Genomic DNA, 56,915 nt, shown 5'->3' on the forward strand with positions numbered 1-56,915 from the left:
TATTGGCGGATATGGCAGTACACGATAAAGTGGCTTTTGCCGCGATCGCAGACCAGGCTAAAGCAGCGCTTGCCTCCTAAACCTGGAAGGCGAATCATGAACAAGGGTTAATTTGATTTTTTGTAAGCTGAGCTATGGATTACTAATACATACCTAGCTTACCTTTCATCGAGAAGCATCTCATCGCCTTATGGCAAAGTGAATGTTAAATCAAATTAACTTTATTCTAAGGAGGCATTTGCCTCTTTTTTTATTTTAAGGCTAGGGCCTGTTTACAATTCGTTTCGCGAGCAAAAAATTGAGATGATTGCGCTCTAATTTTAGCTTGAGTGAGGCGGATAGCAGGTCCTATTTAATGAATTCAAGCTGAAATTAGAGTCAATCAGCTGGGTTTTTAGCCGTAAAACGAATTGTAAACAGGCCCTAGACATCATGCAAGATATCACCGTACTACAAAAGGAAGCCTCTGCTGCCATCAACACGGCAGAAGATATTCAACAGCTTGAAGCGATTCGAGTCGAGTATTTAGGAAAAAAGGGTAAGCTAACTGAAATTCTAAAAACATTGGTGGATTTACCCCCTGAAGAAAAGCCTAAAATGGGCCAATTGGTGAACCAAGTCAAGCGTGAGCTCAGCGCCCAAATCGAAGAAAAACTTGGACTTCTAAAAGAAGAGCAACTGCAGCAAAAGCTTGCGGCAGAGCAAGTCGATGTCACTTTGCCTGGCCGTAATCGACAAGCAGGGACATTGCATCCTGTTACGCAAGTCAAACAGATCATTAATCAATTTTTTAGCCGGTTAGGGTTTGATGTTGTTGAGGGACCTGAAGTTGAGACGGATTTTTACAATTTTGAAGCATTAAATATCCCTGGGCATCATCCTGCCCGCGCCATGCATGATACGTTTTATTTTGGTGATGGCCGATTGCTTCGTACACACACCTCTCCTGTTCAAATTCGAACCATGGAAAACCGTAAACCTCCCTTTCGCCTTATTGCACCAGGTAGAGTCTATCGTTGCGATTCTGATTTAACTCATACGCCAATGTTTCATCAGGTTGAAGGACTGTTAATCGATAAACACGCTACACTGGCCGGCTTGAAGGGATTGTTGCAAGATTTTTTTGCCCATTTTTTTGGCCGCAAACTAGCGGTTCGATTTAGACCTTCTTATTTTCCTTTTACAGAGCCTTCCGCTGAAGTAGATATTGAATGCACACAGTGCTCCGGAAAGGGTTGTCGTTTGTGTAAGTTTACTGGATGGCTTGAGGTCCTTGGTTGCGGTATGGTGCATCCTAATGTTTTAAAAGCGGTTAATATTTCACCCGAAGCGTATCAAGGTTGGGCTTTTGGCATGGGTATTGACCGAATGGCCATGCTGTATTTTGGCATAGATGATTTACGGATGATGTTTGAAAATGATCTATCCTTTTTAAAGCAATTTTAACCTAAATGCGGCTGTTTAATCGTGACAAGAGCAGTTAGTGTGCTGAAGTGTCAGTGCAGTAGGTGGTCGAAATAGATTCAACCGCCGCATTTAGTTTAATCCCCAAATAAGCTAGGAATGTCAATGAAAGTAAGTGAATCGTGGTTACGTGAATGGGTTAATCCAGCCTTAACAGCCCAAGAGCTGGCTGCCCAGTTGACTATGGCAGGTTTAGAAGTTGATGCGGTTAATCCGGTGGCAGGTGATTTCACCAACGTTGTTGTGGCAGAAGTGGTTAGTACGGAACCGCACCCACAAGCAGACAAGTTAACGATATGCCGGGTGAATACGAATGAGGGTGCTCCTTGCACGGTGGTGTGCGGGGCATCTAATGTTCGCCGTGGCTTAAAGGTTGCGTTAGCCAAACTGGGAGCAACTTTGCCAGGCGGATTCAAAATTAAAGAGGTAAAACTTCGAGGGCAGCTCTCGCAAGGAATGCTTTGTTCTGCCTCAGAATTAGCCCTTGAGGAGAGCTCAGAAGGTATTATGGAGTTACCCGAGGATGCTCCAGTAGGCATGGATATACGCGAGTATATGACTCTAAATGATCATATTCTAGATATCGATCTTACGCCTAATCGTGCAGATTGTTTTAGCATTTTGGGCGTTGCACGTGAGGCCGCTGCCTTAAACCATCTTACTTTGACGTCTATTCCCGCAAAAACGATACCAGCACAGATTGAGCAATCATTACCTATTGATGCCAAAGCGCCAAATGCTTGTCCACAATATTATGGTCGAGTCATTAAAGACATAAATCCCCATGCAGTAACCCCTTTATGGTTAAAGGAACGGTTGCGGCGTGGTGGAATTCGTTCACTTCATCCGGTGGTGGATGTAACGAATTATGTCATGTTGGAGTTAGGGCAACCTATGCATGCCTTTGATCTGGATGCTCTAGACAAAGCAATAGAAATTCGATATGCCCGTGAAGGTGAAACGTTAATGCTTCTAGATGGCCAGGAAGTAGAGCTTTCTCCTGCAGTCTTGTTGATTGCTGATAAATCTAAGCCTTTAGCAATGGCTGGAATTATGGGAGGCGAATCCTCAGCGGTTCATCCTCAAACCACGAATCTATTCTTAGAAAGTGCTTATTTTAACCCCGTTGCGATAGCAGGCGTTGCCCGCCAATATGGTCTTTGTACCGATTCTTCTCAACGCTTCGAACGCGGAGTTGATCCGGCATTGCAACGCATTGCAATGGAACGCGCTACGGAATTATTACAAGACATCGTAGGGGGCCAAGCCGGACCCTTAACCTCATTTAATGAACCCAACGCATTACCACCTGCCGTTGATATTACCTTTAATCCAAATCGCGTAGAGCAACTCACAGGGGTTCAATTATCCGATACAGAAATGAAAGCTATTCTTAACCATCTAGGGATGCAAGTTGATAGCAAAGAGCCGTTATGGAAAGTCCGGGTGCCTTCTCATCGGTTTGATATCGCACTGGAAGTGGATTTAATTGAAGAAATTATTCGATTAAATGGTTATGATGCGATTTCAGCCCAACCGATGATGATACAGGCAGAGGCCGGTGTCGAAAATCAAACTGAACAAATGATTACCAGAGTATCACGCTTTCTGAGTCACCGAGGATATCATGAAACCATCAGCTACAGTTTTGTGGATCCTGAATTACAGGCGATTCTCTATCCCGAATCTTCTACTCTAAAACTTTTAAATCCCATTTCACAAGAATTGTCTGAGATGAGAGCTGGTATGTGGCCTGGATTGATTGCGTCAATGATTTACAATCTACACCGTCAACAAACCGCAATTAAGCTCTTTGAGGCCGGCGTGGTTTTTGATATGGAATCCGGGGAATTAAAAGAACAACCTTGCATTGCCGGGCTTCTGGTTGGTGAGAAGGGCGCTTTAAATTGGTCAGAACAAACGAGACCTTTCGATCTATTTGATTTAAAGGGTGATTTAGAAGCTTTATTTGATCATTTAAATATAGATTGCCTAGAATTTAGGGCGAAGAAACATCCAGCGTTACATCCTGGCAAAGCGGCAGGCATTTATCTCAATCAAAACCAAGTCGGCTGGCTCGGCGTGCTTCATCCTAAAATTGTCGATGAGCTAGATTTTAACGGTGAGGTATTATTGTTTGAGCTCAAGATTAACGTATTAACTCAACCAAGCCCTATACATTATCAATCGATTTCAAAATACCCTCAGATAAGAAGGGACTTATCATTGTTGGTTGATGCCAGTATCCCTGTTTCAGATATTGAGAAAACCATTCAATCAGTGGTTAATGCAACTTGGTTAAAAGGATTCGATGTATTTGATGTATACACCGGTGTTAATATTCCGAAAGGTAAGAAAAGCGTTGCCATTGCGTTAACTCTACAGGATGCAACCCGCACGTTAGTTGACTCTGAGATCAATGCTGTGATCAGTGCTATAATAAAATCGTTGGAAGAACAATTTGAAATAATATTGAGGGACTAAACGTGAATGCACTGAGTAAAGCAATAATTGCAGAATCTTTATCCAACGAAGTTGGACTGGCTAAACCAGATGCCAAAGAAATGGTCGAATTATTTTTTGAAGAAATTCGAAAGGCTCTGGAAAGCGGACATCATGTTAAATTATCTGGATTTGGTAATTTTATTTTACGAGATAAGAGCCGACGTCCGGGTAGAAATCCAAAAACCGGCCAAGAAATTCCGGTCAAAGAACGACGGGTGGTAACCTTTAAAGCAGGCTTAAAGCTTAAATCTAAGGTTGAGCAAAAGTCAAAAGGGTAATTATTAATAAGCTTGAAGGGTTGATTGATTGTCTCATTACGCTAAGCATATTTTTATTTGTACGAACCAGAAAGCGCCTGGCAAAACCTGCTGTGCCAATCATGGTGGTGAGCCTTTTTTTGATTATTTAAAATCTAAGCTAAAAAAAATGGAGCTCCATGGGCCCGGTAAAATCCGCGTGAGTAAATCAGGGTGTCTCGGGCGTTGCAGTCTTGGTCCCTGTTTGGTGGTCTATCCAGAAGGCGTATGGTATAATTACGCGTCACTTGATGACATCGACGAAATTATTAATAGCCATTTAGTACAGGGGCAACCAGTACAGCGGCTCTTGATTGATTCGGTGTTTTAAGGAACGTTATGGGCTACATCCCAATTAATTTTTTCTTTTTCTTGCCTACAAAATGGTAAATTTAAAAATTTTTACTTGTAGGTTGATCTACTTTTGGTTAAAATCGCCCGTCCAAGTATAAAAGATTACCAACAATGGCGGTACGGAGTTAAGTTGATGAAAACATTCAGCGCCAAGCCACACGAAGTCAAGCGTGACTGGTATGTGGTTGATGCAAGCGATAAAACATTAGGTCGCTTGGCAACAGAAATTGCTCGTCGTTTACGCGGCAAGCATAAAGCAGAGTATACACCACATGTGGATACTGGTGATTACATTGTGGTGACCAATGCCGAGAAAGTGACCGTAACCGGTCGAAAGTCTAGCGATAAGATTTATTATAGCCACTCAGGTTTTCCTGGTGGTATCAAGTCGATTTCTTTCGAAAAGTTACAGGAAAAAAATCCTGTTCAAATTATTGAAAATGCTGTGAAGGGCATGTTGCCCAAAAACCCATTGGGTCGTGAAATGTATCGTAAACTCAAAGTTTATGCTGGTTCAGAGCACCCACATGCTGCACAGCAACCTAAGCAACTAGAGATTGAGGAATAAGTATTATGGCTGATAAGCAGCAATACTATGGAACCGGCCGCAGAAAAAGCTCCACAGCCCGCGTATTCTTGCGTCCTGGTAAAGGCGAAATTCAAATTAATAATCGCCCATTAGAAGAATATTTTGGTCGTGAAACATCATGCATGGTGGTTCGTCAGCCTTTAGAAACGGTTGACGTTTTAAATAAATTTGATATTTATGCAACCGTTGAAGGTGGTGGTATTTCTGGCCAGGCTGGTGCAATTCGTTTAGGGATTGCTAGAGCATTGGTTGAGTATGATGAGCATGATCTACCTGAAGACGCTGAGGCAAGCGCTGATTCTTTCCGTAGAAAATTACGAGCTCGCGGCTTGTTAACGCGTGATCCTCGTCGTGTTGAACGAAAGAAAGTTGGTTTGCACGGCGCACGTCGCGCAACACAATACTCCAAGCGCTAATTGGTGTAATTATAAAAAGCCCCGCCTATGCGGGGTTTTTTTTGCATTCTAATTTCCGAGTTGTAGGCTTGTACTTCACCCGTATTTTATGATTGAAATGTTTGTGAGCGTACGTTCGCCGTTTTCAAAGGGCTCATTCTTTGATATAAATGGTTTTATCGTTTTTAAAATCAGGATGATGCATCTGTGAATGACAAAACCGATCCAACCCCAGAAATGGAACCAGATGAAGAGCTGGTGGATGAACAGCGTCGCCAATTTTTATTAACCTCAACTGGTGTTTTAGGAGGGATTGGTGCGTTGTGTGCGTTAACTCCTTTTGTTTCATCCTGGATGCCGAGCGCGAAAGCACAAGCTGCTGGAGCGCCCGTTGAGGTCGATTTAAGTAAATTAGAACCTGGTCAACAGATTACAGTCGAATGGCGAGGAAAACCCGTTTGGATTATCCGTCGCACTAAAGAAATGCTTGAAGGCTTAGATGATCATGATGTCCTGCTAAGAGATCCTAAATCGTTGGTTGATCAGCAGCCTGAATATGCTAAGAATGAATTTCGCTCGATTAAACCCGAATATTTAGTATTGATTGGGATCTGTACTCATTTAGGCTGCATTCCAAAATATAAACCCTATGAACAGGAACTTGGTCCACAATGGCCGGGAGGTTTTTATTGTCCTTGTCATGGTTCAAGTTTTGATCTGGCGGGGAGAGTGTTTAAAAATGTGCCCGCGCCGATTAATCTAGCGGTGCCCCCCTACCGATTTGTTAACGACCATGTCATTATTATTGGTGAAGACAAAGCATAAGGCGTTAAGGAGTAATTATGAATGGACTGCTGAACTGGGTGAATGATCGCTTTCCCTTGGTGTCAACTTGGAAAGCACATTTCAGCGAATATTATGCTCCTAAGAATTTTAATTTCTATTACTATTTCGGTTCTTTGGCCATCGTGGTTTTAGCCAATCAGTTAATAACTGGCTTATGGCTTACGATGTTTTATACTCCGACCGCAGCTGAGGCGTTTAATTCCGTCGAGTACATCATGAGAGATGTGAATTACGGCTGGATCTTACGGTATCTGCATTCCACAGGCGCTTCGGCTTTTTTCATTGTGATCTACATCCATATGTTTCGGGGTTTACTCTATGGGTCTTATCAAAAGCCACGAGAATTGGTATGGCTGCTTGGCGTGTTGTTATTTATTCTCCTTCTAGCAGAAGCATTTTTTGGTTATCTTCTACCTTGGGGGCAGATGTCCTATTGGGGCGCTCAAGTGATTACTTCTTTGTTTGGTGCTATACCATTTGTAGGGGATACGCTAGTGGTGTGGTTACGAGGGGACTACAACATTTCAACAGCCACATTACAACGCTTTTTTGCCTTGCATGTTTTTGGTGTTCCCATGTTGTTTTTGCTGTTGGTCTATTTACATATTATCGCGTTGCATAAAGTTGGGTCAAACAATCCAGAAGGCATTGAAATTAAACAGTATAAAGATGCAGAAGGTAGGCCGCTGGATGGTATTCCATTTCATCCATATTACACCGTGAAAGATTTTTTTGGCATGATTGTCTTTTTAATCTTGTTTTTTGGTGTTGTATTTTTTGCTCCAGAAATGGGGGGCTACTTTCTTGAGCATTCCAATTTCACTCCCGCAAATCCCTTAACCACACCGGAACATATTGCACCGGTTTGGTATATGACCCCCTATTATGCCATGTTAAGAGCTGTTCCGGATAAATTATCAGGCGTGCTTATCATGTTTGCATCGATTATTATTTTCTTTTTTGTACCTTGGTTGGATAAGAGTCCAGTACGCTCTATGCGCTATAAAGGATATTATTCAAGAGGAATGTTAGCGGCATTTGTCGTGAGTTTTATTATTTTAGCGTATCTCGGAACAGAGGTTGTTACACCAGTAAAACTATGGTTAGCTAGAATCTGTACGTTCCTATATTTTGCTTATTTTTTGTTGATGCCTCTTTACAGTCGTATTGAATCTCATGAAACCGTGCCAAAGAGGATATCATCATGAAAAAAATCCTTTTATTAATCGCACTCGCAGTGAATTCAATAGCTCATGCAGCAGATGCTGAAATTGATTGGCATGAAGTTAAAATTAATTTGTCGAATCAAGCAAGCCTTCAGCGTGGTGCGAAATACTTTATGAATTATTGTTCAGGTTGTCATTCATTGAAGTATTTGCGTTATAGTCAAATGGCAAAAGGGTTAGGTTTAATCACTTTTGATGGCAGCATTGCTAAAGATTTATTAATGAATAATTTGGTTTTTACCAAAGCCACTGTATATGACCCCATTGAAATTGCAATGCCTAGAGAGGATGCAGAGCAATGGTTTGGCCGGATGCCACCTGATTTAACTTTATCTGCAAGAGAAAAAGGCGCAAATTGGATTTATACCTACTTAAAAAGTTTTTATAAAGATGAGTCGCGTCCTTTTGGATCCAATAACCGCTTGGTTCCCGATGTGTCTATGCCGAATATCCTGGCTCCATTACAAGGGGAAGTAATAGCGCTTAATCCAGATCAATCCAATGATCCCTCTCATCTAAAATTAGCTCTGGTAGAACAAGGAATAATGACTCAGCAACAGTTTGATAGTATGTTGCAAGATCTGGTGAATTTCTTAGTGTATGCGGCTGAACCCAATCTTCTTAAGCGTTATACCATTGGTAGCGTTGTCATTGCCTTTTTAATCATTTTAGCGGTGTTTGCATATTTGCTGAAACGGGTCTATTGGAAGAAGATTCATTAAATTTAAGTGAATTAATACGTTAAATATCTGTACATTATTTTTTCATTTTCAACATGAATTAGAAAAATTATGCTAAAATAATGACTTTTGCACCTTAGTAGCAATCGCTTTCTTATTGAAGGAGCTTATAAGCAAGGCTGATAAGTCTTGCTGTTATGATTGTTCGAGGCAGAATTTCTAGAGCTTGTTGACAATTCACTCATGCGCTACGCCCCACGGGCAAGCTTAGCGGCGAAGGCAGGTCGTAGATTGCAGGCGAATTGTCAATACACCTTAGAAACTTAGCATATAAATTTTTAATGAATGATGAGGAGTGTTTGATGGCGATCGTTGCAAAGCGTACTATTATGTCATTGTTTTCAGATAATGATGATGTGTATAGTCATCAAGTAAGAATTGTACTGGCCGAAAAAGGCGTAAATGTTGAAATTTTAACTGCCAAGCAAAATGAAGCCCCTAGTGACTTGCTAGCTGTCAATCCTTATGGAACGGTACCTACCTTAATCGATCGTGATCTGGTTTTATATGAAGCCCGTATTATTATGGAATATCTAGACGAGCGTTTCCCTCATCCGCCTTTGCTTCCTGTCTACCCGGTTGCACGCGCTGAGACTCGAAAAATGATGCACCGTATCGAGCAAGATTGGTATTCTTTGTTACAACGTATTTATCAGAATGATGAAGCGGACGCGGCTCGTCAACAGCTACAAGATAGCTTATTAAACCTAGAACCCGTTTTTGCTGATAAGCCCTATTTCTTAAGCGAAGAATTTTCTTTATTAGATTGCACATTGGCTCCTTTATTATGGCGTTTACCAGGATTGGGCATTGAAACTCCTTTAAAAGCAGTGGGTTTGCATACTTATATGCAAAGACTGTTTACACGAGAGTGTTTTCAAACCAGTTTAACAGAAGCTGAGAGGCAGCTAAGGGCGGCGTAATGACAAAGATGACCTCAAGTAAACCGTATCTTATTCGTGGACTCTATGATTGGATTGTCGACAACGATCTTACCCCCTATTTGTTGGTGAATGCCGAAGCTCAGGGGGTGCAAGTACCACAAGAACATGTGGTTGATGGAAAAATTGTTCTCAATATTTCTCCACAAGCGTGCCGAGGTCTACACTTGGATAACGACCGTATTGTGTTCACAACCCGTTTTTCTGGTCAGACTTCCCAAATTTCGCTAACACCTGGATCGGTATTAGCCATTTATGCCAAAGAAAATGGTCGGGGAATGGAGTTTGAAGAGGAAGAAGAGGATACCCTACCACCACCCACATCGCCCTCCAAAGACAAAGGTGGTCGAAAACCAGCGTTAAAGTTGGTTAAATAGAGGCGGTGTTGTAGGACTAACCCCAGGGCCTACGCATGAAAAAAATACCGTCGTCATTGCGAACGAAGTGAAGCAATCCAGTACAGGATTTCAACGGAGCATCGATCTGGATTGCTTCGCTAGTGCTCGCAAAGACGAGCTATTTTTCGTATTGAGTTAAAACAAGCTTTTCATGCGTAGACCCTAATGCTTTCTGTTCTCATGGTAGAATCAAAATGCCTAACCGATGGAAGGCTTCTGAATGTGTTCGATTAAAACATATTGCCACATTCCATGAGTTCTAAACATTCTAGGGAGCTAATTCAAATGCCAAAGGATACTGCGCTCTATCAAACAAGCCAGATTAGACAACTTGAGCAACAGGCAATTGAGGAGCTTGGGATCCAAGAAAGCGAATTGATGAAGCGCGCAGGTTTTGCTGCCTTTCGCACCATGCGAAAATTTTATAATCAAGCACGTCATATTGCTGTTTTTTGTGGGGGTGGCAATAATGGTGGTGATGGTTATGTCCTTGCGCGCCTCGCTGCTGAAGAAGGATTGTCGGTTATTATTTACCACGATAAACCCATTGAAGAGCTGCCACATGCAGCTGCTGAAGCAGCACAGAGTGCAATTGCAGCGGGAGTGCAATGCCTGGCGTTTGATGATGCTCTTGATCCAGATGTAGAGCTGATTGTTGATGCATTGTTAGGAATTGGTTTAGAGGGAACAGTACACGGTGCTATTGAACATGCTATCGAAATGATCAATGACAGTGGATTGCCTATCGTTTCATTAGACGTTCCTTCTGGCTTAAATGCAGATACAGGCTTAAAATTAGGTACTTGCGTTCGAGCAGACATCACAACGACTTTTATCGGAGCAAAAGTCGGGCTATATACGGTTGATGGGCCTGATCATTCTGGTGAAATTATTTGTCATGATTTGCAATTAGAAAAAGATAATCAAGCGATTATTCCTGCGGCCTACTTATTAGAACAGCAATCATTGTGTCAATCCATGCCGCCTCGCAAAAAAAACTCGCACAAGGGACTATATGGTCATGTCTTAGTCATTGGTGGGGCCCCTGGGATGCCAGGCGCTCCCTGGCTTGCCGCCATGGCTGCATTGAGAGTAGGGGCAGGAATGGTTACCTTAGCTACGCATCCTGAACAGGCTAAGCAAGTTCTTCCGGGTTTACCTGAAGCCATGGTGTTTGGGGTTGCGGATGAACATGATTTAAAACCACTTTTCGCTAAGGCTACAGTATGTGTGTTAGGCCCCGGCTTAGGTGAGGACAGTTGGGCGGAGCGGCTTTTTACGGCGGCAATTGCAGCGCAACTTCCTTTAGTGATTGATGCTTCTGCATTGAGGCTTTTAGCCCGTAATCAGCAGCATGATGATAATTGGATTTTAACGCCACACCCAGGAGAAGCGGCTGAATTATTAGGGTGTAATACGGAAACCATCCAACGTGATCGTCTCGCTGCTTCTCGCACAATCCAAGAACAATATGGTGGTAGTGTGATTATTAAAGGCGTTGGAACCATTATTGATTCGGGTGAGAATGAGCGGTATCTCTGTCCAGCAGGAAATCCTGGTATGGCAACCGCTGGGATGGGCGATGTATTAAGTGGGGTTATCGGAGGATTATTAGCACAGGGATTAGACTTGCCGAATGCTGCAACACTTGGTGTTTGGCTTCATGCAAAAGCAGGCGATGATGCGGCGGTTAAATATGGTGAGCGTGGGTTAACCGCAAGCGATTTGATGCCTTTTTTACGGCGTCGAATCAACTCGCTCGGTTAGGGTCTGTTGCTTATTTGTTTCAAATTAATGAACTCCAAACTGGGGGTTAAAGAAGATGCATGATGAAAAAAGAGTTATTAATTAATCTCCCTTCGGAAGAAGATACCATTGCGCTTGCAAAGCGATGTGCAAAGATTTTACGATCACCGGCAACGTTAACGTTTCGTGGGAATATAGGGGCAGGAAAAACCACCTTCATTCGCGCAATGCTAAAAGCCTTAGGGATTTGTTCGACCATTAAAAGCCCGACGTTTTCTTTAGTAGAAACCTATAGTTTAGATACATTCCAAATTCATCATTTTGATTTGTATCGTATACACGATGAAGCCGAATTAGAGTATATTGGGTTTAGAGATTATTTTACGAGCCAATCCGTCTGTTGCATTGAATGGCCCGAGCACGGAACGCACTATTTAAACGTTGTGGATATTGAATTTGCGTTGATGGCCCATGGTGAAGGGCGAAGGTTATCCTTGATTGCAAAAAGCCCTCTTGGAATTGAAATGTTGTCTTGTCTGGAAGCAGCATAATGGGAAAGTCAATTTTCAACATCATAACCAGTTTTATGCTCATCAGTCATGTGGCTGTAGCCGCAGAATTACTTTCTTTGGATATTCAAGATGAAAAGCAAACGACGGCACTCATCTTTGATTTTTCTGAGCCGTTCACATACAAAGCATTTCTTTTATTGAACCCAGCACGAGCAGTAGTTGATCTGCCGCAAGCCTCTTCATCTATCCATTTCAATCGCTTAGCTCAAAAAAGTTCTTTAGTAAAAGCCATTCGCATTGGACATCCCAAAAAAGACACTTTAAGAGTGGTATTTGATTTAAATCATGAAGCATCACTTTCGGCCGATAAGGCCGGGAAGCGATTGCGCCTTAATTTAACGAATAAAAGAGAGAGTATAAAACCAGCAATAGTGAAAGCAGCCGCTCAGGCTAATTCACTTAAAGCCCCGGTCATGGTTAGTCGAAGTCCTTCTCGCTCGTTAAGAGATGTGGTTGTGATTATTGACCCTGGTCATGGAGGAAAAGATCCAGGTGCAATTGGTCCAACCCACCACTTGGAAAAAAATGTTGTATTAGCCATTGCGCTTAAATTGAAAAAAATTATCGATAAGCAGCCTGGTATGCGTGCGGTATTAACACGAAAAGGTGATTATTACGTCGGTCTTCGTGAACGCTTAGATATTGCCAGAAAATATGATGGTGATATTTTTATCTCTATTCATGCGGATGCGTTTAAAAACCGCAATTCAAATGGCGCTTCTGTGTTTGCTCTTTCTCAAACCGGAGCAACCAGCGAGGCCGCAAGATGGTTAGCGGAAAAGGAAAACTACTCAGAGTTAGGTGGTGTTAACTTATCCGAATTAGATGATGATAATGGCGTTATTCGCTCGGTGCTGATTGATCTCTCTCAAACCGCAACGATTGGGGCAAGCTTAAAGATGGGAGAGCGTGTGTTACACTCCATGGATAACATTACGAACCTACATCATGAAGACGTAGAACAGGCGCGCTTCGTGGTGTTAAAATCTCCAGATATCCCCTCGATTCTTGTTGAAACAGGATTTATCTCAAATCCCCGAGAAGAGCGAAATCTTACTTCATCAACGTATCAATCAAAGTTATCCTATGCCATTTTTCAAGGGGTTAAGCAGTATTTTTTTGATCATCCCCCACACGGAACATACATAGAAGCGATGGCTAGAACCAATAAACACATTGTTAGAAAAGGGGAAACGTTAGGAGGAATTGCGGCAAAATACAGCACATCAATTGCTAAGTTAAAAGAATTAAATCACTTACAAAATGAGCATATAGTGATTGGTCAAAGTCTTATTATTCCTAATTCCTTGTCATGAGAATACAAACGTTATCTCTAGAGCTTGCAAATCAGATTGCGGCTGGCGAAGTCATCGAGCGGCCCGCTTCTGTTGTTAAAGAATTGTTAGAAAACGCGCTAGATGCAGGGGCGCAAACCATCCACATTATGATTGATGGTGGCGGGGTGAATCGCATCAGAATCAGTGATGACGGACAAGGGATCTACCCAGATGATCTACCGCTTGCAATTGCCGCGCATGCAACCAGTAAAATCCGTACACTTAATGATTTATATCAAATTAAAAGCATGGGCTTTCGAGGAGAGGCATTAGCGAGTATTGCATCCATTTCTAAGTTAACCATTAGCTCAAGAGCAGTAGGTGAAGATCATGCTGCCTTCTTGCAATTAACGCCTGAAGGGCCAATGGTATCTCCTACGGCTCGCAATCGAGGAACGACTGTAGAGGTTCAAGATTTATTTTACAATGCCCCTGTTCGAAAAAAATTCTTAAAGACAGAAAAAACCGAGTTTCAAGTTATTGAAACATTAGTTCGGCGTTTTGCTATGTGCCGATCAGACATAGCGATTACTTTAACGCATAATGGTCGACCAAGTCTTGCTATTCCAGCAGCGCTTTGTGAAAAAACAAAAATAAATCGTATTAAAAAGCTCATGGGGAAGGAGTTTGTCGATGAGGCTAAATATATCGAGATAAAACGATCTGGAATGAGGCTTTATGGCTGGCTTGGTGGGAAAGCGTATCATCGAAGTCAAAATGATAAGCAATGGATTTATGTAAACCAACGGATGGTTAAAGATAAGCTTTTAAATCACGCGATAAAACAAAGCTATGAGCCTTTCCTTCCACCAGGACGTTTTCCAGGATGTTTGCTGTATCTAGATATAGCTCCAGAAGAGGTGGATGTTAATGTGCATCCAACCAAACATGAAGTACGGTTTCAGCAGCCTAGATTGGTTCATGATTTAATTGTTTCCGAACTTACAGAAGCCTTTGGTGGGAAAAAAGATTCAACCATAAGGAATGCCTTATCCCACTTAAGCACAGAAAAGCGAATTGTTCGAGAAGACGATTACAGCCAGCGCTCGCTTATAAATAAGATACTAGAACCATCATCTAATCGCGTTCTTACCGTTTTAAATTCTAGTTTTATTATTTTAATGCACCAAGATGATCCGTTTTTAGTGGATGTAGCAAAGCTGTATCAACTTGGAATCAAGCGAGAGATCAAACGGGAAGATGCCCCTTTAAAGAAAAGACCCTTATTAGTTCCAATCCGTTTTCACGCATTAAATCAAGCTGATCACCTGATAGAACAGTACCAAGAAGATTTATTTAACCTGGGTATCGAAATCAATAGAATAGCAGACCATGAGCTCTTGATTCGCACCATCCCTAAGTTGCTTTGGCAATTAGATATACAAGCCTTCATGAACGCACTGAATACACAAGCGCGATTGAGTGAGGAAAAACTACTGAACTTGATGGTTTCTTGTTGTACAATAAAAGCCGATGCTTTAAGTCCAGAAGAGTGCTATCAACTCTTGGATTTTTTTGACGCTCAAATCTCTGAAGTACCCAATTTGAAACCGGTTTATCTTAGGCTCGATGAAACGGCTTGTCGTGAGTTATTGAATGGTTAAAAGCCCGAATATTGCAATTTGCCTTATGGGGCCAACGGCTTCAGGAAAAACTGATCTAGCTTCTGAGCTGGTAGAAACCTTTCCTTTTGAAATCATTAGTGTTGATTCTGCTATGATTTACCGGGGAATGGACATTGGAACGGCAAAACCCGATCACGAACTTCTAGCACGAGCTCCCCATCACCTAATCGATATACTTGATCCCACTGAGAGTTATTCTGCAGCGCAATTCTATGAGGATGCTGAAAGGCTTTGTCAGGATATAAGAGCTCGGGGGAAGATACCGCTTTTGACAGGTGGTACCATGATGTATTTTAATGCGCTTCAAAAAGGAATAGCGAAGTTGCCCGAAGCAAATGAAGAATTAAGAATGCAGTTATTGCAACAAGCTAAAAATTTAGGTTGGCCGGCTATGCATGCTCGGCTTTCTAAGTTCGATAAAGAGACGGCTTCTCGTATTCACCCTCATGATGCTCAGCGTATTCAACGGGCATTAGAAGTCTATGAGCTGACAGGAAAACCATGGTCAGAACTTATTAAGCAGCCATCCACTCAGGCGTCGCATCATTTTATCAATGTAATTCTAATGCCAAACGACCGTTCATGGCTTCATAACCGCATTGCACTTCGGTTTGAGCAAATGCTAGCTCAGGGTTTTCTAGAAGAAGTTAAAACGCTTGTACGAAAATGGGCTTTAGATTTATCTCATCCTGCTATGAAAAGCGTTGGTTATCGCCAAGCTTTAATGCATTTGCAAGGTGAAATGGATTATGAAACCTTTATAACAAAAGGTATTGCCGCAACCAGACAACTGGCAAAACGTCAAATGACTTGGCTTAGGCATTGGTCCCAAGCTTTACCATTTGTAGCCGAAAATCCAGAAGTCTGCCGTGATATCATGGCCAGAATTCATAAAATACTGGATAATAATTCCAGCAAGACTTAGGAGTAAAAAATGAAAAAAAGCGAGAAAAAACCAGCTTGTGCACAGACCACTTATTTTATAACCCCAAAAGATATTCCCTTAAGTTGCCCAACTGAAAAAATGGAACTATGGAACGCTCATCCTAAAGTGTATTTACCCATTGAAGAAACAGGCGTGGAGGTTTGTCCTTATTGCGGCGCTCGTTATGAACTCAAAGAGTCGGATTAAATTTATCAATGATTAAATCGATTTGCATTGTTCGATTATCAGCTTTAGGCGATGTACTGATGCTTGTACCTTTAGTTCGTACGTTGCAAGCTAGTATTCCTCAAGCCAAAATAACCTGGGTTATTTCACGACCAGCATATGATTTAGTAGCGGGTATATCTGGGGTTGAATTTATTGTCATTAATAAACCTAATGGTGTGGGTGATTATTGGCGTTTTGCTAAAATGATGCGTCGCCGGCATTTTGATGTGCTTCTCGCAGCTCAAGCAAGTCTTCGTGCCAATTTGCTATTTCCTTTTGTCCGTGCAAAACGAAAAATTGGCTATGATAAACGGCGTGCTAAAGATGGTCATCAATGGTTTGTTAATGAACAAATAACGCCAGGGCAAGACCATACCTTAGAAGGCTTTTTAAAATTTGCTACCCAGCTCGGGATAATAGAAACTCAGATCACCTGGAATTTACCTATTGGCGAGCCCGAGCTAACTTGGGCAAGAACCCATCTTCCGGATAAGAACGGACCTTTAGTGCTTTTAAACCCAGCAGCCAGTAAACCAGAACGAAGCTGGGTTTTGGAGCGATACATTGCTTTAATTCGTTATCTAAAATCGCAGTGGCAAGCGACGGTTGTTTTAACAGGGGGGCCTGGACAGAATGACAAAGAATTGGCCGAGGCTATCGAAGCGTCTATTTCTGTAGATGCCAATTTAGTTGGTAAGACACGACCTAAGCAATTATTGGCAGTCATTAAGCACGCGGATCTCATGATTTGTCCAGATACTGGCCCTTCTCATATGGCGGCCGCGGTTGGGACACCCGTGATTGCTTTACACGCAGTGACTTCCTCCGATGTTTCAGGGCCATATCCCTATCGTCATCTTGCCGTTGATTATTATGAAGAAGCGGTAAAAAACATTCTTAAAAAATCACCTGAAACAAACATTTGGGGCACTCACGCTCATGGTCAAGACACCATGAGTTTAATTCCTCTTGATGCCGTGATGAATCGCGTTCAGCAAGTATTATCGGGCTTGTAAAGTTCCATCTTTTTTGGGCTATTTGCTAAAAAAATCGGGCCATTTGGCCCGATATCTTCCTAAGACCCTGTTTCTGCCTGCGTTGGGAAAGAAGGTTGGGCTGATTTCAAATTCGTGAGTAGGAGCAAGCTATTGGTTAACAACATTCGCTCATCTTGCTGACGGTTTAAATACATTTGATAATTAATTTCTGCCAACAAGATAGCTATTTCTTTTTGAACAGTGGCAGGGGAAGCGGTATTTATTTTATTTAGCCATTGTGTATCCCCTGTACCTTGAGATGGATTATAAAGCCGCCATGTAGCCATTGAAAACTCACTTAATGCTTGGCTTGTCATTCGTGGATTATTCGTATCACCTTGATTTTGAGGCAATCGTTTACCTAAAGCGAAATATAGGTTGCTTAAAGGAATGGATAATTGCGACGCATATGATTGCAACGAAACTAAATAATTATTTAGCGCCGCTTGAGCCACTAATTGGTCTTCTGCTGACGGCATTTTAATGCCGGATGCCGTAGCGGTCTCATAAAGCTTTTGATAATCACTTTGTGATGGGAGTTCGATTGGTACAATTCCTATGGCAAATCGAATAAAATTTGCCGCAGCTTGCGCTTGGTTTTGTGCCGTTAATCCTTGGTCTTGTTGCGGTATTGCCGCTTCAGACGAAGTCCCGCCTTGCTGGGCGGATTGAGTAGAGTATAACAACGGAGCTAACAACGTATTACCATTTAATTGCGGCAGTACGTCTTTCAATTGGTCATAATTATAATAAGCTAAACTGGGTGGTTTGCCGATCACATTTTTTGATACCAACCCCTTACAAAGTGGAGGGGGGGATTTAGATGTACAATAGGAAATATCAGGGGTCGTTAAAATATTTAATACATTTTGGCTAACTGGATCTTGCTGGTTGGGTTGCTGATCTAAAGAAGGATTAATGAAAATGCTTTTATCTGCCCCATTGACAGGTTGACTAAACACTAAATTAGCAAACACATTTAACTGGCTGTACCCTTGTGTCGTTGGTGGGGTAAAAGAGGAGTATGCAGCAGAAATCGCATTGACTGGAATTGATCCAAGCAGTGTGTTAAACGCATAACTTTGCAATACTTGTGCAAGGGGAGCATTCACTAGCTGTGAATACGGTGCGGGTGCTTGCTGAGAAGTCAAATCATAACCCAGATACAAACCCAAGTGTTGAACATACTGAACTAATTTCTGCATAGAGTCTGCAAAGGGATTGTCTGGGTCGTCTTGAACATTATACTGTGCTGAAACAGGTAAGCCGAGACTCAATAATAGACCAGCAACGAATCCTTTTGTTTTAAAATGTTTCATTATTCTTCCCCTTCTAGAGCGCGTGCTACGAGTTTCAGACGATACTCAGAAAACACACGCGATAATAACCGCAATCGTTCAAAAATAATATTACGTTTAAGAAAAACCCCCGCCGGATCATGACTAGAAAGGCTAGATTCTTCAGCATGAATAAGCACTTTTGAGGCGCTGCCAGGATGAACGCTATCAATAGCTTGCAAAATTCTAAGACCACGACCAGATTTTATATTCCCTACAAGCCGAATGAATTTTTCCTCTTGGCCTAAGGCATTTAAATCAATCGATTCAATGGCATCTAATTCCTTCCCTAGTTGTTCAATGGCTTTTTCAAGCTCAGGATTGCCATCCAGTGTCCAGTCTTCAACACTTTCTAGGAAGGTGACGACCCGATAGATCATAGGGTCAATGTACTCATGCCAGTACTGTGCCGCGGCTTCGTGACTAAGATCAGGCATATTTTACTCTTTTTTTACTTTTTAAGCGGGTTGAAAGTTGAGCATTGCTACTTTGCTGACTATTATAATATAGTATAGAAATGAAATGTCTATGTGAATAACTATCTCATTTATGAAAAAAAAATCCTTTTCCAGAACTAGAAATTTATTTAAACGGATCTTCAATGTCAGAACCTGGTCTGACTGGGATCGCATGAAAAGCTTCACTGAGTATTTAGTGAAAGGCTTTAAGCGCATTTTTATACCCAACTCAGCTGATCAAGCGGAATCATTTGAAACGGTTAAGACCCGAATGAATTTATCCGATGCAGACTTAATGGCTAAGCAAAAAGCATTATTTCGCTTGAGTATTATGATGGTAATTGTTTCTTCCTTAATATTAATGTATTCGTTATATCATTTATTTACGTTGCATATCGCAGCATTTTTTTTAAGCTTTGTTGTATCGATGCTAGCATTGGCGCTTGCATTTAGATATCACTATTGGCATTACCTTATCAAAGAGCGCAAGCTTCAATGCTCCATCCAAGAATGGTATAGGCAAGGCCTATTAGGCGAGAAACCATGAACAAACTTATCTTTGCAATCGGTCTAATTATTTTACCGGCACTAGGTTTAGCTGCAGAAAGTTCATTAGCGTTTACACCACCACCAACGGATTATTCTATTATATTCCTGAGTAATATTTTTGGTGTTGTGGATGGTGTGTTGCATGGTACGGGTAGCCAAATTATGGGAGCCATGTTTGGCGTATTTAATGCCGCGGTTCTTGCGTTGGGCGGCATAATTATCATGTATACCTTGCTTGTCTCAACCATGAACACTGCGCATGAGGGCCAATTTTTAGGTCAAAAGTGGTCTTCCATTTGGGTTCCTGTGCGTACGACCTTCGGACTGGCATTATTAATTCCAAAAGCATCCGGCTATTGTTTAATGCAAGTATTTGTGATGTGGATCGTTGTGCAAGGGGTTGGGGCTGCGGATAAAATTTGGGGAGCGGCTTTAAGCTATTTGAATCAAGGTGGTTCCATTATTATTGCCCAAGAAGATCCAACGAAAGCATTAATGGCAGCAGGTAGCTCTGGTATTGCAAATGGTGCCCAAACGATTCTAGCCGGGCAAGTTTGCATGTTAGGTTTGGAAAAACAATTAAGAAACTATCGTGAATATTATCTTCGTCAGAAGCAAAATCAAACAGGTCCTTGTTATGGAACGGTTTCAAACGATATGCAAACCATTTGTAATAACCCTGTTCCGAGTTTCTTAGACTCGGTCAATATCTTAAATGTTCGTATGCAGGATAGTCAAAATCAGCAGAGTAGCTATCAAGTATCTATGCCAAATTTTGATAATACATCGGTTTATCAGCCGCTTAACGGAGTTTGTGGTACCATCAAATGGAATAGAAAGGTTGTGGGCTCTGATGCGAGTGATATAGCTGGTGGAGATGTTGGTACCCTTGCCATGTCTCGAGCAATTGCTATTCAGCAGATGTTTGTTGATTTGGCATCTATTGCTCAAGTCATGGTGAATAACAACCCAGAGTTATCCGATCAAACCCAAGAAGAACAAGCGCAAACAAAATATTCGGAAGTAGCAGAAGATAATTATGGTGTAGCTACTTCTGCCTCTGGGGCAGCAGCATGTGGTATCCAACCGGGAGATCCTTCAACAACGACCAAGAATATATATACCTATTTCAAACAATCGGGGCAAGTTCAGGATACTAATTGTCATGTTTGGGCCCAAGCCCCGAATGCGAACAACCCGCCTTTATTTACAGGTACGGAGTTTAGAGGTGCATTATCCGATTATGATGCGGTTATGCGTCCATTATTAACTCTTGAAAACGAAGCACAAAACAAATCTTCTGCAGAAGCCAGTAGAGCGTTTATTCAATCCGCAAATGACCAAGGCTGGCTTATGGCGGGAACCTATTTCTTTGATTTAGTGCTCCTCAATCAGCAGGCCATGGAGGCTTCCAAAGATGCTTTTGATTCAAATACAGGTCTTGATCAAAGCTCGTTTGATGTGAGTCAGTTAAGTAAACTATTTACAACCACCGGTTGTGATACCACAAATTCATTCGGCAAGTTATGCACTTGGTTAAATCAAGATAAATCGAGCGTTGAACCGATTACAACGTTAATCGCGGGCGGTGCAGGTGGTGTTCCGAATATCGGTGTCCCGAACTTAGCTCAAGTTAAAGATCCTGTAACTACTTTAGCTTCCTCAACAGTTTATGGATTTACAAGTAACCAGATCTTAATTCAACCTCCACAGCAAGCTGGCCAGACCCCGCCGCAATTTGCTAGCATGATGAATGTAAAAACAGATACCAGTACGTATACTCTACCTGGTGCACACTTCCCATGCGGTAAAGTAAAAATCTTATTCTTCAGCTTCTGTCTTGGCGAAATCATTGGTGAAGTGGTTTATAACTCGATTATTGTCCCTGTATATAACGCGTTTCTCGGATGGATTAATGCCATGATCGAGAAAGTTATTTTTACTTTTTTACTCTTACCTTTAGAAGGGATGTCAGCAATCTTTAGACAAGGTGTTGCGATCATCAGTACACCTGGCATTAATCCCATTGTCGCGTTAGCTCAAATGGGGACTTATTATATTAATTTTGCCGGTTCTTTATTCTTATTATTATTGGAAATCTCCATCTTATCAGCGTTAATACCCATATTTGGCATTGTTATTTTTGTAATTCTTGCCTTATCCATGCCTCTTCTTCTTGCATGGCTTGGAATTATGGTCGGGGTTGGTTTTGTCACGGCTTATTATGTCCCCATATTACCCTATATGATTTTTACATTCGCAACTATCGCCTGGTTAATCGCAGTAATCGAGGCGATGGTCGCAGCACCTATTGTGGCTCTTGGAGTAACACATCCAGAAGGTCATGAAGCGTTTGGTAAGGGTGAACAAGCGATTATGATTCTCATGAATGTCTTTTTAAGACCTTCCATGATGATTATTGGTTACATCGCAGCGATTTCATTATCGTATGTCGGCGTATGGATATTAAACGCAGGATTTGACCATGCAATCGCATTCATACAGTCTCCAGACATGCCATCGGGTGTCGCCTCTCTTCCTAGCTCTGCTAAGGATTGGGGCGAACATTACACCGGCTATGATACTGGAAAAGGTATGTATGACCGATTTACTCATAGCTTTTCTCAAAGTTCACAAATTCAGACTTCAGCAGGAGCGGTGAGTGGTGGATATGTAGGTTGGGCTGGTATCTTTGCCTATTTCTTCTCTATCTTGATGTATACAATGATTTATCTGACGATTGTGCAACGTTCATTTACCTTAATTACCTATCTACCAGATAAAGTACTTCGTTGGATTGGTGGCGCTCCTGAAACGATTGGTGCTGAAGCAGCTCAATGGGGTGAGGAAGCTAAGGGTAAAGTAGAAGCTGCTGGAAAAGAAACTTCAGGGGCACAGGCTGCTACGCAACAAATGCTTAAAGGTGAAGCACAAAAAGGCATTGAAGCATTGAAAAAAGGTTCAAGTAAACCGGATGTCACAGCCACTGGCGGTAACGCGGAAAGCTCACCAAGTGGAAAAGAATCTTCCGGTGAGGGCGGTGAAGGCGGAGGGTCTGGTGGAGCGCCTGGTGGAGGTGCTGGTGGTGCTGGTGGTGCTGGTGGTGCTGGTGGTGCTGCTGGTGGCGCCGGAGGTGGAGTACCCCCAGTTCCGCCTGTATAGTTTTTTGTGGTTACAAAATTTAATGATGATACTCTTTAGTGCCAGCGATGATTAATTTATAAACCCGTTCGCTAATGATGCCTTCTTCAAATTTGCGTTTAGCGTCCACCGTCATGAGCTGGCCTCGTTCACGGACCAATTTACGGGTCATATTGGTAACTTCATTAGGGTTGCCTTCCAATAGAATATCTCGTGTTTCTTCATCAAAGACTAAATATTCACGCAAGGCAACCCGTTTTCCATCCACGGTGGGTACTAATTTTTGCCAAATGCAAAGACGAATGGTTTCTAAAATATCAATGGTTCGACCTAATCGCTCTTCTCCAGCAAACGAGGTAACTAATCGTCGCATGGTTTCAGCTACACCAGAGGTATGTAAGGTGGTATAAACCGGGTGACCTGTCAAGGCTGCTTCAAGAGCAGCGCTTATAGTTTCTGCGTCACGACATTCCCCCACCATAATAAGCCTAGGTTTTCGACGTAAGGCATTTCGAACACCATCTGCGAAGGACGGGATATGGCGTGGAATTTCGGACTGACTGACGACCGCTGAAATGGTTTCAATTTCGTCATATACGAATTCAATAGGTGCTTCATAAGTTAACACCTTACGGTTTGAATCTTCTTTTTCTATCAAATCACGGATAATGGAGGCCAATAAGGTGGATTTACCAGAACCGGTAGCACCTGTAATGAAAATGATTCCTTCCTGGGGTTCAATAGCTTCAAGAATATTTTCAGGCAACTCCATGGATTCAAGCCTTGGAGGCGTGGTGGGAATGGTTCGTAAGGTAATTTGTATGGCATCGTGGCCTTCAACTAAACAAGCTGTACCATTAACACGATAACGAAAACGTACACCGCGGTTAGGCCGAAATTCATAGTGCGTGTCGATATCAGTACCAGATAATAATTGGGTTGTAGCATTTGGACCATAAATAGAGTTAATTAGATCTCCGACCTCGGTATTGGATAAAGGTCTTTTAGTGATTTTGACTAACCTACCATAGACCTCAGCAAAAATTGGCTCTCCTGTTTGTATGGTAATATCCGAAGCGTTCAATGACTCGGCATGCTCGAGCATGCGATCCATAAAGACAGGGGTAAACCGAGTGGGTTCATCAGGCATGATATCTACATGTTCATTTTCTGCCATATAACGAAACTCCTATGATAATTATAAATAGAAGATAGGTGTTTCAAATGATTCAAATACATAAGAAGCCATCACCTATCCAAAAATAAGTTTGGGATGCCTATAGCAGGCCATGAAGCTTAGGTGGTGAGTTTGCATCCATAGGAAAATAGGATTAAACGGGTTTTTTGTTTAGTTCGTCGCCTGGATGTAGCGCCTTGTACTCCAGGCGATTATTAACCTCTGCTTAATCACGATCTTCCAGGGAAGGATCACTTCGCTATATTGATGGGCGCAATGACTGGCTGCCAGGCTTTACTTGTTACTTTTATTTTAGCCGAATTAACCAGCTTTTCCATTTTCTTAAACTGTTGAAGTGCATTCTCATCTTTGGAAACCGCTGCGCGCCATTCATTACTGTTCGTATTTAAAGCAGGGAGCGCCGCAATACGAAGCACACGATCATCGATATGAATTTCAGATGCATCGCCTGTTACCCCGAGATCCGTGTGGGATACAAAAGGAGCGGAAATCATATTCATAGCTAACAATTTTCGATAAAGAATCATGCCGTTGAAGTCTTCTTTAATGCGCGCAAGGCTTTCTTCAAGAATAATGTTGGCTTGCTCTACGCCATTTTTCCAGCCTTTTTCAACACATTCCATCCACACGGCTCGTTCTTCTTTCGTTTTGGGTAATAACGTTACGTTTGGGTAGTCGGGCTTTTTATAATCCATCCATAAGTATTGCCGCCAATTTGGGGGAGTGGTTATAAATCGTGCTTGTTTTGCGACTTTATACGTTCGATCAGATATACGTATAGTAGCAGGATCTGCCAAATTTAACGTGTTACGTCCTTCCAACAAGACGGGAGGCAGAATATTATGTGGAAGCACTAATGAATTAAAATCAAAAATTGCATCTAGGTTTCGAGCTTCTTTAACTAGTTCTTCATCAATAAATTTAGCGCGCCAAGCAAGTCCAGACTGAGCGCCAAGGCTTAAAGCCGTTTCTCGAATAGCCATTTCCCGGATTTTCCCGGTTGAAGTGTCCCCACGACTTGCCCCACCATTACCCATAGCTTGCAAGCCGGTTAAGGAGCCGGTATCCCCAATTCTTCCCGTATTAGAATGGCATGATACGAGCAAGGCGCTGAGTATGAGCGGAATGCTACGAATAAAGTTTGGCATAGCGTAATTCAACGACCTGACTGTTAGGGTAAACATGGATGTAGGCTTTTTCTCCGGCCTGATAATCAATATCCCGAAGAATCTCAGCTAAACTCTCATCCTTAACATTCATACTAATTAAAACTGGAATAGCAGGTTCTTTCCCTAGTACCCGTAAACGATAATGGGCTGCTTTAGCTATTCTCTCGGTTAATTCACCAATAGGACCTGCCCAATCAACTGATGCGCGGGCTTGTAAATTATAAGCATTCGGAATGGTCAAGGCATTATCCTTGGCTGGAGGACGTATGACTTTCTCAACTCTTGCCATCTCAAGCATGGACCGACTGACCGAATTAGCGGCTTCAGCGAGTTTAATCGTTGCATCATCGCTCGGTTCATTAAAGGGGGGTTTTTTTAACATAACGCGACTATGGCAGCTAGCAAGCAGCAATGTTGTCAAAAAAATGATGACAATCCGATAGTTCATCTTAAATATTTTTTAAAATTAGATTAGTAATGATTGAAACAGGAGCCTGACCCCTTGTCAAGCATTACCTATAGCTTGAGTCCATGCATGAAAAAAATACCGTCGTCATTGCGAACGAAGTGAAGCAATCCAGTACAGGATTTAAACGGATCATCAAACTGGCTTATTTTGAATGGATCCCGTACAAAAAGCTTCGCTTCTTTACGGGATAACGTTCGTTTAGCGTCGCTGATAAAGTCCGTAGAAAACTTGGCCGTTTCGCTTTAATTTGAGTTTCTCCCAGTAAATCGGATCCAGTGCTAATTCTTTAGGGGATTCAATATACAAATAGCCTGAACAAACAAGCACATTGTTCTCTTCAATGGCTTGAATCAGGGGTAGATAATTTTGAGCAAACGGTGGGTCAAGAAAAATAACATCAAATTGTTCCTTTGTTTCTTTGAGATATCGATAAGCATCGCCTTTAAGGATAGATATTGCTGGAGCAGCAAATGCTTGAGCTTCCTTTAAAAGATGATGATAGGCTTTACTGGATTCCTCAATCATGACCACTTTTGAAGCACCACGAGAGTATGCTTCAAACCCTAGTGCACCACTCCCTGCAAAAGCATCAAGACATTTAGAGTCGCGTATGATAGACATAAGCCAATTAAATAGTGTTTCTCTTACGCGATCGGGGGTGGGGCGTAACCCATTAATGGCTGGGAAATGAATTTTTTTCCCACGATGCCGTCCGCCAATAATCCGAATGACTTGCTTCACGGCTTGCCCACAGTGACTTGTAATAATTTACTGGGTGTAAGTGTGGTTTTAAACGCGGTTTTAATTTCAGATTGTGTAACAGCGTTAATTTTATCGAGATAGGTCTCTAAGTAATCATTTGGTAAATCATAAAAAGCGATTTTTAAAAGCACATCAGCGATACTGCTATTACTCGCAATAGCCAGTGGAAAACTACCAATTAAATATTGTTTGGCTTCAGCTAATTCTTTGACTGTGGGGCCTTGTTGCATGAATTTGGTGAGGACTTTTCGGGTAATATCAAGGGCTGTATCTGCTTGATTGGTTTTGGTCGCCAAGCTTATCAAAAAAGGGCCCACACCGCTTAACGGTAAAAATTCGCTATGAATACCATAAGTTAGACCACGCTTTTCTCTCACTTCTAGAGCTAACTGGGATACCAAGCTTCCACCGCCTAAAATATAATTTCCGACGATTAAAGGAAAATAATATTTATTTTGATGAGTTATACCAAGCTCACCTAGTCGGATTACCGTTTGTGAAGACGGGAAGGGAACTTCAACGTTCATGTCTTCAGCTAATGGTAAGGCTCTTAAAATGTCAGGAGCACGAATCCCTGTTTTGAGACCTTGAGTAATTTTCTCAGCGATATCTTTGGCTTGATTTGGCTCAATGGCTCCAACCAGTATAACCGTTGTGTTTTTCCCCACAAAAAAACTTTTATAAAAATGACGAACCTCATCTAGGGTTAACTGTTGAACGGTTTCACTCGTGCCAAGGATAGGATGAGCATAGGGATGATCTTGATAAAGCACCCTAAAAAAAGCCTGATTAGCGACTTCATTGGGAGACTCCAATGCTTGATCAATGGCCATGAGCTGCTGACTCTTTTCACGTTCAAATGCACCTGGCAAGAAATCAGGTTTGGAAATGATTTTGGCAAAAATATCGGTAGCGCCATTTAAAGCTAACGGTTCAGTCAGTGTTTTAAGATCAAGTACCACCATATCGCGAGTGCTCTCTGCCTGGTACTGTGCCCCAGTATCCGCCAGTAGCTCAGCGACCGTGCTTGCATCTTTGCCATCATTGCCTTGGTTTAATAAGTCAGTTGTTAGCGCACTTAAGCCAAATTTATCTCCATCGTGGGCTGAACCTGCTGCAAAAGCAACTTTAACATTGAGCATGGGTACTTCCATCGCTTGATAAAATACCACCTTTGCGCCATTGCTTGTGTTCCAATGGCTTGGTTTTAAAGAGCTAGCAGCCATGCTGCTAGAAACGGTTAAGAATAAGCTGCAAAATGCAATTAATCGTCTCATCATTATCCCTATTGTGTTTGACTGGTTAAGCCTTTGCGTAACCTTAGCGAAAGTTAATTTAATTTTTTCGTTTGCTGAGATTGAGGCGCCATCGAATTCTCAGGGATTAATTTTGCCTCGGTCAGGTTATTTTCCAGGAAATATTTTTGTGAAACCGCTTGAATTTGCTCGGGGGTGACACGATTGATTCGCTCGATATAAAGCTCCGCGGTTTTCCAGCCAAGACCAATGGTTTCAAGGAGGCCAATTTCCATGGCTTGACCAAATATAGAATCGCGTTCAAACACTTTTTGGGCGATGATTTGTGTTTTTATTCGTTGCAATTCTTTCTCTGGCACTTTTTTCTGTTTAAGTTGTTTGATTTCCTCTAACATGCCTGCTTTTAAGTCATCTAAGCTATGACCTTGGCTTGGGGTGCCATATAAAACAAACTGAGTTTCATAGCGTGAATAGATGCTGTAAATCACATCGGTAACACTAGCTAAGTGTTTGCCTCGGACTAATTGCCGGCTAAAGCGTCCGCTGTCTCCTGCATCTAAAATACCCGCGATAACTTCAAGTGCATAAGGTTCATAGGAATCATCGCCGATAGATTTTACGGTTGGAACGGTGTATCCAAGCATGAGCATAGGAACTTGAGCGGGGGCGTTTACGATGATTTCTTTTTTGCCTAGTGTTGGTGGCTCAATTTGAGCTTTACGCTTGGGTAAGACTTTGGGTGTTAAGTGGCCAAAATATTGCTTCGCCAATTCATAAACTTGATTTGGCTTGACATCACCAACCACAATCAAGGTTGCGTTATTAGGTGCATAATATTTAGCATACCAATCACGAGCGTCTTCAATGGTCATTTGCTCGAGATCACTCATCCAGCCAATAACTGGGTGATGATAGGGAGAAGCGAGATGAGCTGCAGCTAAAAATCGCTCATAAGTTAATGCTTGAGGATTATCATCGGTTCTTAGACGACGCTCTTCTTGAATCACTTTGATTTCTTTATCAAATTCTTCTTTATCAAGCAATAGATTTTGCATGCGGTCGGCTTCCAACTCAAAGCTCGTTGCAAGATGCGGTGCGGCTATTTTTTCAAAATAAGCGGTATAGTCCGTATTCGTAAAGGCATTTTCTTGCCCTCCCAGCGAAGAGATGGTTTTAGAAAAAACACCAAGAGGATATTTCTTTGTTCCTTTAAACATTAAATGTTCAAGTGCATGAGAGATACCAGTAATGCCACCCTTTTCGTCAGCTGATCCAACATCATACCAAATCATTGAGACGACAACAGGTGCACGATGGTCTTCTTTTACCACCACTTTTAAACCATTGTCCAGAGTAAAATCTTGTGTTTTACTGTGGGTTAGGGGGGTTAGTAGCGTTAATAGAACCATTAACACAACTCGCATGATACACCTCAACTTAAAAAAAGTGATAGAATTCCACATTTCACCTAATTTGTATACCTATGATTAAATGGTTTAAGCGAAATCAAGACGAAAAAGATACGACAGCACCAGCGGCTTCGTCGGCAAAGTCCGAGGATCAACGTGCTTCATCTCCTCCTATTATAGCAGAGGAAGTTACACCAACGCAGCCACCGGAAAAGAAAGGAATTTTGGGTCGCTTCAAAGCGGGGCTCACAAAAACTAGACACCATCTTGGGGACGGGATAGGCCGCCTATTATTAGGTAAAAAGGAAATTGACGCGGATTTGTTGGACGACTTGGAAACCATGTTGTTAACCGCAGATGTGGGAATAGAAACCAGTCAGGCTATTATTGAAAAACTAAGCGATGGGCTTGCTAGAAAGCAACTAGCCGATGGGGATGCAGTATTTGCCGCTCTAAAAGTTCATTTACAAGCGGTTCTTATGCGTTCAACCGAACCGTTGACGCCAAAGACTGAGGGTGAGGGGCCTTTTGTTATTCTTATGGTTGGCGTGAATGGTGCGGGCAAAACCACGACTATTGGTAAATTGGCAAAGCAATTTCAACAGCAGGGAAAAAAAGTGATGTTGGCTGCAGGCGATACGTTTCGAGCCGCAGCGATTGAGCAATTACAAACTTGGGGTGAACGCAATAAAATTCCAGTAATTGCACAGCACTCGGGTGCGGATAGCGCCTCTGTGGTTTTTGATGCTTTGCAGGCGGCCAAAGCGAGAAACGTTGATGTATTAATCGCTGATACTGCGGGTCGATTGCATACTCAACATAATCTGATGGATGAGCTTAAAAAAATTAAGCGGGTCCTAAGTAAGCTTGACCCTCAAGCCCCCCATGAGACGATGTTGGTTCTAGATGCGACCATTGGACAAAATGCGCTAAATCAGGCGCGTCAATTTAATGAAGCAGTAGGGATAACTGGCATTACCATGACTAAATTAGATGGTACTGCAAAAGGGGGAATTTTATTTGCTATTGCTAATGAATTAGATATACCATTTCGTTATATAGGGATTGGCGAAGGAATTGATGATTTGCGTCCTTTTGATGCGGCGTATTTTGTCGATGCAATTTTCAATGATGATCGAATTTAATCAGGTCTGTAAACGATACCCCGGTGGGTTTGAAGCCCTAAGTGAAGTAAACTTTTCTCTAGAAAAAGGTGAGATGGCTTTTCTTACCGGTCATTCAGGAGCGGGGAAGAGTACGTTGCTCAAACTCATTGCCATGCTTGAAAAGCCGACTTCAGGTCAAATTATCATTCATGGCACAAGGCTTAATCAACTCAAAAAGCGCGACATCGCAGGTTTTCGTAGCACCTTAGGAATTACCTTTCAATCTCCTTATCTTTTAAATGACCGCAGTGTGTTTGATAACGTAGCACTTCCCCTAAAAATACAAGGCATTCATCCCCAAAAATTAACAAAGCGTGTTCATGCTGCATTAGATATGGTTGGTTTACTGAGTAAGGCCAAATTGTTGCCCATTCATCTCTCTCAAGGCGAGCAACAGCGAGTTGGCATTGCACGTGCCGTGGTGCATAAGCCCCAACTGGTTTTGGCCGATGAGCCCACTGGAAACTTAGATCCAAGCTTATCGTCTGAAGTGATGAAAATTTTTGAAGATTTTAATCAAGTTGGTGTAAGTGTATTAATTGCAACCCATGACTTGGCTTTAATTGCAGGGATGAGGCATCGCATTTTGATGTTAAGAGGTGGCCGCTTATGTTAAATCCATTGCGCACATATCTAGCACATCATGCACAAGCGGCAGTAAGCAGCTTGAATGCACTGTTGCAAAAACCATTAGCGACCTTCATGACCATTTTAGTTATTGCCATTACCTTAGCTTTACCAGTGCTACTTTGGGTATTTACCGTGAATCTTGAACAGCTCACGAGCCAATGGAAACAAACTGGTCATATTTCATTGTATCTGACTCCCTCCTTATCGAAAACAAAACAAGCAGCGACCCTTAGCCAGGTTCGTGCTATCAAGGGGGTCGGACAAGCTACACTTAAAACACCGGAAGATGGATTGGAGCAATTGCAGCAACAAGAAGGCATGAACGATATCATGAGTTACTTGTCTGAAAATCCGTTGCCGGCTGTGATTGAAGTTACACCGGCCATTCATATTGATAAACCGTCTGAAATTGAAACGCTATATCATCAACTTAAGGAACTTTCAAACGTCGATCAGGCAAAACTTGATATGCAATGGGTAAACCGCCTCCATGCTATACTTGATTTCGCATCAAATGTAGTGCATGGGTTAATGGTTTTACTTGCCATGGCGGTCATTTTAATTATTGGTAATACCTTGCGCCTTGCCATTCAAAGTCGCCATGAAGAAATCCAAGTTTTAAAGCTAATTGGAGCAACGGATTCGTTTATCGTACGTCCGTTTTTATATTCTGGACTTTGGTATGGTTTAGCTGGGGCTGTTTTGGCTATTTTGCTCGTGAATATTTTTTTATTGAGTCTTGTCATAGAAGCCAATCATCTCGCGGCTGTTTATCAAATGCATTATCCTTTAGCAGGATTAACTTTTGAGCAAATCTTGCTACTCCTGCTCGCAGCGACTATACTTGGCTGGCTGGGCGCAAGGCTGTCGGTTAAACGCCAGCTCGCATCTATTGAGCCCTATTATTGATGTGTATTATAATAAAACCAAAAACCCGCATCGTTGTTTCAACATATGGTCATTGCCTGCAATCAAGTGAGCAGTGACGAGAAGTAAGTTTAATGAAAGTATGGCTTTATCTAGAGGAATGAACATGAGTCTTCAGTTGCAACTTTCAACCGCAAACTTTCCATTAGGTAGTCTTGACGCTTATATCCATCGTGTTAATCAAATCCCTTTGCTAACGGCAGAGGAAGAAAGCGACTGCGCGCGGCGTTTTCATGATGAAGGTGACTTAGAAAGTGCACGCCGTTTAGTACTTGCGCATTTACGCTATGTTGTTCGCGTCGCACGTGGGTATCTAGGCTATGGCTTACCCCTTGGCGATCTGATTCAGGAAGGAAATGTGGGCTTGATGAAAGCCGTCAAGCGCTTTGATCCTTCTATGGGGGTTCGTTTGGTTTCGTTTGCCGTGCATTGGATCCGCGCTGAGATTCATGAGTTCGTCATTCAAAATTGGCGTATTGTTAAAGTGGCAACCACCAAGGCACAGCGCAAGTTATTTTTTAATATGCGCCAAATGAAAAAGCGCTTAGGTTGGATGACTAGTGAGGAGGTCGACGCGGTGGCGAAAGACCTTGGCGTATCCCGTGAAGACGTTTTGGTGATGGAAGAGCGCCTAAATGCTATGGATGCCTCCTTTGATGCTTCCGATTCGGATGAAGAGGACAGCAGCCATTACAAATCGATTCCTGCCCGTTTTTTACATGATGCGGGCAGCGATCCTGCTTATGTTCTTGAACAAGAAGACAGCAGTACTCAAAGCCATGAAAAACTTCACTTAGCCTTAGAGCGCTTAGATGAGCGTAGCCAAGATATTTTACAACAACGTTGGTTGTCTAATGAAAAAGCCGTCACACTCCATGCATTGGCTGACAAATACGGTGTTTCAGCTGAGCGAGTCAGGCAACTTGAAAAAAATGCAATGAAAAAATTGCGCGAATATATGGAAGAAGTAGCTTAAATCAATGGTATCAAATGTCCTACATGACCAAGTCGGCTTGTCATGTAGGAGACAACTATTTAATTATGATCAAATTCCATCCTAGCGTTTTACTGTAATTTACCACGTAATTCTTCTCGAGTGTTCTCATCTACGAAAGCGGATTCAATGGCCATCGATGTGATCTGATTTATCTGTTCGTTACTATAACCATACGCCTCTTGAACAATGCGATATTCTCGAGCTAGGTTTGTGGTGAAAAAAGGTGGATCATCTGAGTTAATGCTAATTTTTAATCCAGCCTCAAATAATTTAGGGAAAGGATGCTCACTAAGATTATTAAATAAACCTAATTTAATATTACTTGAAGGGCATAGTTCTAAAGCAATGCCGCGATCTTTAACCATAGCCATAGTTTCTGGTGAGTTGATGACTTGTACACCATGGCCAATACGTTTAATCGGTAGTGTTTCCATGGCTTCAACCATCCCACTGGCGGGTGCAAACTCTCCAGCATGAACCGTGCATTGAAGTCCTGCTTCAGCAGCAATTTGATAGGCTTTGCTAAATTGCCCAGGTGGAAAATTAATTTCATCCCCACCTAACCCAAAGCCTGTAGCACAAGGAACAGAATGGCGAGCCGCATTCTCTGCTACGCGCACAGCAGACTCTGCTCCAAAATGCCGCACCGCTGTGATGATAATTCGCCCAACGATATCAAATTCTGATTTTGAATCATCCACCGCTTTTTGAATCGCTTGTAGGTGTTCTATAGAAGGAATACCACTCGCTTTTTCAGCATGATCGGGTGAATACATCATCTCAACATAAATAGCACCTTCTTCAGCACAAGAACGTAAATAATCGTAAGTGATGTCATAATAATCTTGTGGCACTTTAATTAAATCTGCCACCACATCATAGACTTGCAAAAAGTGGAGGAAATCACGAGATAAATAACTGGTTCCATCTTCTGAAATTAAGTCTTCAGGGAGAGGAAGCTTATTTCGTTTTGCTAGAGTTCGTGCAAGGTTTGGTGAGATGGTACCCTCTAGATGAACATGCAATTCTGCTTTTTTTAATGACATTTTGCCCTCATTATTAAATCATGAATGGCAACTTTAATAAAAACCTTATAAAATTGCTACTAAGTTTAATTGGTTTGTTGGAAAGAATATGAGTGCACAAGATATTGATAAATCCTTTGTCAGCCCCATCGATAAATTTTTATATGAATACGATGCAAAGCATGAGAAAACTCAATCGCAGTTAAAAGAAATCAAAAAGCATCAACGCATTGCCAATCTTCGCGATAATCCTGAAGCGGGTAAAAAGCAGGATGAAATCTGGAAGGATTTCTAGGATTAGTTGACTATTTACTTTTGTGAAGTGAACATGTGAATGATTAAGAGCCAATTAACTGCATTTACAGCCGTGAAATGAAATGTCAACAGGCCCTAAGCATTAACCAAACGCGGCGTGGATTAACTTATAAGACAGTATCGTTAAAAGAGAAGCTGCTGGTAATGTTAAAATCCAAGAAGTAAAAATATTGCGAATCACTAATAGGTTTAACGCACCAATACCTCGTGCGAGGCCTACGCCTAAAACGGCACCAACGAGTGTTTGTGTCGCAGAAACGGGAATACCAATCGAGGTGGCGACCACAACCGTTGTTGCTGCTGCAAGTGTTGCAGCAAAGGCGCGACTTGGTGTAAGCGCTGTAATGGAACTTCCTACGGTTTCAATCACTTTCCTACCGTACATCAATAAGCCTGTGACTACTCCAACGCATCCTAACAAGATGATCCAGGCAGGATAATCGGTGGCTTCAAAAGGTTGATTGGCGTCCAAAACGAGAGAGTGAATAATGGTTAAAGGACCAACAGCTAGAGAAACATCGTTAGCGCCATGAGCAAAAACCATGGCGCAGGCGGTAAGCGCCATTAAAACAGCAAAATATTTTTCGACTTGTAAAAAACGCTCCCGTCGTCTTAAGTTGGCCCGCTCTGGGATACGGCGAATAAACAGCAAGCCAATTGCAGTTAAGGCAATACTCGTCAATAAGGTTACTATAATATCTTGCTTCAGATTTAAGCGTATGTCGAAGTGGTTTAATCCTTTAAATACAGTAATAAAAGACAACACAGCACCGATTAAAAATAAATAAATGGGAATAAAACGTTTCGCTTTCGCTAACGGATCACTTTTGACAAAAATGGCTTGTTGAATGCTGATAAATAAGGCATAGGCTGTAGTACCTGCGATTAAAGGTGAGGTAACCCAACCGATGGCAATATGTGAAACCTGGTTCCAGTGTATGGCATTTTTTCCTAACACGATGCCACCAAAACCAACCATTGATCCTACTAAAGCGTTGGTGATAGAGACGGGCAAGCCATAGTAACTAGCCAGATTCATCCATATCGTGCATGCTAATAAAACGCTTAGCATTCCCTGGATTAAAATGTAAGGATGAGTGACTAGCTCACTCGTGTTAATGATTCCATCACGCATGGTTTCAGTAACACCCGTTCCACCTAGAAATGCACCCGCAAATTCAAATATCACGGCAATGAGCATGGCTTGCTTAACCGTGACAGCTTTAGACCCCATCGTTGTGCTCATGACGTTGGCTAAATCATTGGCACCAACGCCCCAGGTCATAAAGAAACAAAGGAAGATGGCGAGAATAACGTATATCAGTGTTAAATCCATAGGGAACTTACCGGGCTATGAGAATTTGTAGGCGACCACCTACGGTTTGAGCATGGTCGGCTAAATCACCAATCCATTGGACAAGTTTGTATAGGAAAACAACTTCAATAGCAGGTAAATCCTTTTCCAGCTCAAAAATGCGATGACGAATGTCTGCTAATTTATCATCACTGTCGTGCTCGATTTCATCTAGCGTTAGGATCATTTCTTCAACAATTTTTACTTCACTTCCCCGAAAACCGGTCTCGAGTAGCTCGTCCAATTCATTAATGGCTTTGCAAGCTTGCTTTGCGGCATCGAGTGAGCGATTTAAAAAAGGCATGAAAAGGTTAGATAACGTCTTAGGAATTTGCATTTTCCGACTAATAATCAGTCCGGCAATATCTTCTGCTTTATTAGCTATGCGGTCTTGAGCACTTAAAAGCTCTAAGAGATCGGTACGTGAAACAGGTAGAAAAAGACCCGTTGGTAAATGTAAGCGAAGATCGCGCTTAATCAAATCCGCTTCTTTTTCAATTTTTGAAATCTTATCACGAATAATGAGCGCTTCATCCCAATTATCGTTTAATACGGACTCAAAAAAAGGGTACAGTTGTTTGGCACAAAGATAGACTTTGCGCATATGTTGTTCAATGGGCCGGATAGGCGATGGGCCAAACATGTTGAAAATACGGCTCATGATTTACGCAGTTCAGCGGAAAAATGGGGTAATTATAGCTAAAAAAATACGATAGTGAAATGGTTTGAGTTGTTTAATAGGATACTTTTATAAAAGAAATAAGGTTCAAATAATAATCGCTTAATAAAATCTTAAGTCTTTATGGACTATAATTACGTAAATTTGGATAATTTATTAAATGAATTAAGATGTTAACCCCAGAAGTTTTAAATACTACAAAAGCTAGCTTATCTATCTCAGGCGATAAGCAAAGAACTGATCCTGATTTTGGTAAATATGAATCTGGATTATCTGATTTTTTTAATCGGTTTATTGCAGATAGTGCAGTACAACCAGACAGTTTAGAATATATTCGGCGACAAATTGCTGGTGATGGATTTTCAGCCTCCTTTGACAAAGCTAGCAGCAACAAAATGACTTGGAGCTCAATTTTTGCTCTCGCAGCGTTAGCCACCATGAGAAAAAACACGTTGCCTTTGCATAGTCCTGAAAGAACATTTTTAGAAACACTCTTAAACACACTAAGTAATGGTTGGGTAGAAGGATTTACCCGTTTTATGAGACCAAAACAAGATCTTTTGGAAAATATAAAATCCTCCTTAAACCAATGGATAGAACAATATGATGTTGAGTTGGAGAACCCAACTCAAACAAAAGAAACGCTGCTTTCCTTATATGCAATTGTTTGTTCTTTAGAAAAAACAATGAATAGTAATCGCTTCGTTTCAGAAGACTTAAAATCCTGGGTAAGAGATTGTAAAACGCAAATTGAAGCCAAATATAATACCTTTGAGGCAAAACAATCATTACAAGCTAGTCATGTATTGATGGAAGCTCAATTAAACTCTAATTCAATGTCGCTATTTACTGCTTTAAGACAAGCTACGGCTCGTGAAAAAAACAAGTTAATTACTTATTTAGAAAGACTCGAAACTTTGGATATTGAACAAGCTAAACGTTTGCAAGATTTAAACCAAATTCTAGCTACTTCCAATCGGTCATTCGCGTCTTTTTGGCAAGCTTATGATACGGAAGCCAAATTTGGTCAATTAATGGACGATTTGAGTTTGTCAGATAAAGAACGTGCTGAATGGCGAGAATATTACAATTGGGAGCATGGAAGCCGTTTAAGTAAAATTACTGCGGCTGTGTGGAGTGGTGGTTGGGGAATACCAACCTGGTTTGGTGGCATCAAAGCAAATGCTCTATCTATTCCTATTATTCAAAACAAAGTAAGAGATTCCTGGCTAAAAACAACTTCTGGGCTGCTCAGCCAAGTTGGAAGTTTAGAACTATTGGAAAAGCCAGGTGCAATTTCAGATTTTATTCAGCAAACGAGAACGGTTACCCACCGCACTAAAGAACTTATGGAAGAACTGGAAATGCTTGAACATTCTGATGAATTAAAAGAGGTTGATATTCAACGATTAATTTCAAGCCAAGGTTCGTTTTTAACTGACTACCATGATAAAAATCTAGCGAATGCTTATACAACGTTTAGACAAACAATCGAAAACATTGATGAGCTAACGGCAGAATTAGAAAAGCAAGCAGTCATTCTCCAAATGCTTGATGAGATGCAAGTAAAATTGACGGCTTTAAAGGATGCTGGAATAGACATGAGCACGCTAAATGCTAGATTTGAGGAAGTAGTGGATGAGATATCTCAAAAATCGCTTAATGGGTTGTTAGATATTGAACCTGATGTCCCAGTAGGATCGAAATTAACTAATGCGAAAACCCAAATTCAAGACATTTCTGACTCTTTGCAAAATATGAAATCCAGTATGATCCATATGGCTTCATTTCTTCAAGAGCAAAAACAAGAAGAAGTACTCATACAGGCAAGCGATTTAATCGATGCTCGGAGCAATAAGCTGGGGCATAAAATTCTATATATTTTTTCTCCTTCTTACAGACGCTTTTTTAAGGGATTAAAAGACGCAATTCAACAAGAGAAGGAACAGGCATTTGAAAAAATTGCCGAGATGTTTGGCTTAAAAGATGGCAAAGACGTAAAAGTAAAAAAACCATTTAACTCGCTCAAAAATTCTGTGGTTGCAGTTGCTTTATTTGCTCAAACAAATAAAAGTGAAGCCAACCAAGATCAAGATCAAGAACAAGTACATGAAACAGACCAAAACGCTCCTCGTAGCGGATCTTAATCATCTTTCCTCGGGGTGCGTTCCTGTTTCGCGCTTACCCCGAAATACTTGATATCCCAGTTGAAGAAAATAGTTGAACTCTGCACTGCGATAATTTATCGTTTCAAATCATAACTTATCACTGTGCAAAAATAGTGACTAACAAAGGAAAAGCGATGCGTATTGCTAGTATAAGAGGCCGTGAAATTTTAGATTCAAGAGGCAATCCCACCGTAGAAGCAGATGTGTTTCTAGATAATGGGCTAATGGCTCGAGCGAGCGTTCCATCGGGTGCTTCTACTGGAAGCCGAGAAGCGTGCGAATTACGTGATAAAGATCCTAATCGTTATGCAGGCAAAGGGGTCTTACAGGCTGTGAAGAATATTAATGAAACAATCAATCATGCACTTGAAGGTTATTCAGTTGAGGATCAAGCAGTGATTGATGCTCGCCTATGCGAGCTTGATGGTACAGAAAATAAATCCAATTTAGGCGCTAATGCTATTCTTTCGGTCTCTCTAGCCTGTGCAAAAGCATATGCCAAAGCGACGAATACTCCGCTATTTCAATCTTTAAACCGGCATGAATCAATGTCTATGCCTGTGCCTATGATGAATGTGCTCAATGGCGGAGCGCATGCTGATAATAACGTCGATATTCAAGAATTTATGATCATGCCAGTGGGTGCTTCTGATTTTCCTAGCGCCCTACAAATGGGCACGGAAATCTTTCATGTATTAAAATCTGTGCTCAAGAAGCAAGGATTAAATACAGCTATTGGAGATGAAGGTGGGTTTGCGCCTAATTTAAAATCGAATCGTCAGGCTTTAGATATGCTGGTAATGGCTGTTGACCAGGCCGGTTATCGTTTAGGCTCGGAGGTATTTTTTGCGTTAGATGTAGCGGCTTCAGAATTGTATCGCGCTGGAAAATATGAGCTTAGCTCTGAGCAAAAAATATATAGCAGTGACGAAATGATTCAGTATTACGCTGATTTAGTGCAGCAATACCCAATTGTCAGTATTGAAGATGGCTTGGATGAAAGTGATTGGACAGGTTGGAAAACAATGACCGCTGAATTAGGCTCAACCATTCAATTAGTTGGCGATGATTTGTTTGTAACCAATGCAAGTATCTTACAAAAAGGCATTAGTGAAAAAACAGCCAATGCTATTTTAATTAAACTCAATCAAATTGGCACGTTGACTGAAACAAGACAAGCCATAAAGCTTGCCCATGAAAATAATTATCGGTGTGTTATGTCTCATCGTTCGGGAGAAACCGAAGAAGTATTTATTGCTGATCTAGCTGTTGCCACGGGGTGTGGGCAAATTAAAACAGGCTCACTTTGTCGCACAGATAGGGTCGCCAAATACAATCAATTATTGCGAATTAATGAAGTCGCTAACGCACCTTATGCAGGAAAAGCCGCCCTAGGGATTTAAATCATTAGTTTGGTTATAAATCCTAGGAGCGTTTCCTATATTCACTGAGAGTCCTATTATGCGATTATTCATAGGCTGCTTGCTGTTAGTGTTGCTTGGGTTACAATATAAGTTATGGTTGGGTGATGGCAGTATTGTTCAATGGGTAGCCCTTGAAAAACAACTCGCCCACCAAAAAGAAGAAAATAAAAAGCTGTCCGCACGTAATCGGGCTTTAGAAGCCGATGTGATGGAGCTAAAATCAGGAGATCAGGCCCTTGAAGAGCGGGCTCGCTATGAATTAGGCATGGTCAAGGATGGGGAAGATTATTATCACTTTGTGGATTAAACCAGAATTAGCTCGATGGCAAGGTTGTCGGGATGTTTATCCCATAAACTGACCACATAACCTCCATTTCCTGAGCCCGTGGGTTTTACTGCCAGAGCACCAGCTTCTTTCAGAAGTCGCATATGTTGAGCCAAATTATCACTGATGAGTCCCCAGGCTTTAAAACAATCATTCGCAAGATTGATGGCTTTTGCCAATTGCACAATGGCATTGGGGGAAGATTGACTTAATGCTGCTTTTGCATCGATAACTGCAGTATTCATTTGCTCATCAATGGCCTTAGCTTGTAAAGGATTTTCTTTTAACAAATGGTTTACTTGGGTAATGCAGTGAGAAGTAATGCCAATTTGATCTGAAGAAGATAAACACCATATTGGCTTCCAATGTTGGATAATCGGGGTAGTTTGGCCATTTTGAAAATACAACCCTGAGTGAGCAGCAACGCCTGCAATGTCCAAACCACTGCTTTTGCCATGAAACAGATTTTCTAGTTGTTTTGCAAAGATTTGCCATGCATATTCTTCGAGTAATCCCTGAGCTTCAAACCAGCGCGTTACTGCAACACTTAGTGCTGCAGAAGCGCCCATTCCAACCCCAATCGGTATGTTGTTTTGTATAGTAAAATGACCAGAAAAATGATTAATCGATTTTCCTAAAATTTGCATTCCATGCTCTAAGACGCTCCAAAACAGTAAATGAAGATCCTCTCCATCACTGCCTTTAAAGTCGGCTGTTAAGTTCTCTGATGATGCTTCATATCTTAAGGTTAATTGTTTTTCTTTAATGGGGAAAACCAATGCCCCGAATCCTCGCAAAACAGCATGCTCTCCAGCAAGGATCCATTTTCCATGAGTGGTTGTTTGAAAATCAGATGAGGTCATAATTTCCTAGCAAATATTTTTTCTTAAACTGATTGGCCAGTTCTTCTTGATCAGGGCGGTATAATAAATGAATATTTGGGCCGGCGTCCATGGTCACTATAGGGCCATCGTCAATTTGTTGCCAAAGTTCTTGTAATAAGTTTAAGGCTTGGTGAGATTGCTCGGTCATGTAAGTAAAAGGATTGATACAAGTAGTGAAGAGTTTATGCATATCATGAAACTCGCGCCAGCATATTTGATAAGCGCTTTTCCAATCCTTTTGTTCAAAGGCGGCTAATAACGCCTTAAGGTTGTTTTCTGCTTGTTCAGCGCGGGTAGGGTATAACTTACTGGTGTGAATTCGCATGTGCGCTTCACGAGATGAGATTTTTTTTTCATCATGACTGATTACAATAACTTGATGAATGAGATTCTTATAAGGCATATCGATGGCTTTGACCGTCTCTTCTCGCCATAATGCCCAAGGAGAAAAAAAAGAACGACAAGAAGAGCCTGATCCTAATCGACTCAATTGAGCTTGTTCTTCAATGGAGGGTATGGGTTTGTTCGTCAGTTCGCTAAGAGCAAGTACTGCGCATTTCGTTAATGCAGCAAAACTTGAAGCAGAGCTCGCTAGTCCACTACTGTGGGGAAAATTATTGCTGGAGCGAACCATAAACGCACCATCATAATTAAAATGGGATTTTAAACGTGCTAAATGATCTAAAAAACGATGTTGTGCTGTTTGACTCAGTTCAAAGGGTTTTGCGCCAGGTATGGTTAGTGGCGCCCAATCATCCTTGCGGCCGGGTTTGGTTTCAAGCTCAACACTGCTTAATAGCTTATTCAATGTATAAGAAAGCGATGAGTTGATGGGGATATTTCGCTTATCGTCTTTTTTGCCCATATATTTAATTAACGCGATATTGGATGGGGCTTGGGCGAACCATTGCATGGGAGAGCACTCCTTAAAATGCGTAAATTTAAAATAGTTAGTTTCTATTGGATGGCATCAGCTATAGACGCTAATGACCTGGTGTATCATTCCATAAAATCTTATGTAATTGTAGTTGAAAGCGAACATTGATTTGATCCTTCACAATCCAGTTGGCTAAAGTTGACGGCTCTAATTGTCCCCAACTGGGTGAAAAAAGAATGTGTGCTTTATTCTGTAATTGATGGGTTTCAATAATGGTTAATGCCCATAGATAATCCTCTCGACTACATAAAACAAACTTGATTTGATCGGTGTTTTTTAAATGAGCGAGGTTTGTATACAAATTCTTGTCGCATTCATGAGAATCAGGTGTTTTTAAATCCATAACAACCATAACACGCTTATCCACGAGTGAAATATCTCGAGCGCCGCTGGTTTCCAAAGAAACGAAATAGCCTTTATCACAAAGTAAGGTCATTAAATCAAAACAGCCAGGTTGTGCAAGGGGTTCGCCACCCGTTATGCAGATATTTAAACAGTTGTATTCAGCGATGCGGGATAAAATATCATCATAGGAAACAATATTTCCCCCACTGAAGGCATAAGCTGTATCACAATATTGGCAACGTAGGGGGCAGCCGGTTAATCTGACAAACACTGTTGGTAAACCAGAAGTCGTGGACTCTCCTTGCAAGGAGTAAAATATTTCAGTAATTCTTATTTGGTTGTTCGAACGTGCCATATGCTTATACCGTATAAATTCGCCCTCCTTGATGATTCAATCTAACTTAACGTAAGTTCGATATCAGAAAAATCCAAATTTTCTGATATCGAACGAGCTTAGGTACCTAACGCGTTTAATTTTGCTGTTGCCAGTTGTGCTGTATTTGTATCAGGATAATTTTTAACCACATCACGTAATCGCTGGCGAGCTTCTTCCTTTTTTCCACTTGCAGCGAGTGCATAACCACTTTTCAATAGGCTAGCAGCGGCTTTGCTCGAAGAAGGATAATGTTGTAAAACAGCGTCAAAATGTTGAATCGCTTCTGGGTAATTTTTCTTTACTAAGTATAGCTCACCTAGCCAATACTCTGCATTGGGTTTGTATCCACTTTGTGGATACTGATTAACAAACGTTTTCATGGCATTTAATGCTTCATCGTATTGTTTGTTTTTTACCAGTTCATAAGCAGCAAGATAGCTTATTTGTTCATTCGCCGGATTGGTTTTAGACACATTGGGGGGCGCTAATTTTGAAGAGCTGCTCAAAGGTGTGGTTTTAATTGGATCTGGTTTAGTTGCTTCCTGTAATGCATTCGATGAGTTTGGTTTGCTCGTAGTAGATGAATGATTGCTTAACCGCGAATCTAAATCCTTGTAAAAAGCGAGCTGTTGTTGCTGAAGTAATTTTAAATCATGAGCCTGGACTTCAAGCTGACCACGAAGCTCCTGCACTTCTTGTTGTAAGTGCTGGACTCTATCAAGTAGAAGGGCATTATCAGGGGCACTTGATGTTTCATAGCCGTCATAAGCCATTGGAAGATCATCTGAAATGGGTTCATTAGCTTTGGCAATGGGTGCTTCGTCTACTAATTCAGAAGCGCCAAGTTCAGGCTCATCGACAGCAAGTGGGGTCATGTCATTGAATGCTAAGTCCCTATCAGAGTGTGCAGCAGGCCGTTCAAACTCGGCCTGCTGGTCATCTAACATCGCATAATTTTCACTTTCATCCACGACGGGGACTTCAGCAAGTCCATTACAGGGCAAAAGTATAGCAAAACATAGTGGTAGAAATAAGCGATGATTTTTTATCATTGGGTTGCCTCATAGATTAGTTCAACTCGTCGATTTTGGCGTCTGGATGCTTCATCGTGCCCATAACGAACTGGACGCTCTTTCCCATAACTGACTACTCTAAATTGGTTACGATTAACGCCAGCCATTCGAATCAGATCAGCGACGGTATTTGCACGACGCTCACCAAGGGCAACGTTATATTCGCGACTGCCACGCTCATCGGTATGACCGGCTAATAATATTCGAGCGCCTGGGTGATTTTTTAAATATTCAGCTTGGGCATTGACAGAAGGAACATATTTAGAAGCTAAAGTACTATCGTCGTAAGCAAATAGGTATACTTGATTGTGAGGAGCGCGAGTCGTATAGGACTCACCTTCTTCTTGGCCCGCAAAGCGACTGTTTAATTGACCTAAACCTTGTGCAGCCAGACCTCCATCATCTTCGCCACCCATTCCAGCACTTCCAGGCGTTTTGGAGCAGGAAGCAAGCAAAACAATACTCGCAGCTAATAATCCTGTTTTTAATACAGTTCGGATACGCATTCTGATCTCCTTGAAAATCTAGGCAATATAAAAGGTTTAAATAAAAGCCACAATCAAAGCGGGTTGATTTGCACACCGCTTAAGGCGGCTCATTGTACATTTTTTTTTTATTTTCTGCTATGAGCACCCCGATCACTATCAATCGTATTTATGACAAACTCGGTGAGCTCAGCCGTATAAAGTTTGCTGGCTTGATTAGCCGCTAATACCCCTCCATAGGGCGATTCACTAGGACAAGGAATATGATGAGTAAATATTCGAGAAGCAATCACCTGATTGATTTTAACATTCGTGACCACATTCTTAACTATGAGATCTAAAACACTAGGCTTGCACAAAAAATTTTGTTGTAATGAGATTAATTGGGTATCTAGACGATAATCTGAGCGATCGGCATAAGGAATTGAGGTCACGGCATAAAAATAACGACTGGACTGAAGGCTTTGTACAATTAAGGGAAACAACATGCCCGCTGGGGCATCTATCCAAGCATTCTTTGTAAAAGGGCTTAACTCAAAAGGTTTAATCACATAAAGCATTTGTGATGTCTCATAACCAGCCATCGCAACAGGTTCTGAAACAAGTATCGAAGTGGATGGATGCTTTATTTGGACCGCTTTGCTGCTAAATTCCGAGAGCTTATACTTATTGGTTATAGGGGCTTTCACAGCGCAAGCCGATAATACGCAAACTAGTATGACTGTTCCGATGAGTCTCACATTCATTCTCCCGGTCCGGGTGGTGGGGGCGTCGTTCCCCTAATGATTACGGCAGGATTTTGTCGCATCTGCTCACTGACTTTTTCTAAATTCGCAGCAATATCATCTAACCGGCGAAGCAATATAACTGCAGGCGGTATGGTTTGTTGGGATATTTTATCAATGGTATCTTTTCCGACTTTCATGGTCGATGTCACTTGTCTTCCGGCAGTAGACATATCGGCAGACATCTCAGTAAATTTTTTTGTAGCGACTCGAAGTTCATTTAAAGCTTTTGGAAGTTCATTTAAGGCGGAGTTGAGATTTCGAGCATTTTCTTTAGTCAAAATACGTTTAAATCCTTCACTAATCTCATTTAGATTTTTTTCCAGCTGATGAAAAAAAGAAGGCCTAGAGGGTATAACCGGGTATCGCTCTCCGGGCGTTCTTTGCAAAGGAAGAAAGGTAGAGGTGGCGGGTGATAAACCAAGATAAGTTGTTCCTGTGATCCCTTGCGTAATCAACGTGGCATAGGTGGTGGTTGTAATGGGAGTTCCTGCTTCAACTTGAATAATAATTCTAGTTTTTTGAGGGTCGGTTTTACTGAGTTCTATTTTGCTGACTTGTCCGACTTTAACACCGTTGTATTTTACTGGCGATTCCTCAGATAAACCAGCGATTGATTCGTGCATGTAAACAATATAACGATTATATGTTTTTCGATCAAAGCCGATCGAAAGCCACAAACCAGCGGCAATTAAGCCTGCGGTAAGCAAAATGACCGTCAATCCTACCAGGGTATAATTAACTTTTGATTCCAAGCACCTTGCTCCCGTCTGACTTTATTATGCTCTGCTACCCCTCACATTTTCGCTTAGTCAATGCAAATGTCAAATTACATTTTACTAAAGTAATCAGCAATAAGAGGGTTATCATTTTTCATAAGGGATTCAATGGGTTCGACACTGAGTATTTTTCCCTTACCAACAAACGCCACACGATCGGTGATTCGTTTTAAAGATTCTACATCATGACTCACAATAACCACAGTAAGGTTAAGCGCATCACGCAAAAATAAAATCAACTCATCAAATTTTTTAGCACTAAGAGGGTCAAGACCCGAAGTCGGCTCATCCAGAAATAAGAGCTCAGGATCCATAGCAATTGCCCTAGCAGCTGCCGCGCGGCGTTGCATACCCCCACTGAGTTCGGATGGGAATTTTCCAGCCGTTTCTTTTGAAAGGCCAACAAGACTTAATTTTAACATTGCTAGCTGCTTCTGAACGTTTGAATTCAGTGAGGTTAACTCTTTCATGGGAAACATAATATTTTCAAGCACCGTTAAGGATGAAAATAAAGCGCTGTGCTGAAATAGCATACCCCATCGTTGTCTAATTTTATTGGCTTCTTGCTCGCTGATGTTTAATACATCTTTACCAAATACTTTAATAGAACCTGCTGTGGGCTTTAAAAGCATTAATATACTACGTAAGATGGTTGTTTTTCCGCTACCGCTTCCTCCAATAATAGCAAGTATCTCCCCTTGATTAACGGTCAAGTTGACATCGGAATGAACCCATTGTTCTCCTAAATAATTTTTTAATCCTTTAATTTCAATAACCGGATCACTCATGTTTAGATATCCAACCAGCTATAAATAACAGAATAAATGGCATCCGCAACGATGATTAAAAATAGTGCTTGGACCACACTTTTGGTGGTTTGTTTACCCACGCTATCGGCATTGGCTTCTACACACATTCCTTGAAAACACCCAACGATAGCAATAAGAATGGCAAACGCAGGCGCTTTATAAAGTCCTAGTTCCAATTGTTTAAACCCTACGGAATCTTGGAGCCTGCTTAAGAAATCACTATAGCCAACATGAAGCATAGTTTTTGACATGATCATGGCACCTATGGTGCTAAATAATACCGACCAGAATATTAATAAGGGAAATACAATTAATAGCCCCACAACCCTAGGGAGCACTAATAATTCTGTGGGAGATAGTCCCATGGTGTAAAGCGCATCGATTTCTTCATTGATTTTCATGCTGCCTATTTGAGCGGTAAAGGCAGAGCTTGTTCGACCAGCGACAATAATGGCCGTGATTAAAGGAGAAAACTCACGAAAAATGGCCATCCCTGAAAGATAAGCAATGAATATATTTGCGCCATACGTTTCAAGTTGAAGGCCCATCTGATATGCCAAAACGACGCCAATCAAAAAGGACAATAAACCAATGATGGGTAGAGCCGTGACACCTGAATTATAAATGGTTGAAACAATACTTGGGAAATGAAACCGCCTGACATGATGAAATGCTTTAAAAAGCTTATCACTTAAGTCACCAACGAGAATCACTAATCCTTGGCCTTGATCTATTTTATGAACCGTCTCAACACCAATATCGTGTAAAAGACCATTTTGCTCTGGTGGGGGAGGTGTATAGTTTAAAATGTCTTTTTTTTCTTCTACAAGGGACAATAAATCCTGCTGTTGTTGAGTAAAATGATGGAGTGTTAAAGAATTATCTCGTTCTTTAAGTGTTGTGATGAAGTTAAATAAGAATAAAGCCCCTGCGCTATCGAACTGAGATAATTCACCACGAATCTCGATTTTCGAAGTGGAGGGTAGATGAATGCCTCGAATTTGATCCTGTAACTCAGCCATATTATGAATAGACCAGTCTCCGATACAGGTATAGCGCTTTTTCTCAGTATCAAAAGTTAGCTGGGCAGGAGTCTTTGTCATCAATTGATTGCCATCAAAGATAGAAAAGCCTAGGATAATACGAAACCAGGTCATTCGGCAAAGTTCATGCGTGCAATAAATTCTTTTCGCAGTTTTTTTTGGAATATTGACCCCGGATATTTCAACCTAAAACTTGCGACTAAAACGATTTTAGCCATTGTTATTTCTTTATGGATTGTACGTGATGAACCGATGCTAACAAACTTGTTAGCCGGTATTGGAAGTGGTTTTGCAATGCAAGGTGTTGTAGCCAAAACTATGCGGTATCGTGCTTTTCATGTTTTTGCATTCGATGTTTTCTATTTCACAGTGTTTATTTTGGGATTAATGGTTCGAGAGTCTCCAATTTGGAGTGCAGTGCTCTTAACTGTTCTAGGATTTATGGTGAATTACATTCGCCGATTTGGCCTGGAAAAAAGCATCGCTCCTTTTATGGTATGGATTTTGTGTTTTTTAGCCACAATTCTTCCGTTTAAAAGCGCAGAGACAGCTTGGCCACATGTTTATGGATTGTTAGTTGGTCTTGGAGTATCTGCAGGAGTCATTTTATTTGTTTTTCCGGATAACTATCGTCAACTGTTTTTGAATAATACGAATCTTTTTTTTAAAGCGTTAAGTGAAGGGATGAACGAGCTTCGCGCACAGCTCCTACTCGATAAACCAATCCGTGATTATTGTGATGTTTCATTCGTTCGAATTAAACAAACGTTAAAAAAATTGGCTGATTTAAATCAAACCATTATTCATAGTTCAGCCTTTGTAGAGGAAGAAACCCAATTAAGCTATAGTACGGCCGATCTGTTTGCGCTGATTAATGCCTATTCTTTAGCGCTTGATGCTTTTTATGATTTGTGGCAAAAGAACTTGGATATTCCTCGCGCTACCCGTTTAACACTCTGCTTAATGTGTAAACAATGTGCCAAGTTTTTCTCATTTCTTCACATGAACCCCGATTTTTTAATTCATAAAACAAAAGCCTACCGATTTATTCCCAACTTGGGCGAACGCCTAGGAAAAACCCCCTCCGTTAGACCGGATTTAATCATTGCATTGTTAAATTTTAAGCTTAGCTTCGAATTACTTAGTCAGAGCGCGACTAAATTACTTCGGAACGAATATGAATCTTAGAAATACAACCAAGATGGGACTACAGGCAGCAGTGGCCATCGCTATAGCGGAATTAATCAGCTTAAATTTTAAGGTAGAGCGTGGGTATTGGATCACGTTAACTGCCATGGCTTTAACCACCCAAACTTGGGGGGAAAGCATAAAACGTTCGTTTGAGCGAGTAGGTATGACTATTTTAGGGGGTGCCGCCGGCACAGCATTATATTTTACATTACCTGCAAATACCGAGCTTATCGTGGTATTTTTATTGTTTTTTGTTTTTTTTACCTCCTTCATGATGCCTATTTATCATTTAATTGCTGTGTTTTTTTTGACGTGCTTTGTCGTGTTTTTATTTGCCTTAATTGGCCAGTGGAACTGGAGTATGTTGGGTACAAGAATCATCGATACGGCTTTAGGTGCGGCCGTCGCTTTAACGGTTGGAAATTTTCTTTTTCCACTAAAGCGAAACGTCACGTCTATGTTCGTTGATTATTTGAAAAAAATACGTGCTTCCTTAACGATGGTGTTTAATTCTAAAGACATTCGAACGTATGTTTCTAGCCAAAATCTAGCGGTAGAATTTCTCATGATAAAAAAAGAAGCTTTGGCAATTCGTTATCAGTTGCTATTTCATCGCTTAAATACCCAGGAATTTAATAGCTTATTGAAATATGTAGGTGCAAGTGCTCATTATGCTATTCATTTAATTGAATCCTATCCTTGGTTAAAGTGTCGGTTAAGTAATGACGAAATTCCGTTGGTCCGTAAAGCGGCTGAAACCACGGAAGAAAATATAAAAAAATTGATTGAATTATTAGAACACAAGAAGAAGGGAGAAATGTGCCCTGCCGCCGATGTTTCATGTTTATTACAGCGAGAAATCAATACTTCTCCTGAGCGCTTTGCAACGTTAGAAAGTGATGCCTTAGGATTTTACAACCTCATGTATTTTTTTACCGAGCTAAATGCAAACCTAAATCATGTCTTTGATCTACTAGTTAAAGAACAGGGTTAATGATTCTAGTTCCTAGTGGGATGATGTGGTAAAATTCAAACCAATTTTAAATGTGGTGTGATATGACGATGTCTGATGATTACAGTCAGTTTGAACAACGCAAGCAAGATCATATTGATCTGGCCCTGATGCAAACAAATCAAACCAGTGAATTAAATCCGTTTGACCGCATGACCTTAGTTCATGAAGCGTTACCCGATATGGATTTTCATGAAATTGATATTCGTGGTGAACGTTTTGGTAAAACGCTATCCAAGCCGTTTATCGTTTCTTCTATGACGGCAGGGCATCGGAATGCTGTGAATATCAATCGTAATCTCATCGCCGCTTGTGCTGAGCAAGGATGGTCCATGGGCGTTGGTTCACAACGGCGTGAACTCACGGATGAGAAGGCAGCCGAGGAATGGCGTATTCTGCGGCAAGAATTCCCCAATGTAACGCTCTATAGTAATTTAGGAATTGCACAATTGGTTTCATCTTCCTTGGAACAAATCCAGCAAATTACTTCAGCATTGAATGCAGAGGCTTTGATTATTCATTGCAATCCACTGCAAGAATGCATTCAACCTGAAGGGACGCCCAATTTCAAAGGTTGCTGGGATGCCCTTGCTAGAATGGTAGAGTGTTTAATGTTACCTGTTGTTGTGAAAGAAACCGGTTGTGGGTTTTCAATACCTACGCTCATGCGATTAAATGAGATAGGTGTGAGCGCGGTCGATGTGAGTGGATTAGGTGGAACACATTGGGGGCGAATAGAAGGCCATCGTGCAAGTCATGATCCTATCCGACAAAGTGCGTCCGTATCTTTTAAAAATTGGGGCATCGATACCATTCAAAGCGTCATGGACGCTGTCTCAATCGCACCTCAGTTTGAAGTCTGGGGTTCTGGGGGCGTGCGTCATGGCTTAGACGCGGCTAAATTGTTTGCACTTGGGGCGAGTACGGTAGGTTTTGCTAAACCGATGCTGACTGCCGCATTAGCTTCTTCGGATGCGGTTATCGAACAAATGACTATGATTGAATATGATTTAAAAGTTGCTATGTTTTGTACTGGCAGCCGTATTTTGCATGAGTTAAAGGAGAAGGCATGTCGTTAAACAAAAATGCCAATGAATTATTCCAAGGGTTTTCAAAACTAAGTCGCGAAGAACGCTTTAAGCGACTCTTAGATCTCGGGGCTTTAACAACCAGTGATCTGACTTTTTTGCGTCAAGGCGGAGTTAAAGATACGAATCTAGCGGAGAAGTTAATAGAAAACGTCATCGGATATTTTCAATTGCCTTTAGGGGTTGCAACAAATTTTTGCATTGATGGCAAAGATTATGTCATTCCTATGGCGGTGGAGGAAACGTCTATCATTGCTGCTTTATCGAAAACCGCTAAATGGATTCGACAATCAGGAGAAATTCAAACCAAGATCGAAGGCGATTGCATTTTAGGTCAGATTCAAATTGCAAACGTTAAAAACTTTGAAAAACTCGCGCTTCTTTTTGCTGAAAATAAACCGTTTTTTATTGAAAAAGCCAATGAAGATGTCGCGTCTAGTATGGTTAAACGCGGTGGGGGTGTGGTGGATTTAGAGCTTCGCAAGCTGCCTCGAGAAGATGGTGGTCTTATGGCGGTTATTCATTTGAAGATGAACAGTTGCGATGCAATGGGCGCCAACATCATTAACCAAGTGCTTGAATATTTGAAAACACCGATAGAAGCCATCACAGGTGAAGAAGTCACCATGTGTATTTTATCCAATTTAAATGATCAAAAACTTACAACTGCAAAAGTCATTATAAGAAACGTTCAGCCTGAGCTTGGTGAGCGATTAGAAGAAGCTTCGCTATTCGCTGAGATGGATCCCTATCGTGCTGCCACTCATAATAAAGGTGTAATGAATGGAATTGATCCCGTACTAATCGCCACAGGAAACGACTGGCGTGCGGTTGAGGCGGGAGTGCACGCTTACGCTTCAAGAAGTGGTCGTTACAAGGCCATCACACAATGGCGTTATCAGGATGGTGAGTTAACCGGTGAATTAACAGCACCGATTATTGTTGGCACTGTTGGCGGTGTTACTTCCTTACATCCAACGGCTAAGATGTGCCTTCGCATGATGGGAATTGAAACCGCGAATCAACTATCACGGGTAATTGCTGCGGTTGGACTGGTCCAAAACCTTGGTGCAATTAAGGCCTTATGTACCGAAGGTATTATTCAAGGGCATATGAAACTTCATATTGATAACCTTTTAATGGTAGCGGGGGCGACTGATGAAGAAATGCCCTTGCTTAAAGAGCGGTTACAGAATTGGTTGCACCTCTACAAACGCGTTAGTTTGAACCATGCAAGTCAATTATTAGCTGAAATTCGAAACGTGGCATCTCTCTAATGGTTTGGTCGATTCCTGCAAAAACATTTTTACTTGGGGAATATGCGGTTTTAGCAAATGGTCCCGCGCTCATTTTAACGACCTCTCCTTGTTTTAAGATTAGCATGGTTGCTGAGTCCAGTTTGTCCGGAATACATCCTGAGTCTCCTGCCGGAAAGTATTGGACTAATTGCAAACAAGCAAAAGGTTTAAGCTTTTATGACCCTTATCATGGTTTAGGAGGAATGGGAGCTTCCAGTGCTCAGTTTATTGGCGCTTATTTAGCGAGCCTTACTGATTCAGAACCCGTTCATGTTTCTTCTTTATTAGAAACGTATTTTAACTACGCCTGGAATGGCAAGGGTCTTTGTCCCAGTGGGTATGATGTGTTAGCACAAATTTCCTGGGGATGCTCATACCTTAATAAATATGATGAAATTATTTGTCCTTACCCTTGGGTTTTTGATGATCTTGCTTTTATCTTATTGCACACCGGGCAAAAACTCGCAACGCACAACCACCTGCTTCAAGTGGGGTTACCTGATAACCTTACCCATTTACAACGACTTGTTGAAAATGGAAAAGACGCATTTAACACAAAAGATAGTCAGCTTCTCGTTGAAACGGTCAATGCCTATGCTCAGGCATTGTCTGAGTTAAATCTGGTGGCGAGTCATACTTATAAGTTACTGCAACAGCTCAAGAAAGAATCTGAAGTCCTAGCTGCTAAAGGTTGCGGTGCGATGGGTGCTGATGTGTTATTTGTATTAATTTCTAAGACCGAGCATGAGGCTTTTTGTAAAAAATTAGTTCATAAGGGATTAAAAATCTTAGCCACTACAGAGGATTTATACAGTAAAGCTGGGTTTGTTGAAAATTTTATGCACAAAACACTTGAAATTTCGGCCTGATCCGGTATGATTTCAGCCTCTTTGGGGCCGTTAGCTCAGTTGGTAGAGCAGAAGGCTTTTAACCTTTGTGTCATAGGTTCGAATCCTATACGGCCCACCATTCTGGAATTTAGTTTTAATACTAGCATCTAGAACCATTATTATCTTATAATCCAGTTCGTTGGGCCGTTAGCTCAGTTGGTAGAGCAGGAGGCTTTTAACCTCTGTGTCATAGGTTCGAATCCTATACGGCCCACCACCTAGTAACTGGAGACTAGTATTAGTAACAAAGACGTCCAGATTTAAAACCACCATTAGCTTCTATTCCCTAGAATCTAGTATCAAGCATGCGCTCGTAGCTCAGCTGGATAGAGTACTTGGCTTCGAACCAAGGTGTCGGGGGTTCGAGTCCCTCCGAGCGCGCCATTTAAAATCAAGCACTTAGCTCTAGTTTGTGGCCAAAAAACCAAGTTACTGTGACCAAAACGTGTCTAAACACGTTCAGCCGCAGCCCTAAGATGTGCACTTGAAAGGTGCGCATAACGTAACACCATTTCATAATTAGACCACCCGCCGAGTTGTTGTAACTCATGCAAAGGTGTACCATTTTGCACATGCCAACTTGCCCAAGTGTGGCGTAAATCATGCCAGCGAAAATCATCGATTCCTGCACGTTTCAATGCTTTAAGCCAAGCATGGTTATTGCAACGAGTTACGGGATTGCCATTGTATGTAAAAACATACGTTTGGTTTTTCCCGATCTGGGCTTTTAAAATTGAGATCGCTTGTTTGTTCAATGGAACTGGAATGGGGCGTTTAGATTTAGATTCATCAGCATGAATGAGTGCATGTTTTTTATCTAAATGTACTTCGCTCCATTTTAACTGCGTTACATTGGACTCACGAAGGCCAGTGGCTAATGTGAAAGAAGCCATGTCTTTTAAATGCGGTGGTAATTCTTTCAAAAGCCGAGTTGCCTCTTGTTTCGTTAACCACCGAATCCGTTTGTTCTCAATTTTTCGCATCCGAATGATTGGTGGCTTATCCAACCAACCCCACTCTTTGTGAGCACGGTTTAAAATGGCTCGGATAAGTTCCAAAATCCGATTAACAGTTGTCAGTGAAACATTTTCTGCCTCTTTTTTCTTGGCAATAAACTCAATTAAATCTCTATCGATATCACATAACTTTTTTGAACGTAAAAATGGATCTAGCCATGTTAAATGATATTTGTCCGTTACAAGGCTGCGTTTGTGAGCTGATTCATCAATCCACCTCAATACAGCATCCATCCATGTTCTATTCGGCAAAGATTTGATTTTATCTGCTTGCCACAGTTCATGTTTCAGTTGATCATGCAACCGTTGCGCATCTTCCTTTATTTCAGTCCCAGCAGTTTTGCGTACTCTTTTTCCTTGGTGGCGGATATCAATCCACCAAATTCCATCTCGTTTGTAGAGTGCCATTTTATTCTCCTATGGTCACCCTGCGAAGCGTCGCAGCTAGAGTACTTGTTTCTGATGTGCATCACAAGATCTTGCTCAAGAAATATCCAGCTACGGCCAATCTTAACACCAGGGATTTGTTTATTTGCAGCCATTCTTCGTATGGTTTCTTTATGTGCGCCAAGAAATTCAGCAGCTTGTTGAATGTTGAGTGTTTTCATACTTGGTTTCCTTTGCCAAATGCTTCAAGTTGGTCCCTTTCTTAGTATTTAATTCAATAACCATTTGGTATAACTGTACTAGATGTTTTTCTGATGAGGAGAAACTTGGTGGGAGTTCGTTTCCATGATAAATGGAGCGAATATTCTTGATGGTTGCGTTTGATAAAGCGGCTATGTTTTTTAGGTCGTAGCCGGTTGAGTCAAGTAGATACTGAATGATCCCTTGATATATTTGTAATTTTGGGTAATTTTTCATAGCTATGTTCCTTATGTCCTTAATCCATAAATCTTTTATTGAAGTAAGGTTTGGTTTCAGTATCAAGATACACAAACGAAAACAACAACAAAGATAAATATAATAACAATATTGTTATAATGGTCAACATAAATGTTTTAATAATTTTTGTTAATTATTTTGCCTTTAAATTAGTAAGATTTTTTTATACAATTTTGTGATTGCCGATATATAAAGCGTTACGACATGCAGATTGTGGAAAACGAGCAACTAAAACTTGATCAGGCACAGCGGAGTATTATTGCTGAAAATCTTCGTGATCTTTTTAAGGCTAAAAAAATCACAGAAAGCAAAGTTGCTCAGGATTTAAATATCCCTGTAATGACTATTAGGCGATTACTATCAGGTGAAACAACGGATCCCAGAGTATTTACATTAAAAACCCTGGCAGATTATTTTAATGTAACAATTGATAACCTTCTCGAACAAAATGAATCTGGCACGTATAGGTTATCTTACCAAGCTAAGCCACTTTTTATTCCAGTATTTGATTGGTCAAATGCCGCCAATTATGATCAAATTAATTTACAAACTTGGGAGTCTTGGATTCCAGTTACGCTTGGGGGCAAAGAAAATATAAGCCCTAAAGCTTTTGCTTTAGAAAGTAGACCTTCTATGTATCCTCGTTTTCAACAAGGTACAATTTTTGTTATTGATCCAGAATTAACTCCTTTAGACGGAGATATCGTCTTAATTAATATTCTTCATGATCAAGAACTTACTTTAAGAGAGTTACTTATTGATCCGCCTTTATGGCAATTACACTCTATCAATAACGCTACACCACCCTTAAATTTTGCGAAAGAAGAGCATCAAGTTATTGGCGTAGTTGTCTTGACGCTTTTTTATAATAGGAAAATGCTTAAATAGCAGTCTGATGTATTGAAGTTTTTATAATGGAAATAATTAAATAGCAGTCTGATCGATTGAAGGAGCTGTAAGTGTTTCAATGGAAAGAAATAGTGTCTGATCGCTTTTTAAGGAAAATAAAAAAAGTTAATTCAGATCTTAATGATTATGTTTTGTATAAAATTGTTGATTCATATATTGATGAAGAAACAGAATATTTACAAATTCAATGTATTAATACAAAAGCCGTTTTAAGCTATACACTAACGGAAATTATCTACGATATACAAGTGCTTTATGGGTTGCATCCAATCCAAGGATGTTTCATAGGATTAGAATATGGCAAGAATTTAAGAACCCCTAAAGAACATTCAAACCAAATACCCCCAAAACATATTTTAACCCGAAGCTCTTTGTGGCGATATGGAAAATATAATCTTCTCTATCAAGATAGAAGTGGCTATATAACTTTTGAGTCAAGAGATGGCAGTCATAATAATGTTTTAACGATGGACCCAAGAGATATCGCTTTAACAAGAGAAATTATTACTGAATTTGATGTTTCACAGGCATTTTATATTGGAGTTTTCACTGGCTTAAAATTAGCTAGACTACACGAGCCTAAACGAGTAGCACAAAATTATTTAAGGTTAGTAAAAGGATAGTGAAAACATGAGCATTAGTATACAGCGCCAAGCTTTCATTGAAAATTTAATGGGATACAGAGTATTGATAATACTTTGTATGTTCTATATGAGTATTATGCTTTGTAACGCTGTTTTAACAAATCGATATGTTGGTACAGATCTACTTTTTGTATTGGGCGGGACGTTGACTTCGCCATTTGTATTTATTTTAGATGACATTATTGCGGAAATATATGGATTTAAAATTACACGCGCTGTGATTATTGTAGGATTTCTAGCTCAAACATTGTTTGTTATTGTATGTCAATTGATATTGTGGGCTCCTTCCCCTTCCTTTTTTAAGGGTCAAGAGGCATATGCTCATGTTCTTGGTTCATCCTTATTAAGGATCAACCTCTGTGGATTTATTGCCTACATTATCGCTAATTTAGCCAATTCATACCTCTTGTCTCGGTGGAAAGTTCTTGTGAAGGGTAGATATTTTTGGTTAAGGAGTTTGGGCTCTTCTACTATCTCTGAGGCA

General features: G+C 41.1%; 61 protein-coding genes and 3 tRNA genes (2 of these 64 only partly in view). 41 read left to right on the forward strand and 23 right to left on the reverse strand.

The window, feature by feature from the left end; genetic code table 11:
- From rplT to E1O41_RS04460, 19 genes are all read left to right on the forward strand, one after another.
- A protein-coding gene (rplT, locus tag E1O41_RS04370; RefSeq protein WP_131776103.1) for a 50S ribosomal protein L20 crosses the window boundary here: on the forward strand, nt 1-80 show its 3' end. It extends 280 nt beyond the left edge of the window; only the last 80 of its 360 coding nucleotides appear in the window; the start codon falls outside the window, past its left edge; it ends in the stop codon at nt 78-80.
- A gap of 352 nt (nt 81-432) precedes the next feature.
- Nucleotides 433-1,446: a phenylalanine--tRNA ligase subunit alpha gene (pheS, locus tag E1O41_RS04375; protein WP_131776104.1), complete on the forward strand. Its 1,014-nt coding sequence runs from the start codon at nt 433-435 to the stop codon at nt 1,444-1,446.
- Between the two features lie 123 nt (nt 1,447-1,569).
- Nucleotides 1,570-3,948, forward strand: coding sequence for a phenylalanine--tRNA ligase subunit beta (gene pheT, locus E1O41_RS04380; protein ID WP_131776105.1), 2,379 nt, complete (start codon nt 1,570-1,572; stop codon nt 3,946-3,948).
- 2 nt (nt 3,949-3,950) lie between these two features.
- Nucleotides 3,951-4,247, forward strand: a complete 297-nt coding sequence (locus tag E1O41_RS04385) for an integration host factor subunit alpha (protein WP_131776106.1) — start codon at nt 3,951-3,953, stop codon at nt 4,245-4,247.
- 28 nt (nt 4,248-4,275) lie between these two features.
- The gene (locus tag E1O41_RS04390) at nt 4,276-4,596 is read left to right on the forward strand and encodes a (2Fe-2S) ferredoxin domain-containing protein (RefSeq protein ID WP_131776107.1); all 321 of its coding nucleotides are present in this window, start codon (nt 4,276-4,278) and stop codon (nt 4,594-4,596) included.
- A 156-nt stretch (nt 4,597-4,752) separates the two neighbouring features.
- Entirely contained in the window at nt 4,753-5,187 is a 435-nt protein-coding gene (gene rplM, locus E1O41_RS04395; protein WP_131776108.1) for a 50S ribosomal protein L13, read from the forward strand.
- Nucleotides 5,188-5,192: 5 nt separating this feature from the next.
- Complete coding sequence (rpsI, locus tag E1O41_RS04400) at nt 5,193-5,624, forward strand: 30S ribosomal protein S9 (RefSeq protein ID WP_131776109.1); 432 nt, start codon at nt 5,193-5,195, stop codon at nt 5,622-5,624.
- A gap of 216 nt (nt 5,625-5,840) precedes the next feature.
- A complete protein-coding gene (gene petA, locus E1O41_RS04405) occupies nt 5,841-6,428 on the forward strand; it encodes a ubiquinol-cytochrome c reductase iron-sulfur subunit (RefSeq protein ID WP_131776265.1) in 588 nt (195 codons plus the stop codon).
- Between the two features lie 17 nt (nt 6,429-6,445).
- Nucleotides 6,446-7,657, forward strand: a complete 1,212-nt coding sequence (locus E1O41_RS04410; RefSeq protein WP_131776110.1) for a cytochrome b — start codon at nt 6,446-6,448, stop codon at nt 7,655-7,657.
- Nucleotides 7,651-8,397, forward strand: a complete 747-nt coding sequence (locus E1O41_RS04415; protein ID WP_229669335.1) for a cytochrome c1 — start codon at nt 7,651-7,653, stop codon at nt 8,395-8,397. The genes E1O41_RS04410 and E1O41_RS04415 overlap by 7 nt, the downstream gene beginning before the upstream one ends.
- 320 nt (nt 8,398-8,717) lie before the next feature.
- A complete protein-coding gene (gene sspA / locus E1O41_RS04420) occupies nt 8,718-9,338 on the forward strand; it encodes a stringent starvation protein SspA (RefSeq protein ID WP_131776112.1) in 621 nt (206 codons plus the stop codon).
- 8 nt (nt 9,339-9,346) lie between these two features.
- Complete coding sequence (locus E1O41_RS04425) at nt 9,347-9,733, forward strand: ClpXP protease specificity-enhancing factor (RefSeq protein WP_373288392.1); 387 nt, start codon at nt 9,347-9,349, stop codon at nt 9,731-9,733.
- A 306-nt stretch (nt 9,734-10,039) separates the two neighbouring features.
- Nucleotides 10,040-11,521 (forward strand): NAD(P)H-hydrate dehydratase, encoded by a 1,482-nt coding sequence (locus E1O41_RS04430; protein WP_131776114.1) that lies wholly within the window; start codon nt 10,040-10,042, stop codon nt 11,519-11,521.
- A 62-nt stretch (nt 11,522-11,583) separates the two neighbouring features.
- Nucleotides 11,584-12,051, forward strand: coding sequence for a tRNA (adenosine(37)-N6)-threonylcarbamoyltransferase complex ATPase subunit type 1 TsaE (tsaE, locus tag E1O41_RS04435; RefSeq protein WP_131776266.1), 468 nt, complete (start codon nt 11,584-11,586; stop codon nt 12,049-12,051).
- Nucleotides 12,051-13,388 (forward strand): N-acetylmuramoyl-L-alanine amidase, encoded by a 1,338-nt coding sequence (locus tag E1O41_RS04440; protein ID WP_131776116.1) that lies wholly within the window; start codon nt 12,051-12,053, stop codon nt 13,386-13,388. Before tsaE ends, E1O41_RS04440 begins: the two co-directional genes overlap by 1 nt.
- Complete coding sequence (mutL, locus tag E1O41_RS04445; RefSeq protein WP_131776117.1) at nt 13,385-15,013, forward strand: DNA mismatch repair endonuclease MutL; 1,629 nt, start codon at nt 13,385-13,387, stop codon at nt 15,011-15,013. The genes E1O41_RS04440 and mutL overlap by 4 nt, the downstream gene beginning before the upstream one ends.
- Nucleotides 15,006-15,959 (forward strand): tRNA (adenosine(37)-N6)-dimethylallyltransferase MiaA, encoded by a 954-nt coding sequence (miaA, locus tag E1O41_RS04450; RefSeq protein WP_131776118.1) that lies wholly within the window; start codon nt 15,006-15,008, stop codon nt 15,957-15,959. The genes mutL and miaA overlap by 8 nt, the downstream gene beginning before the upstream one ends.
- 9 nt (nt 15,960-15,968) lie before the next feature.
- On the forward strand, nt 15,969-16,166 hold the full coding sequence (locus E1O41_RS04455) for a zinc-finger domain-containing protein (RefSeq protein WP_131776119.1): 198 nt from the start codon (nt 15,969-15,971) through the stop codon (nt 16,164-16,166).
- Between the two features lie 8 nt (nt 16,167-16,174).
- Nucleotides 16,175-17,203, forward strand: coding sequence for a glycosyltransferase family 9 protein (locus tag E1O41_RS04460; RefSeq protein WP_131776120.1), 1,029 nt, complete (start codon nt 16,175-16,177; stop codon nt 17,201-17,203).
- A gap of 59 nt (nt 17,204-17,262) precedes the next feature.
- On the opposite strand, the gene E1O41_RS04465 is transcribed toward E1O41_RS04460, so the two are convergent.
- Both E1O41_RS04465 and icmW read right to left on the reverse strand, forming a co-directional pair.
- Complete coding sequence (locus E1O41_RS04465; RefSeq protein WP_131776121.1) at nt 17,263-18,543, reverse strand: type IV secretion protein IcmX; 1,281 nt, start codon at nt 18,541-18,543, stop codon at nt 17,263-17,265.
- A complete protein-coding gene (gene icmW, locus E1O41_RS04470; protein WP_131776122.1) occupies nt 18,543-18,998 on the reverse strand; it encodes a type IVB secretion system protein IcmW in 456 nt (151 codons plus the stop codon). The genes E1O41_RS04465 and icmW overlap by 1 nt, the downstream gene beginning before the upstream one ends.
- A gap of 112 nt (nt 18,999-19,110) precedes the next feature.
- On the opposite strand from icmW, the gene icmV reads away from it, so the two are divergent.
- Both icmV and dotA read left to right on the forward strand, forming a co-directional pair.
- On the forward strand, nt 19,111-19,566 hold the full coding sequence (gene icmV, locus E1O41_RS04475; protein WP_131776123.1) for a type IVB secretion system protein IcmV: 456 nt from the start codon (nt 19,111-19,113) through the stop codon (nt 19,564-19,566).
- Nucleotides 19,563-22,730, forward strand: coding sequence for a type IVB secretion system protein DotA (dotA, locus tag E1O41_RS04480; RefSeq protein WP_131776124.1), 3,168 nt, complete (start codon nt 19,563-19,565; stop codon nt 22,728-22,730). The genes icmV and dotA overlap by 4 nt, the downstream gene beginning before the upstream one ends.
- 19 nt (nt 22,731-22,749) lie before the next feature.
- Here dotA and dotB read toward each other — a convergent pair whose 3' ends face one another.
- The 3 genes from dotB to dotD form a co-directional block, all read right to left on the reverse strand.
- Complete coding sequence (gene dotB, locus E1O41_RS04485; protein WP_188668195.1) at nt 22,750-23,859, reverse strand: Dot/Icm type IV secretion system ATPase DotB; 1,110 nt, start codon at nt 23,857-23,859, stop codon at nt 22,750-22,752.
- Nucleotides 23,860-24,137: 278 nt separating this feature from the next.
- On the reverse strand, nt 24,138-25,055 hold the full coding sequence (locus tag E1O41_RS04490) for a type IV secretion system DotC family protein (RefSeq protein WP_131776126.1): 918 nt from the start codon (nt 25,053-25,055) through the stop codon (nt 24,138-24,140).
- Nucleotides 25,036-25,524: a type IVB secretion system lipoprotein DotD gene (gene dotD, locus E1O41_RS04495; RefSeq protein WP_131776127.1), complete on the reverse strand. Its 489-nt coding sequence runs from the start codon at nt 25,522-25,524 to the stop codon at nt 25,036-25,038. The genes E1O41_RS04490 and dotD overlap by 20 nt, the downstream gene beginning before the upstream one ends.
- Before the next feature lie 83 nt (nt 25,525-25,607).
- Here dotD and E1O41_RS11950 point away from each other — a divergent pair, with 83 nt between their 5' ends.
- Nucleotides 25,608-25,736: a hypothetical protein gene (locus E1O41_RS11950; protein ID WP_268237639.1), complete on the forward strand. Its 129-nt coding sequence runs from the start codon at nt 25,608-25,610 to the stop codon at nt 25,734-25,736.
- Nucleotides 25,737-25,743: 7 nt separating this feature from the next.
- Here E1O41_RS11950 and rsmD read toward each other — a convergent pair whose 3' ends face one another.
- Genes rsmD through E1O41_RS04510 form a run of 3 tightly spaced genes read right to left on the reverse strand, consistent with a single transcriptional unit; the run spans nt 25,744 to nt 28,987 of the window.
- Nucleotides 25,744-26,286 (reverse strand): 16S rRNA (guanine(966)-N(2))-methyltransferase RsmD, encoded by a 543-nt coding sequence (rsmD, locus tag E1O41_RS04500; protein ID WP_131776128.1) that lies wholly within the window; start codon nt 26,284-26,286, stop codon nt 25,744-25,746.
- On the reverse strand, nt 26,283-27,596 hold the full coding sequence (locus E1O41_RS04505; RefSeq protein WP_373288391.1) for a M16 family metallopeptidase: 1,314 nt from the start codon (nt 27,594-27,596) through the stop codon (nt 26,283-26,285). Before E1O41_RS04505 ends, rsmD begins: the two co-directional genes overlap by 4 nt.
- 41 nt (nt 27,597-27,637) lie before the next feature.
- Entirely contained in the window at nt 27,638-28,987 is a 1,350-nt protein-coding gene (locus E1O41_RS04510) for a M16 family metallopeptidase (protein WP_131776130.1), read from the reverse strand.
- Between the two features lie 59 nt (nt 28,988-29,046).
- Between E1O41_RS04510 and ftsY the strand changes: the two genes are divergently transcribed.
- The 4 genes from ftsY (at nt 29,047) to rpoH (ending at nt 32,671) form a co-directional block, all read left to right on the forward strand.
- A complete protein-coding gene (gene ftsY / locus E1O41_RS04515) occupies nt 29,047-30,117 on the forward strand; it encodes a signal recognition particle-docking protein FtsY (RefSeq protein ID WP_131776131.1) in 1,071 nt (356 codons plus the stop codon).
- Nucleotides 30,104-30,754 carry a cell division ATP-binding protein FtsE gene (gene ftsE, locus E1O41_RS04520; RefSeq protein ID WP_131776267.1) on the forward strand — a complete coding sequence of 217 codons (651 nt, stop codon included), beginning with the start codon at nt 30,104-30,106 and terminating at the stop codon, nt 30,752-30,754. Before ftsY ends, ftsE begins: the two co-directional genes overlap by 14 nt.
- Nucleotides 30,748-31,677 (forward strand): permease-like cell division protein FtsX, encoded by a 930-nt coding sequence (ftsX, locus tag E1O41_RS04525; RefSeq protein WP_131776132.1) that lies wholly within the window; start codon nt 30,748-30,750, stop codon nt 31,675-31,677. Before ftsE ends, ftsX begins: the two co-directional genes overlap by 7 nt.
- A 124-nt stretch (nt 31,678-31,801) precedes the next feature.
- Nucleotides 31,802-32,671 carry an RNA polymerase sigma factor RpoH gene (rpoH, locus tag E1O41_RS04530; RefSeq protein ID WP_165481103.1) on the forward strand — a complete coding sequence of 290 codons (870 nt, stop codon included), beginning with the start codon at nt 31,802-31,804 and terminating at the stop codon, nt 32,669-32,671.
- Between the two features lie 89 nt (nt 32,672-32,760).
- On the opposite strand, the gene E1O41_RS04535 is transcribed toward rpoH, so the two are convergent.
- The gene (locus E1O41_RS04535) at nt 32,761-33,738 is read right to left on the reverse strand and encodes an adenosine deaminase (RefSeq protein WP_131776133.1); all 978 of its coding nucleotides are present in this window, start codon (nt 33,736-33,738) and stop codon (nt 32,761-32,763) included.
- An 88-nt stretch (nt 33,739-33,826) separates the two neighbouring features.
- On the opposite strand from E1O41_RS04535, the gene E1O41_RS04540 reads away from it, so the two are divergent.
- Nucleotides 33,827-34,012 carry a CBU_0585 family protein gene (locus E1O41_RS04540; protein WP_131776134.1) on the forward strand — a complete coding sequence of 62 codons (186 nt, stop codon included), beginning with the start codon at nt 33,827-33,829 and terminating at the stop codon, nt 34,010-34,012.
- Between the two features lie 102 nt (nt 34,013-34,114).
- Here E1O41_RS04540 and E1O41_RS04545 read toward each other — a convergent pair whose 3' ends face one another.
- Nucleotides 34,115-35,368: an inorganic phosphate transporter gene (locus E1O41_RS04545; protein WP_131776135.1), complete on the reverse strand. Its 1,254-nt coding sequence runs from the start codon at nt 35,366-35,368 to the stop codon at nt 34,115-34,117.
- A gap of 7 nt (nt 35,369-35,375) precedes the next feature.
- Complete coding sequence (locus E1O41_RS04550) at nt 35,376-36,047, reverse strand: TIGR00153 family protein (RefSeq protein WP_131776136.1); 672 nt, start codon at nt 36,045-36,047, stop codon at nt 35,376-35,378.
- 188 nt (nt 36,048-36,235) lie between these two features.
- On the opposite strand from E1O41_RS04550, the gene E1O41_RS04555 reads away from it, so the two are divergent.
- From E1O41_RS04555 to ftsB, 3 genes are all read left to right on the forward strand, one after another.
- Nucleotides 36,236-38,212, forward strand: coding sequence for a hypothetical protein (locus E1O41_RS04555; protein ID WP_131776137.1), 1,977 nt, complete (start codon nt 36,236-36,238; stop codon nt 38,210-38,212).
- Nucleotides 38,213-38,367: 155 nt separating this feature from the next.
- Nucleotides 38,368-39,636 (forward strand): phosphopyruvate hydratase, encoded by a 1,269-nt coding sequence (eno, locus tag E1O41_RS04560; RefSeq protein ID WP_131776138.1) that lies wholly within the window; start codon nt 38,368-38,370, stop codon nt 39,634-39,636.
- A 58-nt stretch (nt 39,637-39,694) separates the two neighbouring features.
- Nucleotides 39,695-39,964 (forward strand): cell division protein FtsB, encoded by a 270-nt coding sequence (gene ftsB / locus E1O41_RS04565; protein WP_131776139.1) that lies wholly within the window; start codon nt 39,695-39,697, stop codon nt 39,962-39,964.
- Here ftsB and E1O41_RS04570 read toward each other — a convergent pair.
- From E1O41_RS04570 to E1O41_RS04610, 9 genes are all read right to left on the reverse strand, one after another.
- Nucleotides 39,961-40,845, reverse strand: a complete 885-nt coding sequence (locus E1O41_RS04570; RefSeq protein ID WP_131776140.1) for a mevalonate kinase family protein — start codon at nt 40,843-40,845, stop codon at nt 39,961-39,963. The two genes, ftsB and E1O41_RS04570, sit on opposite strands and share 4 nt — an antisense overlap.
- The gene (gene mvaD, locus E1O41_RS04575; protein ID WP_131776141.1) at nt 40,832-41,779 is read right to left on the reverse strand and encodes a diphosphomevalonate decarboxylase; all 948 of its coding nucleotides are present in this window, start codon (nt 41,777-41,779) and stop codon (nt 40,832-40,834) included. Before mvaD ends, E1O41_RS04570 begins: the two co-directional genes overlap by 14 nt.
- Before the next feature lie 70 nt (nt 41,780-41,849).
- On the reverse strand, nt 41,850-42,503 hold the full coding sequence (gene queE, locus E1O41_RS04580; RefSeq protein ID WP_131776142.1) for a 7-carboxy-7-deazaguanine synthase QueE: 654 nt from the start codon (nt 42,501-42,503) through the stop codon (nt 41,850-41,852).
- Between the two features lie 98 nt (nt 42,504-42,601).
- The gene (gene ybgF, locus E1O41_RS04585) at nt 42,602-43,576 is read right to left on the reverse strand and encodes a tol-pal system protein YbgF (RefSeq protein WP_131776143.1); all 975 of its coding nucleotides are present in this window, start codon (nt 43,574-43,576) and stop codon (nt 42,602-42,604) included.
- Nucleotides 43,573-44,103 (reverse strand): peptidoglycan-associated lipoprotein Pal, encoded by a 531-nt coding sequence (pal, locus tag E1O41_RS04590; protein WP_131776144.1) that lies wholly within the window; start codon nt 44,101-44,103, stop codon nt 43,573-43,575. The genes ybgF and pal overlap by 4 nt, the downstream gene beginning before the upstream one ends.
- Before the next feature lie 107 nt (nt 44,104-44,210).
- A complete protein-coding gene (locus E1O41_RS04595; protein WP_131776145.1) occupies nt 44,211-44,828 on the reverse strand; it encodes an ABC-type transport auxiliary lipoprotein family protein in 618 nt (205 codons plus the stop codon).
- Nucleotides 44,825-45,622 (reverse strand): MlaD family protein, encoded by a 798-nt coding sequence (locus E1O41_RS04600; protein ID WP_131776146.1) that lies wholly within the window; start codon nt 45,620-45,622, stop codon nt 44,825-44,827. Before E1O41_RS04600 ends, E1O41_RS04595 begins: the two co-directional genes overlap by 4 nt.
- Nucleotides 45,623-45,696: 74 nt before the next feature.
- Nucleotides 45,697-46,434, reverse strand: coding sequence for an ABC transporter ATP-binding protein (locus tag E1O41_RS04605; RefSeq protein ID WP_131776147.1), 738 nt, complete (start codon nt 46,432-46,434; stop codon nt 45,697-45,699).
- 2 nt (nt 46,435-46,436) lie between these two features.
- Nucleotides 46,437-47,558 (reverse strand): MlaE family ABC transporter permease, encoded by a 1,122-nt coding sequence (locus E1O41_RS04610; protein ID WP_131776269.1) that lies wholly within the window; start codon nt 47,556-47,558, stop codon nt 46,437-46,439.
- Between the two features lie 66 nt (nt 47,559-47,624).
- Here E1O41_RS04610 and E1O41_RS04615 point away from each other — a divergent pair, with 66 nt between their 5' ends.
- The 8 genes from E1O41_RS04615 to E1O41_RS04650 all read left to right on the forward strand — a co-directional run bounded on the left by E1O41_RS04615 (nt 47,625) and on the right by E1O41_RS04650 (nt 53,361).
- Nucleotides 47,625-48,686 carry an aromatic acid exporter family protein gene (locus E1O41_RS04615; protein ID WP_131776148.1) on the forward strand — a complete coding sequence of 354 codons (1,062 nt, stop codon included), beginning with the start codon at nt 47,625-47,627 and terminating at the stop codon, nt 48,684-48,686.
- Nucleotides 48,676-49,683 (forward strand): FUSC family protein, encoded by a 1,008-nt coding sequence (locus E1O41_RS04620; protein ID WP_131776149.1) that lies wholly within the window; start codon nt 48,676-48,678, stop codon nt 49,681-49,683. Before E1O41_RS04615 ends, E1O41_RS04620 begins: the two co-directional genes overlap by 11 nt.
- A 68-nt stretch (nt 49,684-49,751) precedes the next feature.
- The gene (gene fni / locus E1O41_RS04625; RefSeq protein ID WP_131776270.1) at nt 49,752-50,780 is read left to right on the forward strand and encodes a type 2 isopentenyl-diphosphate Delta-isomerase; all 1,029 of its coding nucleotides are present in this window, start codon (nt 49,752-49,754) and stop codon (nt 50,778-50,780) included.
- Nucleotides 50,771-52,066 carry a hydroxymethylglutaryl-CoA reductase, degradative gene (locus E1O41_RS04630; RefSeq protein WP_131776150.1) on the forward strand — a complete coding sequence of 432 codons (1,296 nt, stop codon included), beginning with the start codon at nt 50,771-50,773 and terminating at the stop codon, nt 52,064-52,066. The genes fni and E1O41_RS04630 overlap by 10 nt, the downstream gene beginning before the upstream one ends.
- Complete coding sequence (locus tag E1O41_RS04635) at nt 52,066-52,956, forward strand: hypothetical protein (protein ID WP_131776151.1); 891 nt, start codon at nt 52,066-52,068, stop codon at nt 52,954-52,956. The genes E1O41_RS04630 and E1O41_RS04635 overlap by 1 nt, the downstream gene beginning before the upstream one ends.
- Nucleotides 52,957-52,980: 24 nt before the next feature.
- Nucleotides 52,981-53,056, forward strand: a tRNA-Lys gene (locus E1O41_RS04640).
- Between the two features lie 62 nt (nt 53,057-53,118).
- Nucleotides 53,119-53,194 (forward strand) — tRNA-Lys (locus tag E1O41_RS04645).
- A gap of 90 nt (nt 53,195-53,284) precedes the next feature.
- Nucleotides 53,285-53,361 (forward strand) — tRNA-Arg (locus E1O41_RS04650).
- A gap of 65 nt (nt 53,362-53,426) precedes the next feature.
- Here the strand turns inward: E1O41_RS04650 and E1O41_RS04655 are convergent.
- The 3 genes from E1O41_RS04655 to E1O41_RS04665 are packed head-to-tail and all read right to left on the reverse strand — an operon-like array spanning nt 53,427 to nt 54,857.
- The gene (locus E1O41_RS04655; RefSeq protein ID WP_131776152.1) at nt 53,427-54,401 is read right to left on the reverse strand and encodes a tyrosine-type recombinase/integrase; all 975 of its coding nucleotides are present in this window, start codon (nt 54,399-54,401) and stop codon (nt 53,427-53,429) included.
- The gene (locus tag E1O41_RS04660) at nt 54,314-54,601 is read right to left on the reverse strand and encodes a helix-turn-helix domain-containing protein (protein WP_131776153.1); all 288 of its coding nucleotides are present in this window, start codon (nt 54,599-54,601) and stop codon (nt 54,314-54,316) included. The genes E1O41_RS04655 and E1O41_RS04660 overlap by 88 nt, the downstream gene beginning before the upstream one ends.
- Nucleotides 54,570-54,857, reverse strand: coding sequence for a hypothetical protein (locus E1O41_RS04665; protein ID WP_131776154.1), 288 nt, complete (start codon nt 54,855-54,857; stop codon nt 54,570-54,572). The genes E1O41_RS04660 and E1O41_RS04665 overlap by 32 nt, the downstream gene beginning before the upstream one ends.
- Before the next feature lie 225 nt (nt 54,858-55,082).
- On the opposite strand from E1O41_RS04665, the gene E1O41_RS04670 reads away from it, so the two are divergent.
- The 3 genes from E1O41_RS04670 to E1O41_RS04680 all read left to right on the forward strand — a co-directional run.
- Nucleotides 55,083-55,766, forward strand: a complete 684-nt coding sequence (locus E1O41_RS04670; RefSeq protein ID WP_131776155.1) for a LexA family transcriptional regulator — start codon at nt 55,083-55,085, stop codon at nt 55,764-55,766.
- 71 nt (nt 55,767-55,837) lie between these two features.
- Nucleotides 55,838-56,410, forward strand: coding sequence for a hypothetical protein (locus E1O41_RS04675; protein ID WP_131776156.1), 573 nt, complete (start codon nt 55,838-55,840; stop codon nt 56,408-56,410).
- 7 nt (nt 56,411-56,417) lie between these two features.
- On the forward strand, nt 56,418-56,915 hold the 5' portion of the coding sequence (locus tag E1O41_RS04680; protein WP_131776157.1) for a queuosine precursor transporter. 237 nt of this gene lie beyond the right edge of the window; the window shows 498 of its 735 coding nt (coding positions 1-498); the start codon lies at nt 56,418-56,420; its stop codon lies off the right edge, out of view.

Source organism: Legionella impletisoli, assembly GCF_900639875.1.
GTDB classification, from domain to species: Bacteria; Pseudomonadota; Gammaproteobacteria; order Legionellales; family Legionellaceae; genus Legionella_A; species Legionella_A impletisoli.

Coding starts and splice junctions, on each gene's coding strand:
- E1O41_RS11950 (WP_268237639.1), top strand. CDS start 25,608: ATGCATGAAAAAAATACCGTCGTCATTGCGAACGAAGTGAAGCAATCC.
- E1O41_RS04490 (WP_131776126.1), bottom strand. CDS start 25,055: ATGCCAAACTTTATTCGTAGCATTCCGCTCATACTCAGCGCCTTGCTC.
- E1O41_RS04550 (WP_131776136.1), bottom strand. CDS start 36,047: ATGAGCCGTATTTTCAACATGTTTGGCCCATCGCCTATCCGGCCCATT.
- icmV (WP_131776123.1), top strand. CDS start 19,111: ATGAAAAAAAAATCCTTTTCCAGAACTAGAAATTTATTTAAACGGATC.
- sspA (WP_131776112.1), top strand. CDS start 8,718: ATGGCGATCGTTGCAAAGCGTACTATTATGTCATTGTTTTCAGATAAT.
- ftsX (WP_131776132.1), top strand. CDS start 30,748: ATGTTAAATCCATTGCGCACATATCTAGCACATCATGCACAAGCGGCA.
- E1O41_RS04425 (WP_373288392.1), top strand. CDS start 9,347: ATGACCTCAAGTAAACCGTATCTTATTCGTGGACTCTATGATTGGATT.
- E1O41_RS04455 (WP_131776119.1), top strand. CDS start 15,969: ATGAAAAAAAGCGAGAAAAAACCAGCTTGTGCACAGACCACTTATTTT.
- rplM (WP_131776108.1), top strand. CDS start 4,753: ATGAAAACATTCAGCGCCAAGCCACACGAAGTCAAGCGTGACTGGTAT.
- petA (WP_131776265.1), top strand. CDS start 5,841: ATGGAACCAGATGAAGAGCTGGTGGATGAACAGCGTCGCCAATTTTTA.
- eno (WP_131776138.1), top strand. CDS start 38,368: ATGCGTATTGCTAGTATAAGAGGCCGTGAAATTTTAGATTCAAGAGGC.
- E1O41_RS04430 (WP_131776114.1), top strand. CDS start 10,040: ATGCCAAAGGATACTGCGCTCTATCAAACAAGCCAGATTAGACAACTT.
- E1O41_RS04555 (WP_131776137.1), top strand. CDS start 36,236: ATGTTAACCCCAGAAGTTTTAAATACTACAAAAGCTAGCTTATCTATC.
- E1O41_RS04610 (WP_131776269.1), bottom strand. CDS start 47,558: ATGACAAAGACTCCTGCCCAGCTAACTTTTGATACTGAGAAAAAGCGC.
- icmW (WP_131776122.1), bottom strand. CDS start 18,998: ATGCCTGATCTTAGTCACGAAGCCGCGGCACAGTACTGGCATGAGTAC.
- ftsB (WP_131776139.1), top strand. CDS start 39,695: ATGCGATTATTCATAGGCTGCTTGCTGTTAGTGTTGCTTGGGTTACAA.
- pheT (WP_131776105.1), top strand. CDS start 1,570: ATGAAAGTAAGTGAATCGTGGTTACGTGAATGGGTTAATCCAGCCTTA.
- ybgF (WP_131776143.1), bottom strand. CDS start 43,576: ATGATAAAAAATCATCGCTTATTTCTACCACTATGTTTTGCTATACTT.
- fni (WP_131776270.1), top strand. CDS start 49,752: ATGTCTGATGATTACAGTCAGTTTGAACAACGCAAGCAAGATCATATT.
- E1O41_RS04510 (WP_131776130.1), bottom strand. CDS start 28,987: ATGCGAGTTGTGTTAATGGTTCTATTAACGCTACTAACCCCCCTAACC.
- mvaD (WP_131776141.1), bottom strand. CDS start 41,779: ATGCAATGGTTCGCCCAAGCCCCATCCAATATCGCGTTAATTAAATAT.
- dotD (WP_131776127.1), bottom strand. CDS start 25,524: ATGAACTATCGGATTGTCATCATTTTTTTGACAACATTGCTGCTTGCT.
- E1O41_RS04670 (WP_131776155.1), top strand. CDS start 55,083: ATGCAGATTGTGGAAAACGAGCAACTAAAACTTGATCAGGCACAGCGG.
- E1O41_RS04460 (WP_131776120.1), top strand. CDS start 16,175: ATGATTAAATCGATTTGCATTGTTCGATTATCAGCTTTAGGCGATGTA.
- ftsE (WP_131776267.1), top strand. CDS start 30,104: ATGATCGAATTTAATCAGGTCTGTAAACGATACCCCGGTGGGTTTGAA.
- E1O41_RS04655 (WP_131776152.1), bottom strand. CDS start 54,401: ATGGCACTCTACAAACGAGATGGAATTTGGTGGATTGATATCCGCCAC.
- E1O41_RS04605 (WP_131776147.1), bottom strand. CDS start 46,434: ATGAGTGATCCGGTTATTGAAATTAAAGGATTAAAAAATTATTTAGGA.
- rpsI (WP_131776109.1), top strand. CDS start 5,193: ATGGCTGATAAGCAGCAATACTATGGAACCGGCCGCAGAAAAAGCTCC.
- E1O41_RS04535 (WP_131776133.1), bottom strand. CDS start 33,738: ATGTCATTAAAAAAAGCAGAATTGCATGTTCATCTAGAGGGTACCATC.
- E1O41_RS04630 (WP_131776150.1), top strand. CDS start 50,771: ATGTCGTTAAACAAAAATGCCAATGAATTATTCCAAGGGTTTTCAAAA.
- E1O41_RS04615 (WP_131776148.1), top strand. CDS start 47,625: ATGCGTGCAATAAATTCTTTTCGCAGTTTTTTTTGGAATATTGACCCC.
- E1O41_RS04665 (WP_131776154.1), bottom strand. CDS start 54,857: ATGAAAAATTACCCAAAATTACAAATATATCAAGGGATCATTCAGTAT.
- E1O41_RS04440 (WP_131776116.1), top strand. CDS start 12,051: ATGGGAAAGTCAATTTTCAACATCATAACCAGTTTTATGCTCATCAGT.
- E1O41_RS04620 (WP_131776149.1), top strand. CDS start 48,676: ATGAATCTTAGAAATACAACCAAGATGGGACTACAGGCAGCAGTGGCC.
- E1O41_RS04570 (WP_131776140.1), bottom strand. CDS start 40,845: ATGACCTCATCTGATTTTCAAACAACCACTCATGGAAAATGGATCCTT.
- E1O41_RS04595 (WP_131776145.1), bottom strand. CDS start 44,828: ATGAATGTGAGACTCATCGGAACAGTCATACTAGTTTGCGTATTATCG.
- rpoH (WP_165481103.1), top strand. CDS start 31,802: ATGAGTCTTCAGTTGCAACTTTCAACCGCAAACTTTCCATTAGGTAGT.
- E1O41_RS04540 (WP_131776134.1), top strand. CDS start 33,827: ATGAGTGCACAAGATATTGATAAATCCTTTGTCAGCCCCATCGATAAA.
- tsaE (WP_131776266.1), top strand. CDS start 11,584: ATGAAAAAAGAGTTATTAATTAATCTCCCTTCGGAAGAAGATACCATT.
- E1O41_RS04635 (WP_131776151.1), top strand. CDS start 52,066: ATGGTTTGGTCGATTCCTGCAAAAACATTTTTACTTGGGGAATATGCG.
- E1O41_RS04465 (WP_131776121.1), bottom strand. CDS start 18,543: ATGAAACATTTTAAAACAAAAGGATTCGTTGCTGGTCTATTATTGAGT.
- E1O41_RS04660 (WP_131776153.1), bottom strand. CDS start 54,601: ATGAAAACACTCAACATTCAACAAGCTGCTGAATTTCTTGGCGCACAT.
- queE (WP_131776142.1), bottom strand. CDS start 42,503: ATGGCACGTTCGAACAACCAAATAAGAATTACTGAAATATTTTACTCC.
- pal (WP_131776144.1), bottom strand. CDS start 44,103: ATGCGTATCCGAACTGTATTAAAAACAGGATTATTAGCTGCGAGTATT.
- dotB (WP_188668195.1), bottom strand. CDS start 23,859: ATGCCTGATGAACCCACTCGGTTTACCCCTGTCTTTATGGATCGCATG.
- ftsY (WP_131776131.1), top strand. CDS start 29,047: ATGATTAAATGGTTTAAGCGAAATCAAGACGAAAAAGATACGACAGCA.
- mutL (WP_131776117.1), top strand. CDS start 13,385: ATGAGAATACAAACGTTATCTCTAGAGCTTGCAAATCAGATTGCGGCT.
- pheS (WP_131776104.1), top strand. CDS start 433: ATGCAAGATATCACCGTACTACAAAAGGAAGCCTCTGCTGCCATCAAC.
- E1O41_RS04410 (WP_131776110.1), top strand. CDS start 6,446: ATGAATGGACTGCTGAACTGGGTGAATGATCGCTTTCCCTTGGTGTCA.
- E1O41_RS04545 (WP_131776135.1), bottom strand. CDS start 35,368: ATGGATTTAACACTGATATACGTTATTCTCGCCATCTTCCTTTGTTTC.
- miaA (WP_131776118.1), top strand. CDS start 15,006: ATGGTTAAAAGCCCGAATATTGCAATTTGCCTTATGGGGCCAACGGCT.
- dotA (WP_131776124.1), top strand. CDS start 19,563: ATGAACAAACTTATCTTTGCAATCGGTCTAATTATTTTACCGGCACTA.